Genomic DNA, 57,671 nt, shown 5'->3' on the forward strand with positions numbered 1-57,671 from the left:
CCGTGAGAAATTCACCGAGTTTCGTCGGAAGTCCCTGGGCCGCTCCCGCTCCCCGCACCAGCTCAATCTGGGTGTCGAGGTCCCAGCCCACGATGAGGATGGAATGGGTGGCTTGCAGCGCCGCGTCACGGAAGGCCTTGAAGTACGCTTCCCCATCGATGAGGAAGGCCGCCTGCTCCGCTGGTTCGATACGCCAACAGGTGCGTCCGCAGGTCAGGATGCGGGAGGACGAGGCGGTGGATTCAGAAGCCATCAATTCCATTGGTCGCCACCTTACACGAGCGCTGGGTCCGGCCTGAGCTAGTCATCCCCCTAGTCGAGGCCTGTAACGACGAGCGGTTTTCCTAGTAGGCGCTCAAGGCAAGGGCGGGTAGAGTGATCTCATTCATGTTCACAGACTCAGCGAAGGAGGCGATCATGGCGTCCGTCACCCATTCACTTGAGCAACACACCATCGACTGCATCCATGCCTGTACGGAGTGCGCACGCCTATGTAATACATGCGCGGACGACATGGTCGGCATGCCGCATGAAGGCACGGACGACCTGATGGTTCGCTGTATCAGGCTCTGTCGCGACTGTGCGGACATCTGCCTCTTGTCCGCCCAATGGATGGGACGGAAGTCCGCATTCGCCCTCCGAATCTGCGCGCTCTGCGCGGAGATCTGCGAACTCTGCGCCGGGCTGTGCGAACAACATGCTCCGCACCATGCTCTGTGCGGGGACTGTGCGAAGGAATGTCGTCGCTGCGCCGCGCTCTGCCACCAGATGGTGGCGGAGACAGTGCCGCCGGCGTCGACAGGCAATGCGTGAGTGACGGATGGAGGAGCCCACACCATGCCACACCCCTACATCGGGACATTCATGATGGTCTGGTTGCTGCTCAGCGGAATGCCGGCCGCCGGTGCTGACGTACCGACACCGGTGCCTCAGCCTGGACCAGGTCCCACGGTCCCGCCAAGGCCTTCGGATCCCATCCCCATTCCCCCCACGACACCACCTGCACCACAGGTGAGTTTCTCCTCGTAGGTCCTGGGCTAGGGGTTTCACTAGTGGGGGTTGGATCGGCTATGATGGTACAACTCTCGCCGTCCTCACGATCCGCCGACCTGGGAGCCGAGCTCTGCGTCACCAGCCCGCATTGGCCATCAGACACCCGTGGGCCACCCGATGAATTCACACGACCTGCTGCGCTGGTTGGCCGGAAGCGAGATGGGCGGACGCATTCGAACCCTTGACTGGGCGAAGACCCCCCTCGGCCCCATCGAACAGTGGCCTGCGGCCCTGGTGTCTACACTGGGCGTCTGTGTCACAGCGCGCTTCCCCATGGCCATTTATTGGGGGCGCGATCGCTGGCTGCTTTATAACGATGCCTGGCGGCCTATTCTTGGAGACAAGCATCCCTGGGCATTGGGCCGTCCCGCCCACCAAGTATGGCCGGAGCTTTGGGAAACTATTCATCCCCTCTTTGAAGCCGTGCAGACGCAGGCACAAGGCACCTGGCGCAGCGATGAATTGTTACCGATGCAACGGTTCGGATATACCGAAGAATGTTATTTCGATTACAGCTTCAATCCGATACGAGGTCAGGACGGCACCGTCGAAGGCATCTTGAACATCGTGCAAGAAACTACCTATCGCGTCTTGAACGAGCGCCGGACGCACCTGCTCCGTGAACTGGCCTCTCAGTCGGGATCCGCTCAAGACGACGATCATGCCTGCGCCCTGACCCTCCGAGTCCTTGCCACAGATCCGGCCGACATTCCTTTTGCCTTGCTGTACCGCCTCGATCGGAATCGCAAGCAGGCCGTATTAGCAGGCAGCGTCGGCCTGGAAGAAAGCAGCCCGGCCAGACAACAAGCCCTGTCCCTCTCCCAGGAGGGGCTTGCCGGCGGGTGGCCGCTCGACGCCGCGGTCCGCCAGGGACGCGCACTGATCGTGGACGATCTGGCCGACCGGTTCGGCCGACTTCCCGGCGGCACATGGCCTGAACCGACGCGGCAGGCGCTCATCCTTCCCATCACACAATCAGGCGATGAAACAGGTGATGTATGGTTGGTCGCGGGCGTCAGCCCACGCCGACCGTTGGATGCGGACTATCAGCATTTCATCGGTATGGTGGCCTCTCAGATCGGCCTCACCCTCGCCCACGCCTGCGCTTATGGCGAGGAGCGGCGGCGAGCCGAGGCGTTGGCTGAACTCGACCGCGCCAAGACCGCCTTCTTCAGCAATGTCAGCCACGAGTTTCGCACCCCGCTCACCCTCATGCTCGGTCCCCTCGAAGAGGAACTTCGTGAACGGCCACAGACCACCCGCCTGGAGGTCGCCCATCGAAACAGCCTGCGCCTCCTGAAGCTCGTCAATACGCTCCTGGACTTCTCGCGCATCGAGGCCGGGCGTACGGAGGCGCAGTACCAACCGACCGACCTTGCCGCATTCAGCGCAGACCTGGCCAGCGGATTTCGTTCCGCCATCGAACGAGCCGGCCTGCGCTTCATCATCGACTGTCCTCCCCTGCCCCAACCGGTCTCTGTCGATCGCAGCATGTGGGAAAAGATCGTGCTCAACCTCTTGAGTAACGCCTTCAAACATACATTCCACGGCGAGATCGAGCTGTCCATGCGGCACGGCGCGGAAGGCGCGACACTCGTAGTCCGTGATACTGGAGTGGGCATTCCGGCAGACGCGCTGCCACGCCTATTCGAGCGGTTCTATCGCGTGCACAACCGGCAGAGCCGAACCCATGAGGGCAGCGGGATCGGGTTGGCGCTGGTCCGGGAGGTCGTGCAACTGCACGGCGGGACGGTGCGGGTTGAGAGCCGCCTCGACGAAGGCAGCACCTTCTGTGTCACGCTGCCTTGGGGTAAGGACCATCTCCAGCCCGAACAAATCGGACCGGGCCTCCCTGCCGTCTCCCCGACAACGGCGGCGGCTCCCTACCTCGAAGAGGCGCTGCGCTGGCTACCCGACTCTCAGGAAGATCAAGACCTTCCGCAGGCGCAGGACGCACCCGCCGATCCCACAGCCGCCCGTGCCCGTGTGCTGGTCGCCGACGATAACGCGGACATGCGCCATTACATCCTGCGATTGTTGCGTGAGCGGTATGACGTCGTGGCGGTCGCGGATGGCCTCGCGGCCCTGGCCGAAATTCGCCGCCGCCCCCCGGATCTGGTCCTGAGCGACATCATGATGCCACAGCTTGACGGCGCAGGTTTGGTCAGAACCCTGCGTGCAGATCCTGCGCTCCAAACCATTCCGATCATTTTGCTCTCCGCTCGCGCGGGCGAAGAATCTCGCGTGGAGGGACTGGAGCAGGGCGCGGATGACTACCTCGTCAAACCGTTCGGTGCGCGCGACTTGCTTGCGCGCGTCGCCACCCACCTCAACCTGGCCCGCATCCGGCGGGATGCAGAAGCGGCGATGCTCCGCACCAAGACGTTCTTGGAACGGATCACCGCCTCCACGCCGGACGTGCTGTTCGTCTTCGACCTGCAGGAGGGGAGCCCCGTTTACGTCAACCGCAGCCTGGACACCGTCCTCGGCTACAGCCTGGCCCAACTCCATGCCATGCCCGGTGATCCCTTGTCCTGCTTGGTCCATCCGGAAGACCTGCCCGCGGTCAGAGAGTGGTTGGACGGATTTCAGTCCGCGCCGGACGATGAGGTACGGGAGCATGTTCACCAAGTCCGGCACTCCGACGGCACCTATCGCCGCTTCTTGGTGCGAGCCACGGTGTTCGAACGAACCGGCGACGGGCGTGCCAAGCAGATCATCGGCAGCGCCAGGGATGTGACGGATCAACAGCGGGCCGAGGAGGCTCTCCGCCGAAGCGAAGCGCGCTTTCGGGCGATCGTGAGCCAAGCGACCGCCGCCGTGGCCCAGACCGATCTGACGGGGCGATTCCTGTTCGTCAACCGGCGCTTCTGCAACCTGCTGGGCTACAGCGAATCCGAGCTGCTCGGCATGAGGATGCAGGAGGTCACCGATCCAGAAGATCTCCCTCACAACCTCGAACTGTTCCATCGGCTCGTGAACGGCGGACCGGATTTCATCCTCGAAAAGCGCTACCGCCGCAAGGACGGCACCGCGGTGTGGGCGAGCGTGAGCGTCGGCGGGGTTCGGGAGGGCAACGCACTCCGTTATATTTTGGCCGTCGGATTCGACATCAGCGTCCGCAAGCGGCAAGAGACACAACTCCTCGCCATCAATCGACGGCAACAGTGGCTCTATGAGTTGGCCGACGCTCTCAACCGCGCAGAGCCGCCGGCGCGACTCTACGAGCGGGCGTTGCAGGCGATGGTCGACGCGGTCCAAGCCGACCGGGCCGCGATCCTGCTCTTCGATGACGACGGCACCATGCGTTTCAAAGCCTCCCAAGGGTTATCCGATGAGTACCGGCGGGCCGTTGAAGGCCATTCTCCTTGGACGAGGGACCATCGGGATCCGCCGCCCCTGTTCATCGATGATCTCGAGACCTCCGACCTCGAACCCGAATTGCGAGCGACCATCCGGCGTGAGGGCGTCCGGGCTTTAGCCTTCATCCCCCTGACCTACAGCGAACAATTACTCGGAAAATTCATGCTCTACTTCGACCGTCCGCATCGGATGACCGACGAGGACATCGCCTGGAGCCAGGCCCTAGCCACCACGCTGGCGCTGGGCATCGCGCGGGCCAAGGCCGATGAGATCCTGCGCGCCCGGGAGGAACGACTCCGATTGGCCATGGAGGCGGGAAGGATGGGTGCGTGGGATCTCAACCTCCACACCGGCGAGACCACCTGGGACGCCAAACAATATGAACTCTTCGGGAGGCCGGTGGACCGCCCGCTACGCCGCGCGGAGGAGTTCTACGATGCCCTCCACCCGGACGACCGGGCCCAGGTACAAGAGGCGGCACAGCGCGCGCATCGGTCCGGCCTGTTCTCCGCGGAATTTCGTATCGTGACTCCGGACGGCGGCATACGTTGGTTGTCCGGGCAGGGTGCGACGGTCACCGATGAGCAGGGCCGCCCGGTGCGTATGGTCGGCATCAACTACGACATCACCGAGCGCAAGCGGGTGGAGGAAGATCTTCAGCGCTCAGCCGCCGAACTTGAGTGCCGCGTGGCGGAGCGGACGATCGAACTGACCGAGTCGCGCGAACAGCTGCGCGCCTTGGCCAGAGAACTCAACCTTGCAGGGCAACGGGAGCGCCAACACCTCGCGGCGGAATTACACGACTACCTGGCACAACTCCTGGCGTTGAGCCGCATCCGGCTGGCTCAAGCCATGCAGCATTCGGTGTCTCCCGTCCTGGGCCGAACCTTGAGCGAGTTGCAGGAGGTCATCGATCAGGCCTTGACCTATACCAGAACCTTGGTGGCGCAGCTCAGCCCGCCGATCCTGAAGGAATTCGGACTGCCGATGGCCTTGCGCTGGCTGGCCGAACAGATGGTTCAACGTGATCTCCGAGTGTCGCTGGACCTGGGGCCGGAGCATCTCCCCCTGCCGGAAGATCAGGCCATGCTGCTGTTCCAGTCGGTCCGTGAACTCCTCATGAACGTGGTCAAACATGCCGCCGCGAAGGAGGCCGCCATCACCGTGCGGGTGAACCAGGGATGGCTCTCCATTACGGTGACGGATCGTGGCGTCGGCTTCGCCCATGTGGACAAGGCTGCGCTGCGCGAAGAGGGACACGTGCCGGGGTTCGGCCTGTTCAGCATCCGGGAACGAATGCTCGCCCTGGGAGGGCGGTTCGAATTGCGTTCGGTCCTAGGCCACGGCACCGAAGCGACGTTGATCGCTCCGCTGGCGTCCTCAACCGACCAGGGGAGCAGCCGACCGGCCGCTGCCGGCCTGCGCACGATCCCGGCGTCCACCGATGCGTCCGCAAATCAGCCACTCGAGGGCAGCCATCCGCTCGAAAAAACGCCGAAGACCCGCGTGCTGATCGCGGATGACCATGCGATGGTCCGGCAAGGGCTCTGCGGGCTCCTCGCAGGCTACGCGGACATCGAGGTGGTGGCTGAAGCAGCGACCGGCAAGGAAGCGGTGACGCTGGCGCAGCAGTGGCTGCCCGACGTCGTCTTGATGGACGTGAACATGCCGAGCATGGACGGCATCGAAGCCACCAGGCAGATCAAGAAATCCCAGCCCGCTACGATCGTGATCGGCCTCTCCGTCCAAGACGCCGCCCATGTGGGCGCGGTCATGCGCGAAGCCGGCGCCGTCGCCTTCCTCAACAAGGAAGCTGCCGTCGAAGACCTCTATCAAACCATTCAAACCGCCCGAAACGGATTATTGAGCGCCCGATGACACGATTCCATCAAAAGCCGAACCCGATCCTTTCCATCGCCCTCGTCCTATCCATCGCGGCGGTGTTTGTATCCGAGTTCTACACGAAGCTCGGCATCACCGTCTGGGTGGTGTATCTCATTCCCTTGGTCCTGTCGTATCTCACCTGGAACCCGCTCGTCCCCGTCGCCGTGGGTAGCATCGCCTCGCTTCTCATCCTAATCGGCCTGGTGATCAGCCCGGTCGGCATCGATCCCTCCCTGTCCTTGATCAACCGAGGCATGGGGGCCGGCACGGCCCTGGCGTTGGCGGCCTTCGGCCACCAATTCATCCGTGGTCGACTGGCCGTGCGCAAGGAGGAATGGGTACGGATGGGGCAGACCAAACTCAGCGAACGCATGATGGGAGATCAGAGCCTCCGGACCCTCGGCGAAAACATCCTGCAGGGCCTGGCCGAGTATGTAGGGGCACAGGGCGGGGCGATCTTCATCGACGACGGGTTCGGATTCCACCGCACGGCCACCTTCGGCGTGCCGGAAGGCGCCGCTCTGCCGGAACGATTCCAAGTCGGAGACGGGTTGTTGGGCCACGCCCTTCAACAGAAGCAGACGATCGTCGTACAGGACCTGCCGGACGGATATTTCACGATCGGCTCCGCCCTCGGACGCAGCGCTCCGCGGCACTTGCTCATCACGCCGCTCGGGGCGGACGGCGTGATCAACACGGTGTTGGAACTGGGGTTTTTCCATCGCGTACACGACTCGGATAAGGAATTGCTCGGCCGCTTGGCAGAGTCGATCGCCACGGCGGTCCGGGGGGCTCGCTACCGCAACCGCCTGCAGGAGCTCCTCGAAGAGACGCAACGTCAAGCGGAAGAGCTGCAGGTTCAGAGCGAAGAACTGCGGGTGGCGAACGAGGAACTCGAGGAACAAAGCCGAGCCCTGAAGGAATCCCATGGCCGACTCGAACAACAGCAGGCCGAATTGGAACAGACGAATTCCCAATTGGAGGAGCAGGCTCAGCTGCTGGAGGGGCAAAAAGACGAATTAAGCAACGCCGCGGCGATTTCGGAAGCGCAAAAGCGGCAGTTGGAACGGGTGAGTCGGTACAAGTCCGAATTCCTCGCCAACATGTCCCACGAGATGCGGACGCCGCTGAACTCGACCCTCATCTTGGCCAAGCTCCTCGCCGACAACCCGCAGGGCAATCTGACGCCGGAACAAGTCAAATCGGCCGCCACGATCGAATCGGCCGGCCATGATCTGCTGACGTTGATCGACGATGTGCTGGACTTGGCCAAGGTGGAGGCAGGCCGCATCGACCTGACTCCCGGCCAGGTGTCGCTGCAACGCTTGATCGACAGCCTGCACGCCCTCTTTCAGCCCTTGGCGACCCAAAAGGGATTGCAGCTCCAGATGCGGCGCGCGCCCGGAACTCCGGAGTCCATCGAAACCGACTGGCAGCGGCTCGAACAGGTGTTGAAAAATTTGCTATCCAACGCCATCAAGTTCACCGAAGCCGGCCGGGTCTCGCTCGACATTGCCCACCTGCCGGACGGACGTCTGGCCTTCGCCGTGGAGGACACGGGCATCGGTATCTCGCCCGATCAGCACGACCTCATCTTCGAGCCGTTCTGTCAAGGCGACGGCACCACCAACCGCAAATACGGTGGCACCGGTCTGGGCCTGTCGATTTCACGCGAGTTCGTTCGCCTCTTGGGCGGCGACATTCATCTTGCCAGCACGCCGGGACAGGGCAGTACGTTCACGATCCACCTCCCGCAAAGGATTCCCTCGTCCCCTCCGTTGCGGTCGGCCCCCATGGCTTCGTCCCCGCTCCCTTGCGAGCCCCCCGCCCCCATGCTCGCGTCTCCTTCGGGCGCTCCGCGCGTGAACGGCAACGCCCTGCGGACCGACGACGATCGGGAACGGCTCGACGACCATCGCCGCGTGATCCTGATCGTAGAGGACGACGAGGCCTTCTCTCGCATCCTTGCGGACCTGGCCCACGAGATGAACTTCAATGTGCTCATCGGTAACACAGCCGGCGAGGCCCTGGCGTTGGCCAGACAGTACCTTCCGAGCGCGGTGGTCCTCGACATCGGACTGCCTGACCACTCCGGCCTCTCCGTCATCGACCGCCTGAAGACCGACGTGCGCACCAGACATATCCCCGTTCACGTGATCTCCGGCCACGACCATGCCAAAACCGCCCTCTCGCTGGGTGCCGTCGGCTATATGCTCAAGCCGGTGAAACGCGAGCAGCTCGTGGAAGCCTTCCGCCAGTTCGAAACGCGCCTCACGGATAAACCCCGGCGGGTGCTCATCGTAGAGGACGATCCTGCGCAGCGCGACAGTCTCCATCTGTTGATCGGGTCGGACGACGTCGAGACCGTCGGAGCGGCAAGCGCCGCCGAGTGTCTGTCGCAACTTGCCGAACGCACCTTCGACTGCATGGTGCTCGACCTCACGCTGCCGGATGCCTCCGGCTTTTCTTTGCTGGAAACCATCAGCCGCGAGGAACACCTCGCCTTCCCGCCGGTCATTGTCTACACGGGCCGCGACCTCTCGGCCGATGAGGAACAACGGCTTCGCAAATATTCGCATTCCGTGATCATCAAGGGCGCCAAATCTCCCGAGCGCCTGCTCGACGAAGTCACCCTGTTTCTCCACCAGGTCGTCACCGCCCTGCCGCCTGAACAGCAGCGCATGTTGGAAAAGGCCCGCAACCGCAATGCCGTCCTGGAGGGCCGCCGCATCCTGATCGTGGAGGACGACGTGCGGAATATCTTCGCCTTGAGTGCGGTCTTGGAACCCCATGGAGCCAAGATCGACATCGCGCGGAATGGCCGCGAATGTTTGGCACTGTTGGAGTCTTCCATGCAGAGCGAGGATCGACGCATCGATGTGGTGCTGATGGACATCATGATGCCCGAGATGGACGGGCTGGCGGCCATGCGCGCCATCCGCGAGAGGCCAGAATGGCGGAAGTTACCCATCATCGCCCTCACCGCCAAGGCGATGAAGGACGATCAGGAACAGGCCCTCTCGGCCGGGGCCAACGACTATATGGCCAAGCCGCTCGATGTCGATCAATTGCTTTCGCTGGTGCGCGTATGGATGCCGCGATGACGCCCGACGCGCCGACGAAAACCGAAGACATCGAACTGCGGTTATTCCTGGATGCGATGTATTCGCAATATCACTACGACTTTCGCGGATACTCCAAGGCGTCGCTCAAGCGCCGGCTGCTGCTCGCCTGCCAACGGATGGGCTGCTCGACCCTCTCCGCGCTCCAAGAGCGGCTGCTCCACGACCGGGCGGTGCTTCCGCAACTTCTCAATTACCTGACCGTGCAGGTGAGCGACATGTTCCGCGACCCGGCCTATTTCCGCACCATCCGCGAACAGGTCATTCCCCACCTCAGGACCTATCCCTCTCTCAAGGTCTGGGTGGCCGGCTGCAGCACCGGCGAAGAATTGTATTCCTTCGCCATCCTGTTCCGGGAGGAAGGACTGGAAGGCAAGACCATGTTCTACGCCACCGACATCAACGGCGCGGCCCTCGCCAAGGCGGAAGCCGGCGTGTACGACCTGCAGCGCCTCGCCCTCTTTACCAAGAACCATCGTCTGTCCGGCGGGAACGGCTCCCTATCCGCCCATTACAGCGCGGCGTACGGAGCCGCTCGGTTCGACAAGAGCCTGCGCCGGCGGACGGTCTTTTCCGACCATAGTTTGGCGTCGGATTCCGTCTTCGCCGAAGTACACTTGATCTCCTGCCGCAACGTGCTGATCTATTTCGATCGTCCGCTGCAGGACCGCGCGGTGGGGCTGTTCAAGGATGCGCTGGTGCGCAAGGGGTTCCTCGGGGTGGGCGCCAGGGAAAGCCTGCGCTTCAATGCGCACGCGAAACATTTCAGCGAATTTCTCCCCGCCGAGCGGGTCTACCAAAAACAGGGCGACACATGAACGCGCTCAGCGTCGATCTGTCCCTGCACCATATCGAAGCCGTGGTGATCGGCGCGTCGGCGGGCGCCATTGCGTCGCTCTCGCAACTGCTTCCACCTTTGGGGCCCGATTATCCCCTGGCGATTTTAGTGACGGTGCATGTGCCCCCTGATCAGCCCAACACGATTCCGGCCCTGTTGCAGACCAAATGCCGCCTCACCGTCAAGGAAGCGGAAGACAAGGAACCCATCCTGCCCGGCACCGTGTACTTCGCTCCACCGGACTACCATCTGCTGGTCGAGACGGATCGGCGCCTCTCGCTGTCGAACGAAGAACCGGTGAACTTTTCGCGCCCCTCGATCGATGTGTTGTTCGAATCGGCAGCGGACGTCTACGGGAGGACTCTTTTGGCCCTCATCTTGACCGGGGCCAACCACGACGGAGCGCAAGGGGCCTGCGCGGTCAGCGAAGCGGGCGGCACCGTCCTCGTGCAGACGCCGGATTCGGCCACGGCACGCATGATGCCGGCATCCACCCTGGCCGCCTGCCGAAATGCCAGGGCCTTGAGCCTCGAGGACCTCACCGAAGTATTGGCCTCGCGCGGCCGAAGGGAGTCGTGATGCCGTCCGGTCACGCGAAATTCCTCCTCGTCGACGACCACGAGGCCAACCTCGTGGCGCTCAGCGCAGTATTGTCCCACGACGGCGTAGAGATGTTGCGGGCCCGGTCCGGCCGCGAAGCCTTGGAGCTACTGCTCCGCCACGACATCGCGCTCGCCGTCATCGACGTGCAGATGCCGATCATGGACGGATTCGAGCTGGCGGAGCTGATGCGGGGCTCGCGACGGACGCAGCATGTCCCCATCATTTTCCTGACGGCGGGACCACAGGACAATCTACACCGGTTCCGGGGCTACCAAGCCGGAGGCGTCGATTTTCTTTACAAACCGATCGAGCCGAATGTGCTGCGCAGCAAGGCTGCCATTTTCCTCGACCTCTATCAGCAGCGGGAGGAACTGGCCCGGCAACGGGACAAATTCCTGACCCTCGCCGAGGAAAAGGCGCGGCTGTTGCGGGAACGCGACGAGGCCGACCGTCGTCTGCGCGAAAGCGAATCGCGCTTCCGAACCTTGGCCGACAGCGCGCCGGTCATCATTTGGATGAACGGACCGGAGGGCTGTGAATTCGTCAATCAATCCTGTTTGGACTTCCTAGGCATCAACCGCCTGGAGGACGTCAATCGGTGCGACTGGACCGAGTACGTCCACCCCGACGACCAGGCCCACGCCGCCGCACGCTACCGCCAGGCCGTCGCCGATCACACGCGCTTCGAAGCCTCCTTCCGCTGCCGACGACGGGACGGCACCTATCGATGGTTGCGCAGCGTCGGGATGCCTATGCTGTCCGAGGCCGGCGACCTGCATGGCTATCTGGGCGCGAGCTTCGACGTGACCGAGAACAAGGAAGCGGAGGAACGTCTTCAGCGATGGAGCGTGGACTTGGAGCGGGCCGTCAACCAGAAGACCGGCGAGCTGCGCCGATCGCAAGAGCAGTTGCGTGCGCTCGCGAACGAACTGAACCTGACCGAGCAACGCGAACGCAAACGCCTCGCCACGGAGTTGCACGATTACCTCGCCCAACTCCTGGTCGTCGTGCGCATGAAGTTGCGCCAGACCGTGCCGCTGATCACCGGAGCGCGTGTCTCGGACCTCTTGAAAGAAGCCGACCAGGCCCTCACCCAATCCCTCGAATACACCCGCTCCTTGGTGGCCGAACTCACGCCGCCGACCTTGAAGGAATTCGGCCTGCTGGATGCCATGACCTGGCTGGCCGCCCAGATGCAGCGCCATGGCCTCACCGTCACGGTCCAGCAAGATACCGACGAGCCGGCGATTCCCGAAGATCAAGCCGTGCTGCTGTTCCAGTCCGTGCGCGAGCTGTTGTTCAACGTGCTCAAACACGCCAGGGCGAAGGAGGCGACCATTACCGTCGCCCTGACGGACGACGACAAGCTGCAGGTGGTGGTATCGGACAACGGCTGCGGGTTTGTCCCACATCCTCAAGACCGAGGAGCCGCCCCCGCTCAGTTCGGCCTCTTCAGCATTCAGGAACGGATGGCGGCGATGGGTGGACGGCTGGACATCGAGTCCGCCTTAGGAGGCGGCACCCGCGCCATCTTGACCACCCCCTATTGGCCGATCCCGGCCAAGACGGATGAGGAAGCTGCGATAACCAGGCCGGCGGTTGTCGATCCCGTGGCGCCGCAGGCTGCGGCGACGGACCAGGCTTCTGCTCCGCGCGGGCGCTCGACCATCGGCATTCTGCTGGTGGATGATCACGCCATGGTCCGGCAGGGACTCCGCAGCATGTTGGAAAACTACAGCGACGTGGCGGTCGTGGGCGAGGCCTCGGACGGCAACGAGGCCATCCTATCGGTCGAACGGCTCCGGCCGACCGTCGTGGTGATGGACATCAACATGCCGAACACCAACGGGATTGATGCCACGGCGGAAATCAAGTCACGCCACCCTCACATCACGGTGATCGGCCTCTCCGTGCAGAATACGGGAGAGGCGCGCGAGGCCATGCTCCATGCGGGAGCCACGGCGCTGCTGTCGAAGGAAGCCGCGGTGGACGAGCTGTACGAGGCGATCCGACAGGCCCTGACGGACGAGCAGCCCCGTTGCGGCGCCACGCCGTGATCGGGGGTCGGCGTTCAGCCCCCTATCGTTATCCCTAGTTGGCGAATACGACCCAAACCGATTAGGATCTCCTCCGCACATGCAGACCAACGACGATCCATCGGGCGTCCTACCATCCGCTCTTCCGCCGGCGACCGACTTCATGTTGGCGCGCCTGGCCGCGATCGTGGAGTCGTCCGAGGACGCGATCATTTCCAAAGATCTGAACGGCGTCATCACGAGTTGGAACCAAGGCGCGCAACGACTATTCGGCTACACCGACCAGGAAATGATCGGGCAGCCGGTGCAGCGCCTGATCCCGGAGGATCGGTTCGACGAAGAACCCCGGATTCTCCAGCGGATCCGCATGGGCCAACGTATCGATCACTATGAAACGCTCCGGCGACGGAAAGACGGATCGCTCGTCCATATCTCGCTGACGGTCTCCCCGATCAAGGATCGCACCGGGCGCATCGTGGGAGCCTCGAAGATCGCCCGAGACATCACCCGCCTGAAACAGGCGGAGCAACAGCTGCAGGAGTCGGCCGTCGAGCTGGAACGGCGCATCGCCGAACGGACACAGGAACTGCTCGCGTCCCGAGAGCGATTGCGGGCCCTGGCTTCCGAACTGACCCTGACCGAGCAACGTGAGCGACGACGGCTGGCTACCGAACTGCATGACTATCTGGCCCAGCTGGTGGTCGCGAGCCGATTGCGGCTGTCGCAGATCATTCCTCGCATCGCAGATCCGGAGGTGTCGGCCAGCGTCTCCCAAGTGGACAGCATGCTGGACCAGGCCCTCACCTATACCCGATCCCTCGTTGCCGAGCTCAGCCCGCACACGCTCTATCAATTCGGTTTGGCCAAATCCCTCCAATGGCTTGGAGAACAGATGCAGCAGCATGGCCTGCTGGTCTCGGTCAAAATCGGCCCGACCCCCTTCACCTTGGCCGACGACCAAGCCGTGTTGCTGTTCCAGTCGGTGCGCGAGCTCCTCTTCAATATCATCAAGCATGCCAAGACCGATCGGGCCACCCTCACGGTCAACGTGGACGAGGACCAGGAGTTGCGGATCTGCGTGGAGGACGAGGGCGTCGGCTTCGACATGGCAGCGATCACCCGCTCGACCGACACTCGCGGAAAATTCGGGCTGCTCAGCATTCGCGAACGAATGGGACTCTTGGGAGGCGAATGCGAAGTCTCGTCGACGATCGGCGGGGGAACCCTGGCGATCCTACGTCTTCCGCTTTCCCACAGACCGCAGGACGAACCCCTGGGTCCACAACCGGCCGTCGCTGTCCCCTCCGGGATGCCGGCCAAGGACCCGGCGAAGACCGTCAAGGTCCTGCTCGTCGACGACCATGCCATGGTCCGCCAGGGGCTCCGCAGCATCTTGGACAGTTATGCCGACCTGACGGTGGTGGGGGAAGCCGCCGATGGGCAGGATGCCGTCGTCATGGCGCGTTCCCTCAACCCTGACGTGGTGGTCATGGATGTGAACCTTCCCCTCATCGACGGCATCGAGGCCACCCGGCTGTTGCACCGAGACCACCGTTCCATCGCCGTCATCGGCATTTCGGTCCGCAACGACCCTCAGGTCAAGCTGGCGATGACCGAAGCCGGAGCCGTGGACTTTCTCCCGAAGGAATCCGCCGCCGTTCAACTCTACGACATCATTCTGCGACATTGCCCTATTAAGTTGTGATCTCAGTCAACTCTGAGAAACTAGGGGAATCCCCAGTGTGCATTCAGCGCGCGCGTCGTTATCATATTCTGTGCACGTATCGCCTATAGCCGGTCGACGCCTCCCCCCGAAACTACGTTCCAGCCCTGAGCGCCTGGCAGTCCCGAGCGGCGCGGGCTGTCTTCGGCGGGGCTTGTCTCTCCGCAAGAATTCGCATCGTCCCTGCGAGAGGGTGATCGGTCGTTCATGATCCCGGCACATCTCACATTGCAGCGGGTCGCGGGTTTTGCCGCACTGGCGGCCATTGCCGTTCCCTTGCTCATTCTCCTGTCGTGGGCCTACGAGGCCTCCTGGCTCACGGCGGTACATCCCTCCTTCGGCACCATCAAACCGATCACCCTGCTGTCAATCCTCTTGTGCGGCTTCTCCCTGTGGCTCTTGTCGGACGAGGGAGCCGTGACCGTCACCGGTCGTCGAGCGGCCCAGGCCGGCGCCGGCCTGGCTTGCCTGCTGGCCGGCCTCACCTTGGCCGAGTATCTGTTTGCGGTGGATGTGGGCATCGATCTCTGGTTCCTGGAAGGCCGGGACATCGACTCCTCCGCGCATCCCGGGCGCATGGCCCCTTCGACCGCGATTGTCTCCCTCTTGCTCGGCCTCGCGCTCCTGAGCCTGGATCATCCCTTGAGCAACGGTCACTATCCCTCCCAATATGCCGCCCTGCTCGGAGGGACCATCGGCGGGATCGCGCTTGTTGGATACCTCTACGGGGTCCGGTCGCTCTACAAGGTGGGAAGCTTCGCCACGATCTCGATGTATAGTGCGACGCTGATGTTCCTGATTGGCCTCGGCATTCTGGCATCACGGCCGATGCGGGGGTTCATGGCCACTTTGATGAGCGAGGATTTGGGCGGTGTGATGTTGCGGCAGGTCTTGCCGTTCGCTGTCTTCCTGCCGATCCTCGCCGGATGGATTCGTATCACCGCTCAACGATCCGGGTATTACGAGTTCAACTTCGGTGTCGCCTTGGCCGTCGCGGCCGTGATGCTCATTATGCTCACGCTGCTCTGGTTCCTCGCCGCTCACCTGAACCGCACGGACGGTCAGAAAAAACACATCCTGCAGATCCTCCAACAACGGGAAGCACGCCATCGATTGGCCTTGAAGGCCGGCCGCATGGGCACCTTTCATCAGGATCTCGATCAGCAGACCCTGATGTTCTCTCCCGAGCTGGAAGCAATGTTCGGCCTGTTACCCATGAGTTTCGGCAGCACCTTCGCCGCCTTTCTCGCGCTGGTTCACTCCGAGGACAAACAGCGCGTGGAACGTACCGTCGAGGAGGCTATCCGCAACCGGAGTGCCTATGAGTTCGAATGCCGTGTCCATCGCGCGTTGCCGCCGAGCGAGGCCTGGATCGCAGTCGCTGCGCAAGTGCTTCCCGATACGAGCGGCTCCCCTCGACAGATCACCGGCGTCATGTTCGACGTCACGGAGCGCAAGCGATCCGAAACTGCACTGCGGGAAAGCGAAGAACGGTTCCGCCACCTCTTCGAGCAGGCGTCCGACGGGATCGTGATGGCCGACATGACCGGACAGTATCTGGACGTGAACAGCCGCGCCTGCCACATGCTCGGCTATTCCCGAGACGAGCTTCTCTCAATGAAGATCGCCGACCTCTTCGCCCCGCACGAGCAGTCTCGATTGAGCGAGATCCTGATGGAACTGCTGGAGGGACAGCGGCACTCCGGTGAATGGCGTTTGCAACGGAAGGACGGTACGGCCATATCCGTCGAAATGAGCGCCAAGCTCCAACCGGATGGACGGTGGCACGCCATCCTTCGGGACATTACGGAGCGGAAGCGTGCGGAAGCCGGATTACGGGAAAGTGAAGCCCACTTTCGCATGCTGGCCGACGCCACGCCCGTGCTGGTCTGGATGGCGGGCGCCGACCGCCTGCGCACCTGGCTGAATCGATCGTGGATCGAATATACGGGGCGCGATCTGGAGGACGAACTGGGCGACGGCTGGGCCGAGGGCATTCACCCCGACGATCGAGCGACGGCCCTGGCCCGTTATCGAAGTCACTTCGGCCGACTGGAGCCGTTCGAACTCGAGTATCGCCTGCGTCGCCATGACGGTCGTTACGGTTGGATTCTGGATCGAGCCGTGCCCTTGACCACCGCAGACGGATCGATCACCGGCTACCTGGGGGCAGCCCTCGATATCACGGACCGGAAACATGCCGAGGAGCAGCTCCAACAGTGGACGGGGGAACTGGAGCAGCGCGTGCATGAGCGTACCGAAGCCCTCGTGAGGTCGCAGGCCCGGCTGCGCGCGCTCGCCTTGGACTTGAGCGCCACGGAGCAACAGGAACGACGCCGGCTGGCCACGGAGTTGCACGACTACCTGGCCCAACTGCTCGTCGTCGCCCGCATGAAGTTGGGCCAAGCCAAACCGCAGGCCCGTGAACCGAAACTGCAGCAGCTCTTGAACGATGCGGACGACGTGCTCACGCAATCCCTGAACTACACGCGCTCTCTCGTGGCGGAGTTGAGCCCGCAAGTGCTGTACCAATTCGGGTTGCCCGCGGCGCTCAAGTGGCTCGCCGGGCAGATGAAAACCCATGGTCTCGCGGTGACCGTGACCACCGCGCTCGACCGATTACCTCTCGAAGAAGACCATGCGGTCATCATGTATCAAAGCGTGCGCGAGTTGCTGTTCAACGTCGTCAAACATGCCGGCACGGATGAAGCGTCCATCGTGCTGTCGCGTAGCGTGGACGATCTGATCGTCGTCACCGTATCGGATCGAGGCCGCGGATTCGATCCGGCCTCCATGACGGAAGCCGACCGCACCAGCCCGGGCCGCTTCGGTCTCTTCAACGTTCAGGAACGAATCGAGGCCGTAGGGGGACGGCTCGCCCTGGATTCTCACGAGGGCCGGGGAACGAGCATTACCTTGATGGTTCCCTTGAGCCACGCCCAGGACTCCGCCCGGGAGATGGGTTCGTCCCGTCCCACACAGCCGGATTCCCTGCCGAACCCGCCTTCGCAACGCCTGCGCGTACTACTCGTCGACGACCATGCGATGGTGCGGCAGGGGCTTCGGAGCGTGTTAGAAAATTATCAGGACTTGGAAGTCGTCGGAGAAGCCGGTGATGGCGAAACCGCCGTCAGCCTGGCCGCCTCGCTGAAACCGGACGTCGTGGTGATGGACATCAACATGCCTCGCGTGGACGGCATCGAAGCCACGAGGCGCATCCTGTCTTCCGATCACACCGTCGTCGTGATCGGCCTCTCGGTCCAAAACGAGCACCATGTGGAAGAAGCCATGCTCGCCGCGGGGGCGGCGGTCTTTGTCACCAAAGAACGCGCCGCCGTGCAGTTATACGAAGCCATCGTAAGTACGGTTCGCGCCAGGACCTGACGGATTCCACCTAAGCGACAGGCGGTCGCCGCCCCATGACCATGCCGACCACGGCCAGAATCAGGAAAATCACAAAGAGCACGTAGGCGATATGGGTGGCGGTTCCAGCCACTCCGGAGACGCCCAACACACCGGCAATCAGTCCGATAACGAGGAAGGTCACTGCCCAGCTCAACATGATGGCACCTCATTCAAAAGGGTGAAGGATCCCGCTGCACTCGCGCTTCATGTCCTGACAATCCCGAACAGCCACAGGAGAAACACGATTCCCGCAGGCACGCCCAGCAACCACAACCCGATCAATCTCCACATGGTGACCTCCTGCGTGTCGCTCCAGACTTAGAACCACAGATGGACGCCCATCCCGATCCACTCCACTCGCTTCGTGAACAGCTGCCCGTCCGGGGTGGGGCCTGCGTAGTACTCCGCCAGCACCTGCAGTTTTCGATCACCAATCCTGGCATTCTCGAACTGTAGCCCCCCCATCAGGGATTGGCCGACCTCCCAGTTGGTTCGCGCGTTAGTTTGGAAGTCGGCATAGGCGACAGGTCGCACCTTGCCTCCCCAGAACAACCAGGGGCTTTTTATCTCCACTCCGCCCTGGGTCGTTGCTCGGCCCAACGTGCTCGGTTCCTTTCGTACGATCACACCGGCACCGCCGTAGAGGCGGAGCCACGCCGTCAGGTCGTAAGAGAGCTTCAGATCCAACTCTTCGTAACTCAGATTGATGCGCTCGACCTGCGGGTTGTTCAACAAAAACTCATCCCCCAGATGAGAACTTTGATGCCGAATGCGGACGAACCCCGAGAATCGATCCGCGCGATAGCTCGTCACCAGACCGACGGTGTAATCGGCATTGATCAGGTCGATGGAGCGGCGCTCCATATCAAAGACTCCAAACACACCGGCTTGAATGCCCAGTTCCCACTGCCCCCCAAAGGGAGCGGCATTCCGATACACAGCGAACGATTCCCCGAACGCGCTGGCAAATTTGTTGCCGGATGACAGCCAGTGGTATGCGGCGCCGAAGTGGGGCCATCGCTGGTCCGCATGCAGCGGCTCCACCAGGAGGCCGCGGGGCAAGAACTTCGAGTGTGAATCCGGTGTCGCAGCCCGTACCACCCCGGGCGCGACGCCTGCCGCCGGTTCAGGGACGGTGACAATATCGGCTTGGATCACGCCGGGAATGGCCTTGAGCGAGGTCACGATTTTCTCAGGGTCTTCTGCCCCCAAGCGAGTGGCGTAGACCACCACCCTTCCCTCTTCGACATGCACGACCGCGCCGGATAGATGAAATTCATGCTCGAGCATGGCGGCGGCGTAGCCCGCGATGTACTCATCCGAGCCTACAGCCGCCCCCGCGGGGCTCGCGGCAGACAGCCCCCACATCAGCAGGGCTGCGGCCCACCACGTCCATAGTCGACACCCCGAGCCTCCCATGCAGGATCTGCCAATTTCTCGCTCCACATCCCTCCACCTCACCGATCGGTCCGATCGAGTTAAAAGTGGAAGTTGAGACCGACCGTGACCATGTGGCCATTGTCCTGGAACTTCTTGTCGACGATGTTCCGGTCTCGTGACTCGATTTTCTCAAGCCAAATATACCGATAGGTGCTGTCGATGGAGACATGCTTGCTGAGGAAGAACTGCAAGCCGCCGCCGGCGTGGGCGCCGAAGCGGTTCTGGGTATCGTCAAAGCCGCCCGGTCCCTTGACGGTGGTGTAATACCACCCGCCGCCTCCCAGCAGAAACGGCGCCAATCTGGTCGTGCCAAGCGGGTAAATCAAGGCCGACACCTGCACGGGATACGTGTGGACGCGGGTGTCACCGATGTCGTTGCGGCGATAATCGACGGAACCCTCGAAGGCAAAATACCGCGAAGGATGCAGGCGGACTTGCCCGCCACCGAACCACCGGCTCGACCCGTCCTTGGGATCGACATAGGTCGCGCGACCACCGATCGACAGCAAGCCGATCTCCACCTGTTCGAACAAACCCTTATCTTCAGCCGCCGCCACGGTCGAAGGCGCCGACAGGCCCCATACCGTCAAGGCGGTTCCCACTACTGCCGTCAATACCGGAACGGGCCATCGTTTCATCGCAGAACTCCTCTTCTGATCGTCGGTGGACTCACCCCATTGCTTCTTCAATTTACCCTTACACTACTTTCACTTGCCCGTTGCCTGGCGTGCCGACCCATCACGAGTCGGCACGCCCAGTTTCTTTAGCGGTCGATCTTGGTCTGTCCGCTCTGCGCGTCGACATAGACCTTCTGCGTCTTGTTGTTGACGTCGACGATCTCGACCTCGTAGACGGTCCGGCCGTCTTCCTTGCCGATTTCCGCCTCCACAGCCTTGCCCGGCACGGCAGTCAAGGCATGACGGACCGCCTCCTCCAAGGTCACGGTCGCCGTGGCCGCCAGCTGTTTGTTCGTTTCGAACAGAGCCCAGGCGGGGCTTGCAATCACACCCGACAACAATGCAATGGCGAGTAACTTCTTCATCGGTGAAACCTCCTTCTCTTCACAAGATGTGACGCGTACGGGTGTTCTGGTCAGCGTGCGCGCTGGGCTTGAGCCTGCTCCGTTCCCGGACGCCCTTGCCGGGCATACCAGTCGTCGGCCCACCGCACGACTTCGTCCTTTTTATCGCCGTACCGCTCCTGCACGCGGCCCACGAACTTGTCGTAGTTGCCTTCGATTTGCATAAGATCGTCGTCTGTGAGCTTGCCCCACTGCTTTTTGACTTCGCCCTTGAACTGCACCCACTTGCCTTTGAATTGATCGGAATTCATTGCGGTCCTCCTTGATGGTGTAATGATGCGGCGGCGGAGGCCGGCGAGCTTGCCGCCGATCCCCCGGCCCGCCGCTGTTGGGCGGTTTGGTTCAGCACCCGATGGGCCGGAGTGCGAAAGGCGAGCCCGTTCTTGCCGCCGCGATAGAGGATGACCGTCTGCTCGCCTCGCTCATCAGCGACGGTGACGATCACGCGGCCTTTGACCCCAGGTGCCCGCTTCATCTCTCCTACCTCCCATCCGTGTTACAGGTTTCTTATACCCCCTTCCCCGCCGCTCCAGGACTGGATATACCCCTAGTCCTGTTCGGAGAGCCCCAGGTGGTACTTACCTTGGCATACGTACGTACGAATCGGTTTCGCCGATCGGATGCAAGAGCCTCACAGAGAGGTGAGACCTTGAGCGAAAGAAGGGGATGGGCGGATCTGAATGATACTACTTATGCCGAGCCGGTCGGCTCATGGCACAGGATGGCCAATGTTCTGGCCTCGATCGTATAGGGTTCGCCGCCTTTGTAGGAGGCCTGTTTGCGGCGCGGCTGCGCGGTGTCCAACACAAGGTCCCAATGGGCTCCCTCTGCATAGGCAGGCAGGAGAAATGGAACCGACTCATGGTGCGCATTGAGCAAGAGGAGAAAGGTGCCGTCGACGATCGGATTGCCTCGAGTATCCTTTTCTTCGATGGCGTCGCCGGCCAAGACGATGCCGATGGAGCGGAGATGGCCTTGGTCCCAATCCGCTTCATCCATCTCCTGACCGTCCGTGCGCAGCCAGGCGATGTCTTTGATGCCGGAACCGTGGATTTCCCGTCCTTGAAAGAACCGGCGGCGACGAAACACCGGATGCTCCTGCCGCAACGCGATGAGCCGTTTGACGAATGCCAGCAAGGCCTTGTCGCCCTTACCGAGTTCCCAATCGTGCCAGCTCAATTCATTGTCTTGGCAGTAGGCATTGTTGTTCCCCGACTGGGTGCGGCCGATTTCATCACCGCCGCACAACATGGGCACCCCTTGCGAGAGCAGGAGGGTCGCCAGCATGTTCCGCTTCTGCCGCTGCCGCAGCTCGTTGACGGCGCGATCGTCGGTAGGTCCCTCCGCGCCGCAGTTCCAGCTCAGGTTGTCGTTGTGTCCGTCCTGGTTGTTTTCGCCGTTGGCTTCGTTGTGTTTCTCGTTGTAGGACACCAAATCGTGGAGACTAAAGCCGTCATGGGCGGTAATGAAATTGATGCTGGCGAACGGCCGCCGCCCGCTCATGGCATACAAATCGCTGCTGCCGGACAGGCGATAGGCCAATTCGGCGACCTGCCCGCCGTCGCCCTTCCAATAACGGCGGATCGTGTCGCGATACTTGCCGTTCCATTCGGCCCAGCCGACCGGAAAGTTGCCGACTTGATAACCCCCTGCGCCGAGGTCCCAAGGCTCCGCGATGAGCTTGACCTGCGAGAGGACCGGATCTTGATGGATGATGTCGAAGAAGGCGCTCAGTCGGTCCACCTCATGCAGTTCCCTCGCGAGCGTGGAGGCGAGATCGAAGCGGAACCCGTCCACATGCATATCCAACACCCAGTAACGCAGGCTGTCCATGATGAGCTGCAAGGCTCGCGGATGGCGGACGTTCAGGCTGTTGCCGCAACCGGTGTAGTCCATATAGTAACGCGGATCGTCTCCGACCAGCCGGTAATAGGCGGCGTTGTCGATGCCTCGGAACGACAGCGTCGGACCGAGGTGGTTGCCCTCCGCCGTATGGTTGTAGACCACGTCGAGAATGACCTCGATGCCGGCGCTGTGCAGGGTCTTAACCATGGTCTTGAATTCCCGCACGTGCCGTCCCCGTACCGGCGACGAGGCATACCGCATATCGGGCGCAAAGAAGCCGATCGTGTTGTACCCCCAGTAGTTCGTCAGGCCTTGATCCGTGAGGTGTTTGTCCTGCACGGCATGGTGCACCGGCAACAGTTCGACCGCCGTCACGCCCAGGCCTTGCAGGTATTCGATGACCGCCGGCGTGGAGAGTCCCGCATAGGTTCCCCGTAGGTGCGCCGGCACGTCCGGATGGCGCGCCGTGAAGCCCTTCACATGCACTTCATAGATGATTGTTTTCGACCAGGGCGTCCGGAGCAGATGGTCCCCGCCCCAACTGAACGCCTGATCCACCACCACGCACTTCGGCATCTCGTCGGCGTTGTCACGATCATCCCGCACTAAATCACCGCCCGGGTCACCGAGGCAGTACCCGAACATGCGATCGGAGAGCCGAATGGTATCGGCGATGGACTTCGCGTAGGGATCGAGTAGGAGTTTGGCCTTGTTGAACCGATGGCCGGCCTGTGGTTCATAGGGTCCATCGACCCGGAACCCATAATGGAGGCCGGGGCGCCCCTCCGGCAGGTAGACGTGCCATGTCTGATTGGTCTGCTCCTCCAGTCGAATCCGATGGGATTCCTTCGAGGCATCAGGCCCATCGAACAGGCAAAGATCCACCGACGTGGCATTTTCGGAGAAGAGGGCGAAATTCACCCCTTCGCCGTCCCACGTGGCTCCCAGCGGATAGGGTCGGCCCGGCCATACCTTCATCGTACTTCCTTTCGGTTACGTCTTGCTGCAGTCCATCGCCGACCGATCGTCTGTGCCTATTTCAGCAGGCTGACCAAGTCCTCGGCATGTTCCTCCTCCTTGGCAAGGATCTCCTCCATCAACCGCCGCGTCGTGGGGTCGTCGTTGCCGACGAAGGCGATCATGTCGCGGTAACTTTCAATGGCAATCCGCTCGGCCACCAAATCTTCCTTGATCATGTCCTCGAGTCCGTTCCCCTCCACATATTCGGAATGGCTGCGATCCGCCAGACCCGTGGGCGAGAGGTCCGGCTCTCCTCCCAATTGGACGATCCGCTCCGCCAACTGATCGGCATGCGCCTGTTCTTCTCCGGCGTGGGTAAGGAATTCCGCCTTCACGCTTTCCGCATTCATCCCTTCCGCCATGAAGTAATGACGCCGATATCGCAAGACGCAGACGATCTCCGTCGCCAAGGCCTCGTTCAATAACTTGATCACGGTCTCCCGGTCTGCCTTGTAGTCGGCCGTGTAGGCCCCATCCTCGATATGTTGACGAGCACGCTCTCTGATGGCTTGCACATCTTTGACGAATGACGACTGGCCCTGTGCGGTTTTCATCATGATTCCTTTCCAGACAGGTGAGTGGTTCGCCGTCCTGGGAGGCGACAGTTTACGCCCGGCAATCCGATCGGAGATGGGGCCAAGCAGATATCCAATTCCACCCCTTTCGCTTTTGGTCACCGGTTGTGTTGGCTTCACCTTAGGCGAGGGGGTGCTGAGAACGCGCTAGGTAGGCCCCTAGGCCGGCTGCACAAGCTCCCTAGTAGAATGGATTATGGCGAGGCTGCATAAATGGAAAGCACGCCCACGAGGCGGTGGCGCCGATCCTGGACCGGCAGCCAATCCAGATGCGAGGCGCGCATCAGCGCGATGGCCTCCGCGAGCAGATCGTCTTGGTAGCAGGACGGGATAGGGCTCCTCATGAACCGTTCGATCGCCGTTTCCGGCGGGGCTTCCCTGATGCGATGGCTCAGCCCCATGTCCCGCTCCGTGAGCATCCCGGACAATCGCGCTCCGTCGTAGACGACCAGCACCGGCACGTCGAGCTTGTTCATCAAGCCGGCGGCGTCTTTCAGGCTGGTGCCGGGCGAGGCGATCGTCACCCTCGTGCTCATCGCCTCCCTGACTTGCTTCGCCTCGCCCGGCAACAACCCCAATTCTTCCTCTTTGGTCGATTCGAGATAGAGGCCTGCCACGCGCCGTGGTGTCGCGGTCCGAGGAGGGATGTCCGCACCCTGTTGCTTCCGGTGATCGCTCATGCTGTTTCCTCCGCAAATGTCACACCACCTGCGGCCGGTTTTCATGCACGACGAGACGGAGACGGCCGTACTGCAGGGGACGCTCCGGATTCCGCGTGTAGTGGCCCTTATCTTCTCCGATGGAGATCATGCTCAAGGGCAACGTCAGCTGCTGCTTATAGTGGGGAAACGCCGTCTCCAGCAGAACGGTGACCGTCTGGCCGTCACATTCGATGACCTCTGCGTTGAGCCCCCGCTCGTCTCGAAAATCAACCGTCACACGTTCTTCCGGATCGATCCACGGGCGAATGCGCGCAGCCTTATTGGGAACGTCCATAGAAGCCTCCTCACCGTCGACGAATCATGGATGTCTTCATAGACACCCGCGTCTTTGTCTTCATCATGCCACCGGATCGTCCCGTCGCCCACCGGCGATCCCCCTCATGGCCCGATCGACGCCTCCTCCCGGCGTCAGCGATACGCCAACAGGGAGGACGACCCGACCTGCAGCCGCTCCTCCACGGAATTCCATGCCACATTGCCGAAGAAGGCCTCGATGTAGTCCTTTCGTTCGTTGGGTTTGTAATCCAACAGATAGGCATGTTCCCACACGTCCATGACCAGCACCGGCAGGAACCCGGCTACGTTGCCATGTTCATGCAGACTCACCCAGTGGTTGGACACCATCCCGCTTGATGGATCGACATTGCAGATCGCCCAGCCCACGCCTCGCATCATTCCGACGCTGCTGAAATCGGCCTTCCAACGTTCAAAGTTTCCGAACGTCCGCTCGATGGCTTGGCCGAATGACGATCCCGCAGCCGGCCGCTCCCCGCCATTGCGCGAAAGATTGCCGAAATAATATTCATGCAGCACCATGCCGTTGTACTCGAACCCCAGCCGCCTGGTGAGTTCGGAATAGGCCGGCATCTCTTCTTGATCCACCTTGCCGTCCCGCCTCAGCTCCGTCAATTGCGCGCGCAGCGAATTGGCCGCCTTCACATACCCTTCATACAGGCCAAAATGCAGGCGGAGACTCTCATCGGAAATGCCGGATAATCCGAACAGGTCGTATGACTTCACGCGAAATACGTCGGGCGATTTCATGGCTCCTCCTTCCTCGATCTTGGTCGCATCCTCGACCTGGTCAAACGCTATCACGCCCTTTCCTCAGACCCAACTAGGTGATGCCCTGGCGAGGCTCTCAGGGAGTTTCCTAGGCACGCAGAGGCGGCGACCATGTTATGCAGAAGGAAGAAGACGGTTTCTGCCGGGGGATACGGATGTATTGGATGGGCGGAACTGGTATGCTGATATGACTGCTGCTCACAGAGGAGGAATGCGTACGTGGCTAAGGCGCGCCTGGTCCTTGCCGACGATCACAGTATCGTCCTGGAAGCCTATAAACAGTTGTTGGAACCGGAATATGACGTGGTGGGCACAGCCTCCAACGGCCAAGAATTGTTGGAGATCGCGCCGGCCCTGTCGCCTGACGTGATCCTGCTCGACATTTCCATGCCGACCATGAACGGATTGGACGTGACGCGGCAACTCCGAACCGCGGTCCCCCATGCCAAGCTCATCTTCGTCACGATGATGAGCGAGCCGTTCTACATCTCCCAGGCGTTCGACATGGGGGCGTCGGGGTATGTGCTCAAGCAGTCCGCCTCGACCGAGCTGCTGTCGGCGCTCGCCGCTGCCTTGAAGAATCAACGCTACATCTCGCCGCAGCTGTCGTTGGAAGTGCAGGATGCGATTGAGACACCGTGGGTAAAACCGGAAGGATTCTCCTCTAAGCTCACGCCGCGCCAGCAGGAGGTGTTACAGCTCCTGACGAAGGGGTGCTCGACGAAGGAGATCGCCTCGACGCTCAACGTCTCGACGAAGGCCGTGGAATTTCACAAGGGCAACATCACCCGCCGCTTAGGCATTCGCACGACGGCCGAACTGACCCGGTTCGCCCTCTCCCAAGGCCTCACGACTCTCGACGAACAACACCCGTGAGGGTCACACCTGCGGCCCCGGCACGGTCGGTTGCTGCGGCATGGCAATCAGGCCGAGCGCGATGGCGTGTTTGGTGAGTTCAGCGGTGCTGTGCACGCCCAGTTGTTTCATGATGCGGGTTTTGTGAAATTCGACCGTTTTGATCGACACGTTCAGGGTCGACGCAATCTCCTTAGTCGACTGGCCTTCGGCGATCAGCTGCAGCACTTCCCGCTGGCGCGCGCTCAAACGATCGTCTCCTCTCATGGATCGAGACGCTCCCGCCTCGGACGGATTGAGCGCCTGCTCGACCAGATTTTCCGCCACGCTGGGAGAGACGTACAACCGCCCCTTCAACACTTCTTTGATGGCGAAGACCAGCTCTTCCGCCACCGATTGCTTCAGAATGTACCCGGAGACTCCCGCCCGGAACGCCTCCGTGACGAAATGCTGTTCGCCGTGCATGGTCAGGATGAGCAGTTTGACCTGCGGCATGGATTTCTTGATCTGACGGCAGGCGTCGAGACCGTTGAGCAGCGGCAGCGCGATATCCACCAACGCGATATCGGGTTGTTCCTTTTCGACAGCTCGAACGAGGGCGCGCCCGTCCGCCACCCGACCGCACAGCTGAAACTCCGGCTCGAGCAGCTTTTGGACACCCTCGGCGACAAGCGTATGGTCATCGGCGATGAGAACTCGTGGTTTCATGGCTGTGCTCCGGGCTAAGGGGAGAGGCTCAGTAGGAAATCGATACGAAATCCTACCACTGTCCTTGTACGATAGCGAGGGGACGTCTCCCGTTACAGTTCTTTGGACCAAAAAAAGATAAGGCCATGTCCGCCTTTGGTCGGCGGCGCCCCGCCTGGGTCTCGGTAGATACCGAAGTTATACGTGTAGTTCAACTCGATCTGGGATTTCCACGGCGCCCCGGTGATGAGGCCGCCGCCCAGGGCCGGCAGCGAATCCGTCACATATTTGATGGCTCCCTCGGTGGTGAAGCGCGGACGTTCCACCAATCCCCACGTCGCTTCCAGGTAGGGGTAGAGAAAAAACAGGGCCTCGTAGCGATATTGCAGATTGGCCACGGCGTACCGGCGAGGAAACAGCTCGTTGAAGGCGACGCCATGGATCATGGGCATCGACACGGCCTCCCATTCATACCCGGTCGGGCGTCCGGGCAATCGGAAGGCGGAGAAGCGGTCCAGATCCTTGCCGATCCCTCCATGCAGGCTGCTGATGAGGCGATGTTTGTCGCTCTCGATAAACGGCAGACCGCTCGCCACCAGCGCATAGGCCGTCGCTTGCAGGTAGGTTCGCTCCTTGGTCGCATCCTGTCGATCGAACGGGGCGCCTCCCCACTGGTCCCATTTGGCGCGGTGCCCGTGGAGGAAATCGCCTCCCAGCGTGAACCCTTCATGCGGCAGTTCCATCAAGTTGCGTTTCAAGGCATCCGCCCGCACGCGAAGATGGATCCGGCCTTCATAGGTATCTTTGGGAACGATATAACCCGGCGCGGTCGAACCGGTGCCCTTGAACCAGCGGTACCCCGGTTCGTAGGTGAGAAACACGTTGACCGCGCTGTCTTGCTTGAACGGATGCACCGGCAGCCGGTACCCGACGCCGGCCCCGGCGAAGGCGTAACTCCACTCCAGTTCCGATTCTTTGATCCGTTGCCCCTGAACGTATTCCGAGCGCCCCATGGGGAGGATGAAATTGTCCCACGTGAAGATCAGCGACCAATTGGGGTAGTCGCGCAGGCCAATGGTGTAGTCGACGTCGTTCACCACGCCCGAAAAGGTCCCGCGCAAGCGGCGGTTATCGTCGTCCCAATTCCGCCACACATAGAGCGCCCCGAAGGGCAACACTTCCATTTGACTGGGCCCATTAGGAATCGCCTGGATGCCGAAACTCATGGCCGTGACATTGCGCCGATCGCGCGGCGGCACGTTGACTTCTTCGCCCAAAATCGTCGTGTGGTGAGGCTCTCCCGCCAGAGGCGTCGGCTCTTCCGCCCGCGCCAGGGGCGTCGGGCCGGAGCACCATCCCACAAACACACCCACCAGCACCCATGACCAGAGCCCCCATCTGCCGTGACGCCACCCGTTCCCTCCGTCGCAGTCGATCATGACGGCTTCACAATCCCTTCTCCCTCGTTGATTGCTGTATCTGTGCCTTAGGGTGTCCTCTTATAAGACAGGCCTGGCCGGTCAACCTCCTAGGCAAACCCCTAGACGAGGGTCCAGAGTTCACGAGTGGTCACGAGTGGTGGCGTGGGCGAAAGGACGTACGGCTATCTCAGAGATGATGCAGGAGACGGGTCAGGGGATAGGAGACGGGAGTCGATCCAATGAGGGCTCCAGCGGAACCAATCGAGCCGCGTCATACCCCATCGCGACCGCTTCGAGGGCCCGACCATACCTGTTCTCCGTCCCATTCCCGCGGACGGCGAGGCGTTGCCCCTCTCGGAAGGAATTGCGCAGGGTGGGGCTTGCATCGGGAGGCAGACGAACCTGCGTGCCATCGGACAACAGCAGGCCCTGAACGATCCCTTTGAGAGGATGGAACAGCAGAACCCGGACCGAACCGTTCGCCGTGAGTTCTCGAACGGACAGTTCCTGCTCCTGCGGGCGCATCGGCAGGTCGAGCCGCAGAGGTACGGCAAACGTCGTGCCGCGGGACAGGTTTTCGATCAGGTCCGGTTGCACCACCGGCGGCGCCTGGTGGCGCCGTCCCCGGACTCGCACGCGGTCCCCCGGTCGGAGCGCATGCAGAAGTTGCGCGGCCGCCCGCGACGTCACGGGCAACTGAGTGCCGTCGACTAAGAGAAGTCCTTCCACTTCCCCGCGCGGGTCGAGCAGATACCGCTCAATCACTCCTTCGACCAGCGGATCCTGCGCGAGAATCTCGAAGGATGCTCCGGCCTCCGGTCGGACGAGTGGCTCAAGGGCCTCCGCAACCGCCGGTTCCCAGGGTCCGGCCCACAGGCTACCGAAGCAGACAGCGAGGCCAATCCATCGCGTGATCTCCATCCTATCCACCTCCGTCGCAGGCTCTCCTCAGACGCTTCGATTTACTGTACTCGGCGGATCGACACAACACAACCGCATCCGCCTCGCCGGATCGCACCTTGTCTCATCCACGCAAGCCTTGTATGCTCACCCCATACGCAGATTCACTTGTCGCATGAAGGGAGATCCCATGAAGAAGACGCCCCGCGCGACCGCTTCCACAGGCAAACCGGCCCGCAAGCCCTCCAAGAGCGGCGCCAAGGTGGGCTCGACGGTCCACGTCATCAAGCGCAAACAACGGGCTGCCGCCGCACCTTCGGAAAAGCAGACGAAGGCAGGAAAGACCAAGGGGCGCCGGACGGGAAAGAACAGCCAGGCAAAGAGAGTCGGCGAAGCCGTGGGCACCATTCTCGGGAAGGTGATCGGAACAGTCGAACAAGCGGTCGCGACCGTGGTGCCGTCGAAGAATTTAAAAGGCCACCGCTAGGGAGAGGCCTAGTCCACACAGCGGAATGCGAGGGGTATGGTGAATCATGAGCGATTGAACCTTCAACAGGGGGAATCATGTCATGGTGACCAGGTCCTGCATCACCCTCGTGGCGACGGTGTTATGGTGCGTGTCACCCGCTACGCTCACGACCGCCGAAACCGGGACGCCTGCGCCGCCGAACGAATCAACGCCGCCCCAGCAGCAGCCAGGCCTGTTGCCCCCTGCGCCCCCGCCGAAGCTCGACCCCGGCATTCTCAAACAGCCGGACCACTTGCCGCCTCCCAACCCTGAGGCGGTGGTGCCGCCCCCCGTGGTGGATCCTGAAATGGCCGTCGATCCGGAGAAGTCTCTGCGTGGCGGCTCCCCCCCTCCTACGCCACCCCCACCCCCTCCACTTTCACCTCGGTAGGAATAGCGCAGACTCGTAAAAACCGCATGACAAGACTCGTAGGACTTTCTAGAATGGCATTCGGTAAGCACCGATCGCCATGGGGAACAATGAGCGTTCGTAGCCGACTCATTTCCGGGCTCGCCCGGCCCTTCAAGTTCACCGCGCGCAAAGTCCTGGGCGACACCCTTTACCAGCAAGTCCGAGTGTCACTCCTCGGAGAACTCAACGGCCTGGGGTTGGATTGGCGCTGGGGTCATTCGTTACGGCGCGTCCACCCCGTTCGACGTGACTTCGGTTGGCAAGCCGGCCAACCGATCGACCGATACTATACGGAAGAACACTTCTTCCCCGCCCACCGCGCCGACATCCGCGGGAGCGTGTTAGAGATCGGCGACAATCGCTACACGATGCAATTCGGCGACGACCGCGTCACCCGCTCCGAAGTCCTCCATCTCCACGCCGGCTCGCCCGGCTCGACGATCCACGGCGACCTGACGCAGGCGCCGCACATTCCATCCGATAGCTTCGACTGCCTCATTCTCACCTTCACGCTGCAGTTCATTTACGACGTGCGGGCGGCGCTCCGCACGGTGGCGCGTATCCTGAAACCCGACGGAGTGGCGCTGGTAGTGGTCCCGGGCATCAGCCAAATTGCACGTTATGACATGGACACCTGGGGCGAGTATTGGCGCTTCACGTCGCTGTCCGCCCGCCTCCTGTTCGAAGAAGTGTTTCGCCCTGAAGACGTCACCGTGTCCACATATGGCAATGTGTTATCCGCCACCGCGAGTCTGCAAGGGTTGATCAGCACGGAACTCCGCCGCGAAGAACTCGACTCTTACGATCGAGACTATCAGGTCCTGATCGGTATCCGAGCCGTCAAGCGATAGTCGCTTCCTCGATACCCCGCTCCCACCTTCAGGGATCGCAAAAGGGCCTGCTAGGGAGTCGCCTAGTACGGCAACCGCCCCTCGGCCATTTAAGATCGCACTGCCCGACACTGCATCATCTACAGCAGAAGGGCCATACATACTCTCAATATCCATCATTTCATCCATCGTACGGTCGTAACAAAGGAGTCATCATGAGGATTGCGCAAATCGCACCACTCTGGGAGGCGGTTCCTCCGACCCTCTATGGGGGAACCGAGCGGGTCGTTTCGTTCATCACCGAAGAACTCGTTCGGCAGGGTCATGACGTCACGCTGTTCGCGAGCGGCGATTCGGCCACCTCCGCCCGCTTGATCTCGACCTGTCCCGAAGCCCTGCGGCTCACTCGCGGTATTGCCAACTACGACGCGCCGCTGGTCACGATGCTGGAACGAGCATTCGCTGCGACGGAGGAATTCGATCTCATCCATTCCCATCTGGAATTCCTGCCCTTCCCGCTCGCGCGCCGCTGTCGTCTGCCCGTGCTCACCACCCTCCATGCGAGGCTGGATCAGCCGGAATTGCTGCCCGTGTTCCGCAAATTCGCGGACCTGCCGTTGGTCTCCGTTTCCGACGCCCAGCGAGAACCGATGCTCTGGGCCAATTGGCACAAGACCATTCACCCCGGATTGCCAGCCACGCTGTATCGGCCCCACTTCGAACCCGGAAAGTACTTGGTCTTTCTCGGTCGTATTGCCCCTGAAAAGGGGTTGGAGCAGGCCATTGCCGTCGCGCAACGAGTGGGCATGCCGCTCCGAATCGGCGCCCGTATCGATCCGGCCCCTATGGACTATTATCGAGCGGTGATCGAACCGCTGCTCGATAACCCCTTGATCGAATTCGTGGGCGAAGTGACGGATGCGGAAAAAGACGACTTTCTCGGCGACGCCTATGCACTCATCGCGCCGTATGAACGGCCTGAGCCGTTCGGGCTGGTGTTCATCGAATCGCTTGCTTGCGGCACGCCGATTATCGCCTATCGACGCGGATCAGTACCGGAGGTGGTCGAACAGGGAACAACCGGGTTCTTGTGCCACAGTCTGGACCAGATGGCCCAAGCGATCGATTTGATTCCGCTGCTTGATCGCACGGATTGCCGCCGATCCTTTGAGCGGCGCTTCACGGTCGAACGGATGGTGCAAGAATATGTAGGACCTTGAGGTCTAACTCCAAGTGCAACACTGCCAGCCCGAATGGGCTACGGTGTTGCCATGCACACGAGAGCGTACACACACCTGAGTGCTGAAGAGCGTGAGACGTTGAGTCTGGGGCTGACCCATGGCCATTCGCTCCGAACAATGGCGCGGATCTTGGGACGAGCCCCGAGCACCGTGAGCCGCGAGGTAGCCCGGAACACCACACGCGGCTGTCCCTATCGGGCCTGTACAGCGCAGCGCCACGCAGGCATCCGAGCGCATCACCCACGGCGGCTTCGAAAACTCCTCGACCCGTGGTTGTGGCAGTACGTCCAGCGGCATCTGGCGGCAGGGTGCTCGCCCGAGCAGATTGCTGGACGCCTCCGCCGCATGTATCCTGACGACATGAGGAAGCGGCTGTCTGCCGAAACCATCTATGCGGGCCTGTACGTGCTGCCACGTGGCGCCTTGCGGACCGAATTGTTGGCGGCCCTGCGTCAGGCACGCAAGACGCGTCGGCCGCGCGCACGGGGGGCCGACCGCCGCGGCCAGATTCCCAACATGACCCCGATTGCCGCACGCCCTGCTGAAGTGGCGACCCGGACGGTGCCCGGACACTGGGAAGGCGACTTGCTCAAAGGTGCTCGCAATAGATCGGCCGTTGGCACCCTGGTTGAGCGGACTACTCGCCTGGTCTTGTTGGCGAAAATGGAGGGCACCGATGCCGAGAGGGCCTATCGCGGGTTCTCCAAGAAGCTTCGGCACGTGCCAGCCGCGCTGCGCTCCACCCTGACCTATGATCGGGGCAAAGAGATGGCCGCTCACGAACGGTTGGCGAAGCGTCTGACGATCCGTATCTTTTTTGCCGATCCCCATTGCCCCTGGCAACGGGGAACCAACGAGAATACGAACGGACTCCTGCGTCAGTATTTGCCGAAGGGCACCGATCTGTCGCGCTATACCCAACGGGAATTGAACGCCATCGCCTATCGGCTGAACACCCGCCCACGGAAATGTCTCCACTTTGCCACGCCCCTGGAGGTCTATGCGCAGCTGCGCCATCATTCACCCGTTGCACTTGGAACTTGAAACCGCCGACTCTATCGGCAACTCACGGGGCAGACGGACGAGCCCCCTCTCCTCCGACCGCAGCCTTCTGTAGATGCGTCAGCCCTCAGTTCTGCCAGCGTCCCCATGGGCTAAAAGGAACAGGGCAGGCGCCCCATCGGACGCCTGCCCTCTCGTTACCGAACCGCTCCTCGCTTAGCGCTTACTGCTTGGCTGTCCCCCTTCGAAGCCAGGCGCTTGTCCGGACGGCAGACCGCTCGTGCCACTAGGGCCTCCCCCTCCGACACTCTCCTCACCCATCGAGCCGGTCGCTCCTCCGCTGTGCTGTCCCGGCACGCCAGGGTTACCGGGAGCCGTGGGGGCGGAACGCACCTGGTTGATCCGGTCCATATACTCCTGCAGATCAGGTGATTGATCCTTGCTGCTATTCATGCGCACTGCGTTTTGATACTCCTCCTTCTTCAAAGTTAGCTGCAGCTTGTCGTTCTTGGTCTGGAATTGGCTCCAGCGAAGCGGAATCGGCCGTTTAGATTCATCCGGCACGAAGACGGCATATTCGATCTCACCGGTCTTCGTATCCTTCAGCAGTTCCTTGATCTTGCCGATCGCTTCACCTTGACTGCTGTGCACCGTGGCATTTTTATACTTATGGTCTCTGGCCTCTACCAACTTTCCCTGTCGAACTGGGGTGTCGGCATAATTCTCAGGCACCCCTTCCTGGCCGCCGGTCAGGTCTGTCCGGTTATCGGCCTTGGTGCTCTCTTTCGGAGTGCTGGTGCCGGCCCCCTTACCCATCGTCGAATCCGGCGTACCTCCTTCCATGGATCCCTGGCTGAAGGCCGGAGAGCCGGCCGCGAGCAAGAAAGCGATGGTTCCTGCGTAGATGGCGATATTCCGTTTCATATCGACGCTCCTTTTCTTTGGTCGGATGAGATGACGTGCCTTGCGCAGCCGTGCTCACCAATAGGGTTTGTAGCCGTAATAGGTATGCAGCCGTTCTCCCCAGGACGTGTCGGCCATGTCCGGCCAATGGTCCTTGTCGAACCCTTCGGCCTGTTCGAGACGCTCGCGAGGCACATTGAGAATGAAAAAATCTCCGCCGGCCGAAATCGTAAGGGCTTCCCAGGGCAAGGCAAACAACTTGTCGCCCAACCCAAGAAATCCCCCGAAAGACAAGACCGCATAAGCAATCCGTCCCCGCTCAAGATCGATCATGAGAGAATGGATTTCTCCGAGATCCTCACCGGCCTGATTCTGTACCGGTGTCCCTTCGATGGTGGAAGCGGAGAGTAGTCGTCGACCTGTATGCAGCGCCATTGCAAACCTCCTCTGGTGTGAATGGGACAAAGCCCTGTCGGTTTGGCTCTCTCTTCGAGGCGTTGTTCACGACCTCGTAGATTATTCTTATCGCCGCTTCCTCATGAGCGACAGCTAGGAATGCCCCTAGAAACGTTGGGGGGGGAGAATTCAGCGAAGGCGGGATGCCGAGCGCATCACGATTCGCGCATCAGCAGAGCTGCCGGACAAGGGCTCAGCAACGGCCCGACAGGCAAGGCCTGTCGCTCACCCTGCGTCACCGTTTCAAATTGTTCGCCGGTAAAGAGATGGCGATAACGTGACCGCTCGCGCCAGGAGGGCACGGTGACCCAGGTGTCGGTCCAGAGGTGTCGGTCGGCCAATTCCTGCTCGCGCTCCGCAGTGAGCGTGGCCATGAGCCGCGGAACGATCGCCACCACGGCCTCATCGTGGTGCAGTCGGGCGAAGGCACAGAGATGCGCGTGGGCTCGCCCTTCCCCGGTCAGCGGCACATAGTCTCCATCCAAGTAGAGGGCGGCATGGGCGCGGCGGTGGCGCAAGGCCTCCTGCAGCACATAAAACTTGATCCGGCCATCCGGCCAGGCGGCCATGAGTCGATGCACCAGGTCGAGGCGGCCTCCATCGGCCCGACGGACCTCCCGATCGAGGTCTGCAGCGAGTCGGCTCCTGAGATCATAGTCCACCGGTCGCCGATTATCGGGATCCACCAGATTGAGATCCCATAACTCGGTGCCCTGGTAACAGTCTGCCACGCCGGGAGCCGCAACCCGCAACAACACCTGGGCCAACCCGTTCACCATGCCATACCGCGCGACGACGGCCTGCAGAGGAAGGAAGTCATCGAGAAACTGGTTGGGCCCCTTGCGTGCCAAGATGCCTCGGATAAAGCCACGCAGGGCCTGTTCGTAACCTTCCTGGGGATTGATCCAACTGCTGTGGACCTTGGCTTCCCGAACGGCCTTGACCATGTACGCTTCGATTCGCTCTTGAAAGGACCGGTGCTGCGCCTCCTCCATCGGACCGAGCGGCCACGCCCCCACCAGCGTCTGATAGAGGAGATACTCATCGTTGCGATCCGGCGCTGGTACTCCCTCGATGGCGGTGCGATGCCGTTTATTCAATTTGGCCCAGCGTAGCGTCGCCGATCGCCAACGGTCCGGCAGCTCCGAGAGCACGTTGATTCTGGCCCGCACATCCTCCCCGCGCTTCGTATCGTGGGTAGAGGTGGTCAGCATGGAATGGGGCCAGCCCGCTTGCCGTTCCCGCACCGTTTTGTGAAACCCCTCCACCGAGGTGCCGAACCGGGTCGATTCCCCTCCCACCTCGTTTAAGGAGACCAGCCGGTTATAGAGGTAGCACGCGGTGTCTTCCATCCCCTTCGCCATGACCGGGCCGGTGGTCTGTTGAAATTTTGTGACAAACCGGATTTGCTCCTCCCTCGCCATGCCGGCCGAATGGTCCAGCGTTCCCCATAAGAGATCGCGGACGAAATCAAACACATGACTGCTCAACGCCGGGTTGCGCCGTTTCGCGCGCGCCACCGCCATTCCGATGTACGCATGATCACGATCCGACAGCGTGTCTCGGTCCGCCGTCACATAGGTCCGATACACCGGGAAACAGGCGATGATTTCCCGGATGGCGTGGGTCAAACTATTGAGCGTGAAGTCCCGGTAGTGCCGATCGCGCTCGGAGAGCCCGTTCAGTTGATGGCCGAGCACATTGAGTTCGCTCGACATCGACACTCGCATAATGAGCTTCTTGCATTGATATACCAGCTCCTCGAAGGGCAGATGCGGCCCCGCAAACCTGGTGTAGAGCGCCTCCATCGCCCGCTCCTGGTCGCTGCGCACAAAGAGCCCGTTGACCATGTTCAAGAAGTCATACCCGGTCGTTCCTGCCACCGACCAGGTGTGGGGTAACTGCTCGCCCTTGCCGAGAATCTTCTCCACGACGATGAACAAGGACGCCGCATCCTGGCCGTCGCGCGATAGATTCCGAGCCGCCCACACCTGTAATTGGCGCAGGTAATGTTCGGGATCGTAGAGCCCGTCCACATGGTCGATCCGCAGGCCTGTTACCACCCCTGCCTTGAGCAACCGAAACACGAGTCGATGGGATTCGTCGAAGACGGCTGGTAGCTCCGTCCGTATCGCAGCCAGCTCGTTGACATCGAAGAAGCGCCGGTAATTGATCTCTTCGGATGCCACGCGCCACGAGGCCAGGCGATAGCTCTGCTGGTTCAACAGCCCGTCGAGGCGATCGAAACTCGCCGACTCGCCCTTCATGCCGTTGTAGGCTTCCACATTGGCCATGACCTGCTCGCGCACATCGCTGCTGTCTTTCATCAACGACGCCAAGCGCCGCCGAATGATGGCTTGTTCACGGTACCGTTCAGCGACCACTTCCGGTACACGTTCATGGCGAGGAGGCACATTGCGCAATGCGGTGAGGATGCTCCGGAGTTCCTGTATGGCGCCATGCTCTTCGCCCAAGCGCGCTGCCAGTTCCGAAAGTCCAAGGGACAGAATACCGACCCACGACGTGGCCGCCACCGGCAGGCGGTGGTGATAGTAGGTCAGCACGAACCCCTGGTTCTCATAGACCAGGCGGATGTCCTGATTCTCCAACACCGTCCCATATTGCTCGCCGAGGATCGGGAGCAGCACCTTATCTTCCAGCTCCCGCTTCAGCGGATGCCAATCGATGTCGAAGAACGGGGCGTATCGCGCGCCAGGACCCTGTTCCAAGACATCCCACCACCAGCGATTGTCGGCGGCGGCGATGCCCATATGGTTGGGAACCACGTCGAGCACGAGTCCCATCCCATGTTCCCGCAGAGCCGCCGTGAAGGCTTCGAAATCCTCTTCGGACCCGAGTTCCGGATTGAGGACCGTCGGATCGATCACGTCGTACCCGTGCAGGCTCCCGGGGACCGCCTTGAGGAACGAGGAAGCATAACAGTCCGTGATCCCCACCCCATGCAGATACGGCACGATGCGCGCCGCATCCCGAAAGGTGAACACATGATTGAACTGGAGTCGATAGGTGGAGAGCGGAATCCGCGGCATGGTCATCAACCTCGACGCTCCTCAGTGGGAGATCCGAGGGGCCGACGGCTCGTTGCGCGAGGAGCGTTTGGGGAACACCGTGATCCCTGAGGCGGTCCAAGGCACTGTGCTGTCCATACCGCTGTCTTGGTGGCCCCAGTCTGCGCCGGCGGGAATTTCGTTCTCTCGGTCGATGATGACGCGGCGCAGTCGTGTCTTCGCGCCAATGTAAGCGTGGTCGAAGATGACGGAGTCCTCGATCTGAGCCCCGGCGTCGATGCGGACATGGCGGCCGATGATACTGCGCCGGACGTCCGCCTCGATGATCCGGCTGCCCTCGCCGATGACGGCATGGTCCAGGTATGAGTTGACGACGCCGGCCGGCGGACCGCTCGAATGGGCCGTGCGGATCGGCCAATGGGGATTGCGCAGGTCGTTCACCGGCATGTCACCGAGCAAATCCATATTCGCCTGCCAGTAAGCCGGAATGGTCCCCACATCGCGCCAGTAGCCCGGCTCTTCGTAATAGGCGAGGCCCGGGATCTCGTTGTCTTGAAAATTGTAAGCCATTACGCGCTCACGATGAAGCAGGCGAGGAAGGATATCCTTCCCAAAATCATGCGCTCGTTCTTCGCTCGCATTTTCCTCCAACGCTCTGAGCAGGACGTCGGTGTTGAACAGATAGTTGCCCATGGACGACAGGGCTCGGTCCGGTCGGCCCGGCATGGGCTTCGGGAAGGCAGGCTTCTCGTCGAACCCCACGATGCGGCTGTTGCGGTCGACGTCGACGATGCCGAAGCCCCGCGCCTCCGGGAGCGGGACGGGCAGCGTCGCGACGGAGAGATCCGCCTCGCGTTCCAGATGGAAGCGGATCATTTGACGGATATCCATGCGATAAATGTGGTCCGCGCCGAACACCGCCACGAGGTCCGGCGCGAAATCCCGGATCAAATTCATGTTCTGATACACCGCATCGGCCGTGCCCTGGTACCAGCCGTCGCGCAGGTTCATCTGGGGCGGAACCACGGTGACGAACTGTCGGTCGCCGTCGCCGATCCGCCAGGCTCGGCGCAGGTGCTCGATCAACGACTGCGAGCGGTATTGCACCATCACATGCATGGCGGTAATGCCCGAGTTGTAGAAATTGCTGAGCACGAAGTCGACGATTCGATAGGTCCCTCCGAACGGGACCGCCGGTTTACTGCGGACCTCGGTCAAGGGCATCAATCGTTCCCCCTTTCCTCCCGCCAGAATCAACGCCAACACCTTCGGCTCGCTGGCTCGCCCCTCTCGACTCATGCCACGCTCCGCTTCTCCTTGCCGGACTGCGCTACAAGGCTCGCATGAAGGCCGCCAAGGCCGCCTTCTCCTCCGCATTCAACTTGAGGCCTCCGACGACGTTGAAAAACTCCACGGTATCTTCTAAGGTGGGCAATCTCCCGTCATGGAGGTAAGGCGGCGAATCCTTGATGCCCCGCAGGACAAACGTCTTGATGGGCCCGTCCGCCTTTGCGCCGAAGCGCTCCAGAAACAGGTCGTGCATCATGTGGTCCGTATAAGCCGGCGGCTGATGACAGACGGCGCAACGCGCCTTGCCGAAGAAAAGATCCTCTCCGGCGATTTCCTGTTTGTCGGCGCGGGACCGATCCAGTCGTCCCGTCATCGGGTCCAATTTGGGTGCCGGCGGGAAGTCGATCATGTTTTGTATCTGCGCCATGTGCGTCACTTGAAGACGATCGATGATGTTCATGCCCTTCTTGGCCGCGCGGATATGGTCGCCGTTAAAGTAGGCCGTGCGTTGCTCGAACTCCGTGAAATCTTCCACGGACCGCAGGCTCCGCTTCGACCCATGAATCTGCTGGTTGAACAGGCCCCTCAGACTCACCGTGTCGAGGCGCAACCGATCACGTTGCGGCCGCGTGTCCGGATTCAGATGAAACTGCCCGGTCGTATGGAAATTGACATGACAATCCAGGCAAGCCACGCCCAGGCTCGGTTTCGCCGACTTACGGTCCGGCGTCAAGTTGAACTCTTCCTGCGGGAACTGCGTCACCAGCATCCGCAACCCATCCAACTGCACCGGCGTAACCAATCCACGGAACAGCCGGTCGAAATTTTCCGCGCTCAGGACTTCGCCTTGTGAGACATCGCCCAATTCGGGATGCGTGGTGAGGAAAATGGGAGGCGGGAATTCCGGCAGGAAACACTCCGGCAGATCGAAGTCCACGTCAAATCGTTCGAGACGAGGAAACTGCTCGATCTGTTGCTTGGGAAACACCATGCCCCCCACCTCATGCTTCACATGGGGCAATCGCGTGAATCCTTGAGGAAAGGCCTGCTGTGTGCGAATTTCTTCTGCGTTCATCTGCGCCAACTTTTCCCACGTCAAACCATCCTTCAACAGTACGGTTGGCCCGATGGGTTGTGGTTTGCCTTTGGTCATCGTCACGGATGAATTGCCTTTGCAATCCAACTTGTATCGCTCTTTGAGCAGCGCAGCCTGCTTGGCCATCACTCCCGGCTTGTCCTTTACGTCTTTGGCCTTCGCTTCCTCTGCCAACTGGGTGGCCGATTGCCCCGGAGGACCGCCGAACAAGTCATACGAGAAGTCCACACCGTCAAATCCTTTTTTTTGGGTTTCTTCGATGGCAGCGCTACCCGTGCGCTCTTTGTCATGTCCCGGCTTGGCCTGCACCACTTGGTGCCCACCGCCGAATAAGAGGGCGGCTACGTACGCCCCGCCGATTCCACTGAGCAGGATCCATACCTGTCTGGGTCTGTTCACGGAGCACCTCGCTGTGAATCATTACATGGGGAAGCGTCTCGACCTCTTCCCTGTAGGGGTACGCTACAGAGTTGACAAAAGGCTGCCCACTAGGCATATCCCTGGCAAATTCATTCACGGGAGGCAGTCACATGACCGAGTTCAGCGATCGGGATCTAACAGAGCGCACGGTGCAGTATCCCAGCGAGGGGGTGACGGTGAAGGCCTATGTCGTGATGCCTCGCTCGGAGACGCCGCGAGCCGCGACCGGCAATCATCGTCATACAGGAATGGTGGGGGTTGAGCGAGCAGATCAAGGCTGTGGCTCGGCGCTATGCGCGTGAAGGGTATGTCGCCGTCGCCCCCGACCTCTATTCCCGCCTGGGGCACAAGCTGACAGCGGATCCCAACGAAGCCAGCAAGCTGATGAACCTGTTGAAGCAAGAGGACGGTTTAAAAGATTTGAACGCCACCGTCGCGTACCTGAAGACCATGCCGGAAGTGGAGGCGACCCGCATCGGCGTCACCGGCTTCTGCATGGGCGGGTCCTATGCGCTGATGCTGCCCTGTGTGAATCCCTCGATCAAAGCGGCGGTCCCCTTTTACGGATGGATCCCCGACCCGGATACCCCGTTGCAAAGGCTGGCCTGTCCCGTCCTCTATTTTTACGGCGAGAACGATGCCTTCATTCCCAAATCGGAGCCCCACCGGTTGACCCAAGCCCTGAAGAAATACAACAAGCCTGGCGAGGTGAAAACCTATCCTGGTGCCGGACATGCGTTTTTCAGGGATGGCGACCCCAGCACCTACAGACCGGCGGAGGCGCAGGATGCGTGGAACCGGACGCTGGTGTTCCTCCGGCAGCATCTCTCATAGGTGGAGCGAGGCTCCCACGGAGAAAAACGGAACCCCGGCTATCGAGTGCGACAGCCGTTAGAACGAGAGGGCGGCCCGCTCGTCTTGATCCTTCATCGCCGCCGCAAAACGTTTCATGCGTTCGACCAACGCCTTTTCTTCCGGGTCCAGCTTGTCTTCGCTCTTGAGGGGGAGCAGGACCGCATAGGGGACCGATTTGACCACAGCGGCAAAAATCTTGTGCGCCGCGTCGGCGCTGATCCCGCCTTCCTTCGTTTCCAACATTTCCAGGAAACGGTTCATTCCCTTTCGTTTCCCGTTGTACTCTCCCTTCACGGCCGCCTCACTGACCGTCTCCAATTGCTTGAAGTAGGGCTCAAAGTTCCCGCTCTTAGACAGGTTTTTTTGTTCCATCACAACCAACGCGATTTTGTCGATCCAAGGCGGCGCGACCCAGGCGCTCACGTCGAGGGGGGCAAGACAAAGAGCCGTCAATGCCGGGATGAGCATCATCAACGCCACATGTTTGAGGGGTTGTGTCATGATGAACTCCTTTCAGTTTGAAGGTTTGCCGCGCCGGTTGACTGCTGTCTGGTGGCACTCATGCAGGAGCAACAGGGGTGCCAGCGGAAGACTGCGCCGGAATCCATAAAAAAGTCCTCCGTGTCGGAGAAGAAAGCCGAATGTTGCATTGAATCGCACCGAGTGCTGTGTGCGGGACCGCTCGGTTCTACCTAGGTAGACTGCACGGAATCGCTGGTCTGATGCTCAACCGGCAGGTGACCGGACGGCCGTGATGATTTCTCACGGTCAGCGGCATTCGGCGCTTGGGGAATCGGGGCAGGCGTGGACGGCACCGACGATCTCGCAGCACTATCAGGATGAACCCAGGCTAATGGGGCCCTCCAACGGCATCGTTTGCGCGGCATGGTCCCAGAATCGTCATCAGCACCACGGCGCGGCGCGCCTCGCGAAGGGTCAGCGGTCGAAAGCTGCGTGACGGCGCCGTCGGCACAGAGAGTACCGGCGCATGCCGTAGGCCTTGCGGAACTGGCGTCGCCTTCTCGACAGGGATGATCCGCCGCCGAACCTCCACGGTCGGACTCCTCGTCTCAGGCCGCTCGCGCTCTTGTTCCTGCAGCATGCGTCTCAGCACGGGCACCACGAAGTTGATCAGCAGCACCAGCAGGACCAGCAATGCGATTAGAGCCTGTTCGATGGTCATGGCCGTTCCTCCCTCTTCGGACCAGCTGACGGCGGCTCCTCAGTCCCGGCGATCGCCTCCCGCATCGTCGTATCCGCCTGCACGTTCTTCATCCGGTAGTAGTCCATGATGCCCAGGTTCCCTTGCCGGAACGCCTCGGCCATGGCCTTCGGTACCTCCGCTTCGGCCTCCACCACCCTGGCACGCATCTCCTGCTCCAGCGCCACGGCCATGGCGCGGCGCTGCTCCGCTCTGGCTTGCGCAATCTGCTTGTCGGCGTTGGCCTGATCGATCTGGAGTTTCGCCCCGATGTTCTCGCCGACGTCCACGTCTGCGATATCGATCGACAAGATTTCGAACGCGGTACCCGCGTCGAGGCCTTTGCTGAGCACGTGCTTGGAAATGTGATCAGGGTTTTCCAGCACATCTTTGTGCGTCACGGCCGAGCCGATTGTGCTCACGATGCCTTCCCCCACCCGCGCGAGCACGGTTTCTTCGCCCGCCCCACCGACGAGCCGATCGAGATTCGTGCGCACGGTCACCCGGCAGATCGCATGGAGCTGAATGCCGTCCTTGGCCACCGCCGCAATGCGCGGCGTTTCAATCACCTTGGGGAGCACCGACATCTTCACCGCCCCGAGCACGTCGCGCCCCGCCAAATCGATCGCGGCCGCACGCTTGAAGGGCATCGGAATGTTCGCCTTGTCGGCGGAGATCATCGCATTGACGACGTTCACGACGTTGCCGCCGGCCAGGTAGTGGGCTTCCAAGTCGTTTAATGGAATGTTCAGCCCGGCCTTCACGGCGCTGATCTGCGCGGTGACGACGGTGCCGGGCGGGACGCGCCGCAGTCGCATGCCGATCAGGGTCAGGAGCCCGACGTAGGCGCCGGAGGCCCACGCAGCCACCCACAGGCGGAGCGGAATCAGATACAGCAACAGGGCGCTCCCGGCAAACACGAGGATCAGGGTTGCCAGGATTCCCACGAGACCGGTTTCCACTCCGTTCATGACTCGCTCCTTTCGCGGTCCTGCTCAATGCGCCGGACGACGATGCGGTTGCCCTCCACCCGCAGCACCTCGATCGGGTCTCCGGGTTCGATGTATTCGCCGTCGGCGACCACATCCACGCGTTCGTGGTCGAAATGGGCGATTCCGGCTGGTCGCAACGTCGAGGCGGCCACTCCCCGTTTCCCGAGCCAACGCCGGTCCGCTTCGGGCGCAGAGGCATATCCCGCTTCAGCCTGCAGCCCGGTCTCCAGCACCAGCCTTCGGCCGAACGGCAGGCGCGGCACGGCTCGCAGCAGAGCGAGCGCCGCCACAATGGCCAGGAGCAGGGCCCCCAACACCTGCCCGAGCGCAGCCAGCACGACCTCCCACGTCGCACCGGTTCCTACCAAGCTCAATCCCAGCCCTCCGAGCAGGGCAGCAATCCCGAGGGCCCCGAGGATCCCGAACCCGGGTGTGACAAACATCTCGATTGCCAGGAGCAGGAGCCCCCCGGCGATCAGCAACAGTTCTTCCCAGCCCGCAAGCTGAACCAGCCAGTGCCCCCACAGAAACAGCGCCAGACAGACCACGCCGAAACCGCCGGGCACGCCAAAGCCGGGCGTTTGGATCTCCACGATCAGTCCCAGCACGCCCAGCGCCATGAGGAGCGAACTCACGATCGGATGCGTCAGGACGCGCACGAGTGATTCGGCCCAGGTCTCCGACATCCGACGGACTTCGACGTCCGGAAGATTCAAGGCCGTCAGCAGCGCATCCAGCGTCTCGGCGCGCACATCCGCCAGCTTGTGCTGCAACGCTTCGTCGGTCGTCAGCGTCAGGAGTTTCCCTTTCTCGATCACGCCAGGGATCTCCACATCCGCATCCACCATCGCTTCCGCCAGCAACGGCGGGCGCTTGCGGCTCTCGGCCGTCGCGCGGAACTCTTTCCGCATGTACGAGACCGTCTTTTCCTCGACCGGTTGCGCCGGCCCGCCCGGCAGGCCGATCTGGACCGGCGTGGCCGCGCCGATCGTCCCGCCACCGGCCATGACAATCGTCTCGGCCGCCAGACAGATCAGCGCGCCGGCCGAAATCGCCCGCCGATTGACAAACGCGACGGTCTTGACCTTGGCCCGTAGCAGGGCGTCGCGGATCAGCACCGCCGCATCCACACGCCCGCCGAACGTATCGATGTCAAGAACGACCGCTGCCGCATGAGCCTGCGTCGCTTCCGTCAGCACTCGTTCGATAAAGGGGGCAAGCCCCAGATCGATGACGCCTTCGACCGGGATCACATAGACCACGGGCCGCGCGGTCTCGGCAGAAGATACCCCCGCGAGAAATAGAACGAGGAATACCAGGATGCCACCCGTGATTCCCAGGAGAGCTCTGTCTTCTCTCGCGATCATAAATAAGGCGTGGACGGCGAGTGAGCCGGATTATTCGGCACACACCTCGCTGAAGGAACGCCGATGGAGTTTATCGATCATGCGCTTGGTCGCGACTCGCAAGCGGTCAAAGGTGTTGCCACCGCTTGTCTTGCTCGAGTTTCCCGAACAAGTCGTTGAGGGCCGCGCGGACCGCTCGGTTGATTGGCTCCCGATCATCTTCCTGACCGCCCCGGCTCACCGCGCCGACCGCTTGCCCTGTGCCGACATAGTCGAGCAGGACCCTGCCGGAGTGAGGGTCCCGCAGCGCACCATCGACCTTCGCCACATAGATATGATTGAACGTAAAGGACGTGCTGGGGTCAACGTAGATGAATACCCGCAGCGTCATTGACAGATCGGCGGGCCCCTCCTTTACGACCTGCCGAAACGTGCGGCGCCCGAGAACGTACTCCCGGATGGCCTCTTCCCATTGAGGCTGTGCTCGCTCGGCAGAGGGAACCTTTGCGATGACATGGTTCTGCAGGCTGGGGTCCGCGATCATGGTCGCGCCAGATTGAACCAGATACGCTCCCACCTCGGCGAGCTGGACTCGCGCTGAATAGGGAACCGGCTGGTTCGTCGGCACGACGAGAATCGGCTCCAGCACGAGATGATTGCACCCACTCAGTGCCCACCCAACGACGAGGGTGAGAAGTCGGCATCCGAGGGGGCGACGCGTAGGCCCATGCGTTCGACACATGCGTTCCATCTTGCACCTCCGCGACAACAGATGTCTCTTCACGCCCGTTTCCGATCAGCGCGATAGCGATTCCTATCTCGGGTGATCGGGACCAGGACTGACAAGCAGTGGAACATTGAGCGTTTCGGGCACAATGATCATTTTCGCATTGGGGCTTTCATATAACTTGAACCGCAGATAGTCCGGAGTCAGCGTCTTGGTGATGATTTCCTGCGCTTGAGACTGTCCCGTGGCCCGAATCCTGAGGCTGTCGGCTTCGCCGTCCGCGCGGATCTTCAACGAATCGCCCTCACCTTTCGCTTGAATCCGCGCAATCTCGGCATTCCGCTGTGCGATGACCACCTCGAACTCCTTCTGTTCCTTCTCCTGCTCCTTCGCCTGCTTCTGTTCGATGGCCTTCAACACCATTTGGGAAAATTCCATTTCCGAGAGCGCCACGCTATAGACGTCCAGATGGCGCCCCTTCAGCGCTTCGACCACGACGGCCTCGATCTTGTTCCCGATTTCGCTGCTGCGTTCCGGGAGGGTGACCATCGTGTAGTTGGCCACGACGCCGCGCACGGCCGACAAAAATTGCGGGCGCACCAACTGCTTGTACCAGTCCGGCCCTACTTCCTGGGCCAGAAAATAGATTTCGTCCGCGATCGGGCGCATCGTGATCGCGGCGTACACCGTGACCGGCAGGTCGTCCGCAGTCAGTGCGTCTACCTTTTCCGTAAAACTCTGCCATCTCGCCTCGTACACGAGGACATCGTTCCACGGCGCCCGCCAGTAGAACCCATCCTTGAGCGATTCCTTCATCAGCCCGGCGGTGAGGGGACGCCAGCGCAGTCCCCGCTTCCCCGGATCAACTGCCCGGCCACAGCTCTGAAGAACCATCAGTAACGGGATCAGTAAGAGAAGTGCGCGAACTGGCAGAGAGTGTGTCATAACATCCTCCTGTCTGTATCGCGTGCGCAACGCTGAGGCTCTGAAGCTCAATGAGCTACTGGGCGCGTGGGCCGTTACCTGGTTCCGGCCACGGCCGCATGATCCTCGGCCACGCGATCGAGTTCCAGCGCGGTCTGTTCATAGTAACGTGCCAACAGCCGTGCCCCTGAAACCAAGTCCGAGTCAGGCCCGAAGAGCTCCTCGTAGCGAACGGCTGCGGTGGCTTGTGCAGCAGCTTTCTCGCGCATCGCGAAGGCCCGATGCCGGTAGTAGTCGGCAATAGCCCGCTGATCGTGCGACGGATCATACGACCCCATATCGATCGGTGCGTGTGAAGCGCAACCGACGATCTCCAGCAGGCACACCAGGAGCAGGCTCCGGGCCACCTGCCCCCGGACGCGTTTCCGGCGACAGTCTCGCGATGCCTTCAACGACGCGTCGCGGAATGTCACGATTTCGCCTCCCTCCCTAGCCCACTCGCCGGTTCCCACGCCTGGTCCTCCTCCACTGCTATGACGAGCCGTCTGAAGATATCGGGAGACGCATGCGCCACCCGGCTCCAATTCGAAATCATGGGGACGCCGAGCGGATCGACAAGGAACGTGTCAGTGGCCAGTTTGATGCCCGTCAGGAACGCTTCAACCGCCTTCCGCTCCTGGTGCCGGTCGAAATGCAGGCTGTTGATGGCGGCATCATCCTCATAGCGGCGAATGGCTTCTTGGGCAGACTGCAGATAGGTGGCACGCAACGTCTTTAAGACCGCCTCCGACAACACCACCCCTTGGCTGGCCAGGTTCCGGAAGAGGGATTTCGCGATATCCACGGTCATTTTCAACAGACCGGCCTCGGGGTTGTCGGCGGACAGCGCCTGATGCTTGTGCTCGTAAGCATCGGCGAGATCGACCTGGCAAATTCGCCGCAGTGCACAGTTGCGAAAGACTTCGGCCAACACCCCGATTTCCAACCCCCAGTCTCCCGGGATCCGATTGATCCACGCCAACTCGCATACCATGGCAAACTCTCCAGCCAGGGGATACCGGAAGCTGTCCAAGAACGTCAGGAGCGGCTGAGGGCCCACCAGTTCCCCCAGGCTGCGGATCAGCGGCGTCATGAACAGCCTGGTCACACGCCCGTGAAGACGATCCGTCACGCGGCTATAGTAGCCCTTGCTGAACTCATAGCCGAGATTGGGGTTGGCGACGGGATAACAGAGCCGTGCGAGATACTCGCGCTGGTAGCTCACGATATCGGCATCGTGTAGCGCGATGACGTTGCTGCGCCCGCGCGCCAGAACGTACCCGAAGGCCAGCCAACAGGACTGGCCTTTCCCGGGAAGCCCCACATCGATACCCAGGCTCGTGAGGTCTCGCAAAGTCTCCTGCATGCGCGGGCCATCCACCCACACGAGCCGCACATGTTGAGGCAGGCATTTGAAATAGTCCTTCGCCCGGCGAAACTCGAGCGCCGAGGCCCGGCCAAGCGCCACCACGATCTCGTTGAGGTAGCCGATCCGCCCAAGCTGCTGGACGATTCCGCCAAGGGCTGGCCCCTCTAACTCGGAATAGAGCGCCGGCAGCACCAACGCGATGGGGTTGATCTGAGCATGACGCGTCAACTCAGCTTCAAGTTGGTCGACGTTCGGCCGGCCGAGCCGATGGAGCACCGTCACGACGCCGTTTTGCAGAAAATCCGACAACGCGAACCTCCTTCCTCTTTGCCAACTGGTGGACCGGGTCGCCGCCGCGCCTCCCTCTTCCTCCATCCGACCTGTCGCCAACACGACGATCCCGTCGGCCCGCTCGATCACGTGTTCCGCAACTTCGAAACGGCTTTGCGTGCCACAATCCCCCTCCACAACTTTCGAATGACCTAGAGACAACCACCGGTCTCAGCTAGGAGTCGAGAAGACCCTCACCGGCACACCAGAACCGAGTGTGTTGTGCCGATTCCTCGGTTGCCTCAAACGGCATTGGCGGCACCACACCTACAGCCGTAACACGGACCTCGCGCGGCAGGGGCAAACGCAGCAGACACTCAACGGCCGCCCGCGCCATAGGCGACCCGTCGATCCCGACCATCACGCGAGCCGACACATCGATCGAGTTCTTCACGGCAAGGACCGAACAGGGCGCGTGCATCGCCACCCGGCGCGACACGCTGCCTGTCAGGAAATGCACAACGTCCGGCACCCCATGCGCGCCGCGCGAAGGATGATGTCTCCCACCGGACGGCCACGGAGGACGTCGTAGCGGACCTGCTTCCAGCCGGATGAGACAACCTTCCGTTTCAGGCGGTCGAAGAGCGCCTCGCTCCGCTCTTCTCCGAGTTCCAGCGCCTCGATCCCCTTGGTCGGAAACGGGATGCCGTACGCGACAACCTTCAGAAGGATGAGACGGGACTCGCGAAGCGAACAAAAACCTTGGAGAGCTGTCACCGCCCATTGCGCATGCGGCGAGTCGTCAACGGCACAGAGAACGTCCATGCAAGCGCTCACAAATGATGAAGATCATGCGATACTCCACACAGTTGCATTGCAAGTGCCAGCAGGCGATTACGCTCACAACCCTGGTAAGGATGCAGAAGAACAGCCAGTTCGAGTCGAGGAATTCGGGAGCGGAATGATGGGCCATTTCAAGCGGTGGGGAATTATGGACTTCGAACAGGCTTCTGCTGTGGCCTAATGCCCCTGAGGACGTTTCTGCAGTGGCATTGTCAAAGAGACGCGCGAGTATCTCTCGCGGGTGCTTGACGGGAGTTTTCGACACTCGCTCATAGTGCAGCCCGTGAGGCCGCCTCTTCTTGCCGACGGTTCGAGACATCTACTGTCCGGCCCCCCTGATGCCCCGCGTGGAACATCGAGCGCAGCCGCATGGCGGAGGGATGGTCGGCAAACACCAAGAGCGAATCCCCCGCCTCCAGCACGGTGCCGCCGTCCGGAACGAAGGAGCGGCCCTGTCTGGCGATCAGCAACACATACCCCGATTTGGGCAAGCCGAGATCCACGAGGCGCTTGCCGATCGCTGTCGACGAGGCCGGCACACTGACTTCCATAAGGCCGCTCTTCAGGCTCGTCGGCGCATCCCACACCGGTGACGCCTCCAGACGAGGCTGCCAGGGCTCATCCACCCCCAGCCACCGCGCCACCAACGGAATCGAGGTGCCCTGCAGCAGGACTGAGGTCAGGACGATGAAGAACACCAGATTGAAGATGAAGCCGGCCTGCGGCACCCCGGCGAGCAACGGGAACGTGGCAAGAATGATCGGCACGGCGCCCCGCAGGCCGACCCAGGCCACCATCGTCTTTTCCTGGAAGGTCAGCTTCGTGAACACCAGCGTCACGAAGACGGCAACGGGCCGGGCGACGACCATGAGGAACAGCGCCAGCAACAGGCCCGACCCCGCGATCGGCACGAGCTGCGTCGGGAACACTTGCAAGCCGAGCGTGAGGAACATGGCAATTTGCATCAGCCAGGCCAAGCCGTCGTGGAACCGCACGAGGCTCCGCTTATGGATGAATTCGCTGTTGCCCATCATGAGACCGGCCACATACACGGCGAGAAATCCGTTGCCGCCCAGCCATGCGCTTCCGCTGTAGGTGAGGAGCACCAGCGACAGGGTCAGTACCGAATAGAGTCCGTCGTATTCGAGGCGCAGGCGGTTGACCGACAACACCATCAGCTTCCCCGCGCCGTACCCGATGACTGCCCCGAGAGTCATCTGCCGCACGAACATCGGGATCAGCTCCAGAGGCGAATGGGAGGCGCCCGTGATCAGCGTGATCAGTCCCAGCGTCAGGAACACTGCCATCGGATCGTTGCTACCGGACTCCAGCTCGAGCAGCGGCTTCAGGGGGCTGCGCAGGCTGACGTAGCGCGACCGCATCACGGCAAAGACTGCCGCGGCATCCGTGGAGGAAACGATGGCGCCGATCAGCGGCCCTTCCACCCAGGACATGTCTAGCACCGCAATGGCGAACCAGCCGACGAGCGCGGCGGTCAAGGCGACGCCGAGCGTGGACAGCGCGATGCCGGGCCCCAGCACGGGCTTCACCTGCGACCAGATCGTGTCCATCCCGCCCGCGAACAAAATAAACGTCAGCGCCACGACGCCCAGCGATTGCGCCAGCCAGGGGTTGTCGAAATGGATGCCCCCGGGCCCGTCGGATCCTGCGAGCATCCCAATGACCAGAAACAGCAGCAGCGCGGGCACCCCAATACGACCGGACGCTTTGCTGGCGATGACGCTGAGCAGCAAAAGGCCGGAGGCACCGAGCAATAGATATTCGATCGTTACGGCCATGCGTGCTTGTCCTGGCGACTCCTGGGTGAGAGTGTGAGGACCGACCAGCCAGCCCGGCTCAGCAGGTCCTCCGCCACGCTGCCGAGCGCGCTTCTCCGCCCCCGTGTACTGTCAACCGGTCCGCAGCCTCAGCGGACATTTTTTTTCCTGCCTTTCATCAGCACGATCACACCCACGATGCCGATGATCACGGCAAGCACGCCCAGTATGGCCAGAGAATCCATCATCGTTCTCCTTCGGCGAGGGCGTCACCGCCCGTTCATCCACGGAAGCTCCGCCTCTGCTCCGAATGCAGCCCGTCCCTCTCGCATCAGGCCGTGATCCGCACTGCACTCATGAGTCGCCCTCACTGCGCGCCCAGGCCCAGGGCGACCGTGGTCGGGATCAGTCGGTCCTGCCGAGGTAGCAAGAGGCTCCGAACGGTCCACACAGGACAGGACGCGCGACGCAAGACCGCCTCCGCGACGCTGCCCGTCATCAGGTGAGGCAGGCCTCGTCTGCCGTGCGTCCCCATCACAATCACATCACAGGGACCTGCTTGCGCATCCGCGAGGATCGAATCGGCGAGGAGCCCTCCGCTGACTGTGGTCCGCACCGCCAGCCCTTGCTGAGCGAGCGCGTTATGCACATCGGCCAGCCGGGACTCCGCATCCGCCCGTGCCCGCTCGTACTCCGGCGCTGCACCGAGTCCCAATTCCAAATCAAAGAAGACCGCTGCGTTGATCTGCTGGCTGGGGATGCCAAACCTCTGGCGCAACGTCGCCACCGCGCCAGCCGAGGCGAGGCGCCGGACCAACCGCTCCATTGGCTCTTCCGCCTCTTTCCGGCGCTGCTCGAAGAATCGACCGGCCGCGGCTTCCTCCGAATCCATGTCCGGCGGGATCTCCACGGCGTGCAGGATGTCAAGCGGCGCGGAGCAGGCTTCGGCAAGGAAGGCGGCGTACTCCAGCGCCCGGTCCGCGCAGACGGAAAAGTCCGTCGCGGCAAGGATGTGGGTGATTGGCTTCGGCTTCATCGGTTCTCCTGTGGCGCCGGCTTGCCCGGCATGCGTTCGATGTTGCCCACTCCCTCCGGCCGGCCGCCGGCCTCGGTGGTCGTAGGCGGTACCGTCAGCCGGTCTACCTCGACCTTGACTGCATCAGCAATGAAGATACCGTGAGAGCCTACAAGTCAACCCCCAATGTTGCAGCGCCTTGCGTGAAGATTAAGGCCCCGAGCAGCTTAGTGAGAGGGGAATTGGGACACAGAGGGGGCCTTAGCGGTGTCCGTTCTCTCCTCTGCTCTGCTCGCCTCGCTCCTCGAACAGGTGATGGCCTTGATCTTCGGCCTGCCGGCGGTTTACTCGGAATCGCTGGCTGCGAGACGACGAGGAACGATGGCTGCTGGCGACCTGTCCGACTTGGCTCCGCGACTTCGTTGGGTGAAACCCTGCCCCCCAGTGGCCGCACGTCGATCTGAATCAGGCATGATCTGCGGCACACGTTCGCAACGCGGCCGTGCCAGGAGGGCGTTGCTCCCTACACGGTCCAACGCTGCATGCACCATTGCACGGAGTCGCTGCGGTGGGGCATCGCGGCGCTCAATCGGCACGGGACCTGGCGGCTGTCACGGTTTTGTCACGGTGAGCCACATTCGGCGCTTGAGAGATCTGAAGCTGTCGTGTAAGGTACCGAAAAACCTTTCAATGCCCCCGTAGCTCAGTTGGATAGAGCAGCGGTTTCCTAAACCTTCCTACTTATTCTTACAACTTCTTGTCAAATCAACAGAACCCCGCTTCAGTAGCGGAGTTGCGTCGCTTTGACGAGCTAGTGGAGCTTGGGCCTATTAGGGGCTAATTAGACTGTTTTTGTCGTAGAACTAACACGCCCCTAACATTTAGGCTATTTCTCTGGCAGGGCTTGATGAGGAACTCTCAGAAGTCGTGCGAGAGGTATCGAAAAAAGGGCGGCGCTTATAGCTGAGGCGCACCCAACAGTCAACAAAATGTGTTGACAAGAAAAGCGCACTCCCATAAAAAGAGGAGACCCCCTGAAGCTGTAACTTCAGAGGGCCTCCCGGTCCTAGGCTCTACTTTCTCTTGCGTCGGTTCTTCAGGCGAAATGCCTTCAGACCGTAATGAGAAGCGTAGATCCGCCTACCGTTCCTGGTTGTGATATACGCGACGTACACGTATTCACCAGGCTCCTCAGGCTTCTGCTTTTCCATAGGCCAGTCCTCCTTTCCGGGGAGCAATCAAACACCCCCCTCGCATGGGGTGAATTGATTCTCTGGTGGAGGCTTGCCTACCGGAAACGCCGCCTAGGACATTATTCCACTAATGTTTTCGCCTCATAAAGTCAACTGGAAAACAGTGAGGTCTACATGATCCTAGTGCAGACCCTTAAGGAGTTGACTGAGCCCTATCAAGATATGAACCACCTTCTTGAGAGCAGAAAGGATGGCATTAGTAGTACTTAACGCCTTCTCAGTTCTGCTGATTGGGACTGACTTCCTTCCCGCTCCGGCTTCCTTGTTTAGAATACATTGTGCTCCCCCTCTTATGGCCTGGGTAATCTTGATGAACATGGGAGCACCCCTTTAGTTAGTGTGAGCGTTCGCTCTTCTCAGAGCAGTGAATCATCTCCACCAGGCCGACGAGGTATAAGTAGCACAACGCGGCTATATGTGTACCAACTTGGGGCGAAGCGGTCAAGGTAAGTGGTCGGGGCCTGAGAATGGGGTAGCTGCTCTAGGTGAGAATGTGCAGTCAGCGCATGAGGATCAAAGCACAAGCATACTTACTAACGAACAGGTTGAGACCCTTGAACAGATCTCCAGTGGGAACGCCTTACGGTCTTTGATGATCTCACACGTTCCGCCAGTTACCAACCAGCGCTCGTCTTGGATATCCTTCCATGACTTGTCCATCTCGCTCTGCGTAGGGGTAAGGACAAAGGGGGTGCTTGCTAGGCGGCTTTGGGATTGAGGGGCGGCCTCTCTGAACAACTTGTGATCGATCATGCACAGGAGAAGCACCGTAGGTTTCATAGTTTTGAGGGAATACCACAGCCCAGAAATGCTAGTAACGTAGGGCGCAATAAAAAGCGGGAATAATCAGAAGAAAAAATATCTGAGGGTATTGCTATGGGAGCATCTCACCGTTTCCCCCCATGGCCTCCCCTGCTGGGAAACTTAAGAAGGTAGGGGGTAGGGCGAGCGCAACAGAAACCTCCTAACATTCTCTCTCCCTCCTAGCGTGCTCTACCTCCTCCTCTGATTGAAACACCAAGGCCCCCACCACGCACAGAAAGGCGGTTGGTAAGGGCCTTGTGCCTCTGTCGATTTCCTAGGGGCCTTAGGCAGGCCAGTACGACCCCACACTTCCCAGCTGGAACCGCAAGAAAGAAGTCTCAAGAAGAAGGAAACGCCCTTCTGACGCTCCCCATTGAAAGAGCCGACCGCCTACGTAGAGCGCCCCACGCTCTTGCTGATACCACACAAACGGCTTCCCCTTCAGCTTCCCTTCCTGCCATGTTTGAAAGTGGAAGAGGAACGGGACATTGAGGCGAATTGACATACAGACCCCCTTTAGTTGATTGGTGAATTCCCAATGAACGTGCCACATCAATCATACAGTACCAACAACTCTATGTCTACGTGTTATCAACTAGTGCATGTGATCCACTCTTAGCGCTTTCGTTGACTCTTGGCTGTATCCGTCCTCTCTGCCAAAACCGCCTAGGCTATCCGAGTAAGCCTCATTCTCCCTCTTGTTCTGTTCATCAAACGGTGATATGATGTATGTACACCGACTGAACAACAGGAGGATTGAACATGCACACCGATCACCCCACCACTTCACCAGCTAGGAAACCGGCCTTGGCCTATCTGCGAGTCTCGACAGCAGACCAGGGCAGAAGCGGGAACGGCCTGGAGGCTCAGGAAGAAGCCATTCGGCGCTTTGTTGAACTGGAAGGTTTTGAGATTGTGCGATGGGTGCGGGAGGTCGAAACGGGGAAGGGTGCCGATGCCCTCAGCCGTCGCCCACAATTGGCTGGTGCGCTGAAGGAGGCCAAGAAGCGCAAGGCCCCTGTCCTGGTGTCAAAGCTGGATAGGCTTTCAAGGGATGTGGCCTTTATTTCCGGCCTAATGTCTGAAGGCGTTCCATTCATTGTTACTGAACTAGGCGCGGATGTTGACCCGTTTGTACTGCATCTCTTTGCAGCGTTGAGCGAGAAGGAAAGGAAACTCATTTCCAGCAGGACCAGGGAAGCTCTTCAGGCACTCAAGCGGAGGGGCGTGAAACTTGGAAACCCTAGCCACAAAGGGCTTGTTGCAGCCTCACGAAAGGCCGCTGAAACACGGCAGGCTATGTCAGACCACTTTGCCGCTTCAGTCATTCCCATCATTCGCGGGTATCAACAAGCAGGGCTGACACTTCGCAAGATTGCTGAGGAACTCAACAAGAGGAACGAACGGACCATGAGGGATGGTGAATGGCATGCTTCGACAGTGGCGAATGCCCTTAAGAGGGCCTCTTAAGTTCGCGTTAAGGGCTGCTTCTAACAGGAACCATCTATTGATATGGTCCACCTTAGTACAAATGGGTCTGACCTAAGCTGACCCCGAATGATTTCAAGCGCTTAGTAATACCAGTGACCTCAGTACCGCTGCCGTCAGCCACGATTCCCCACCAACAGCGACTTGATACCATGCATCTATTGAAGGAATTGATATCCCCCACCTATTGATAGATCAATTCTTTGCAATCGCGTTCACGCCCTCTGTTGACCACAAAAACCAGGAGACCCGCCTATGAATACCGCTGATATGTGCCCGCTTGCGCGGCGACTTCCTCGCCAAACCGCCTTGAAGTCTCATAACATCCGCTTAGACCGCACAGCTGAATGTCTTCTTACGGAGATCAAAGACCGCCTGAGGGGAAAAAAGGAGCACGATATTCCGTCTTCCTCAGTAATCTTTCGACATGCGTTGACTCGGTACGGGCGGTATTGCCTCAACCTCACCGAATCGGCACTAACCCAGGAGCGAAAGGAGGTAACCAGAGGAACCTACTTACCCCACAAAAGACAGCATCATGAAACGGCCTAGGAAGCCCTAGGAGCGACGATCTCCCGTAGCCTTACCCGTTTCACCCCCCTCAATTTTCACAAAATCACACCCCAGCAAAATCAATGCGTTAGCGTTTGAGAACATCGAATGCGACGCAAAGTCAGGAGCATCTCACCATGTCGGTGATCCGTATTTCCACAAGATGGGCGCAATGCCCTATGCAGACTCCTATCAAAGCAACGCCGAGAATGAATTGGAATGACAACATCGCCGAGTTTATCTCTACTACTCGCCTCGCAACCACACGACCAAAAGAGCCTAAGGTTTCAGATGTCGTAGTAGCTGGGCCATGTACGGAAGTCCCCTGGTGGTGGGGACATGGAAGGGGTGAATGATGAAGGGCCACATCTTGTTAAAAGACATTGCACACGCGATCAAAGCGCGACGATTCAAGACGCCAAAAGCAGTGGCCCAAAGACTAGGGACTACGGAGAGATTCGTACGCTGCAAGCTCAGGATGGTACTTGCCTACTTGCAGCTGATTGAGTGGAATCTGTGGTCTCAGTGCTTCCCTGGCCCCCCTTCTAGAAAGAGCGCTGCACAGTCAACGAAGCGTCAGGCAAACGGTGAACAGCATATTCAACACCTCAAGGAGACACATGACAAAGGTTACAACCCCATTCAATCCCAATGACGACAATAAGTACATAAGCGATAAGGACAGCTTTGATTCCCAAGAAGATATGCTTTTACATATGAGCGATCCGCGCTACCAACACGAACAAGGGTATCGGGATGCAGTGGCGAAAATGATAGCGAATAGCGATGCAGGCCTTCTGGGTCTTACTCCACCACGCATCGGAGACGAAGGCTCAGATGATGTGGAGATAGTAAATGACTGGGTCAAGCAGACCTTTGGAAACCCTCTCTATAAAACCTCAGCAATCTATCGCCGTCAGGTCGCTGAAGCTGTCGCAAGTCAGGACTACGACCATTTGATAGAGGGCCGGATTAACCATAGAGGTGGCTGTACGCGTGTGAGTATTCCGTCTACGGACGAAACGGGACCAAACGCACCTCAACGAACACCCCAAAGCAATCCCCAAGAGTAAACAACGCATCCGGCCAGGCCCCCTCTCCCGCCTCTTTCTCTAGCCCAATCAATCAGTAGCTGCGGCGAACATTGCGCGGATAACTATGCGGCAGAGGTGGGGGGTGTGACTTGGAGGGCTCTTGTCTCGGGGTTCTGTGGTGGTGGGATGATCCCCATTACTTAAGGAACCCCAGACAAGGGCCTTTTTATTTATAGAGATGAAACAACTTCAGCAGGGTCTCTCTATACCGCCTACAGCCGTCATGAGCTACGAGCAAGGACGAAATTAAGAATGAACACTACTCGGTGGTACGCAGCTTTCCAAGAGTTTCAGGG

53 protein-coding genes and 1 pseudogene (2 of these 54 cut by a window edge) are annotated in these 57,671 nt (G+C 60.8%); 20 read left to right on the forward strand and 34 right to left on the reverse strand.

The genetic code is table 11. The features are described from left to right. Positions 1 to 262, reverse strand: the start of a protein-coding gene (locus HRU82_05100) for a VTT domain-containing protein (GenBank protein QOJ34364.1). The gene continues 1,892 nt to the left of window position 1, outside the view; the window shows 262 of its 2,154 coding nt (coding positions 1-262); its start codon is at positions 260 to 262; its stop codon lies off the left edge, out of view. Positions 263 to 417: 155 nt separating this feature from the next. Here HRU82_05100 and HRU82_05105 point away from each other — a divergent pair, with 155 nt between their 5' ends. From HRU82_05105 to HRU82_05140, 8 genes are all read left to right on the forward strand, one after another. Further along, positions 418 to 813 carry a four-helix bundle copper-binding protein gene (locus tag HRU82_05105; protein QOJ34365.1) on the forward strand — a complete coding sequence of 132 codons (396 nt, stop codon included), beginning with the start codon at positions 418 to 420 and terminating at the stop codon, positions 811 to 813. 357 nt (positions 814 to 1,170) lie between these two features. Beyond that, positions 1,171 to 6,294 (forward strand): PAS domain S-box protein, encoded by a 5,124-nt coding sequence (locus HRU82_05110; protein ID QOJ34366.1) that lies wholly within the window; start codon positions 1,171 to 1,173, stop codon positions 6,292 to 6,294. Continuing rightward, on the forward strand, positions 6,291 to 9,404 hold the full coding sequence (locus tag HRU82_05115; protein QOJ34367.1) for a response regulator: 3,114 nt from the start codon (positions 6,291 to 6,293) through the stop codon (positions 9,402 to 9,404). Before HRU82_05110 ends, HRU82_05115 begins: the two co-directional genes overlap by 4 nt. Then, positions 9,389 to 10,240, forward strand: coding sequence for a protein-glutamate O-methyltransferase CheR (locus HRU82_05120; GenBank protein ID QOJ34368.1), 852 nt, complete (start codon positions 9,389 to 9,391; stop codon positions 10,238 to 10,240). Before HRU82_05115 ends, HRU82_05120 begins: the two co-directional genes overlap by 16 nt. Further along, a complete protein-coding gene (locus HRU82_05125) occupies positions 10,237 to 10,839 on the forward strand; it encodes a chemotaxis protein CheB (protein QOJ34369.1) in 603 nt (200 codons plus the stop codon). The genes HRU82_05120 and HRU82_05125 overlap by 4 nt, the downstream gene beginning before the upstream one ends. Next, a complete protein-coding gene (locus HRU82_05130) occupies positions 10,839 to 12,920 on the forward strand; it encodes a response regulator (GenBank protein ID QOJ34370.1) in 2,082 nt (693 codons plus the stop codon). The genes HRU82_05125 and HRU82_05130 overlap by 1 nt, the downstream gene beginning before the upstream one ends. Before the next feature lie 79 nt (positions 12,921 to 12,999). Then, positions 13,000 to 14,604, forward strand: coding sequence for a PAS domain S-box protein (locus HRU82_05135; protein QOJ34371.1), 1,605 nt, complete (start codon positions 13,000 to 13,002; stop codon positions 14,602 to 14,604). A gap of 225 nt (positions 14,605 to 14,829) precedes the next feature. Then, positions 14,830 to 18,006 (forward strand): PAS domain S-box protein, encoded by a 3,177-nt coding sequence (locus tag HRU82_05140; protein QOJ34372.1) that lies wholly within the window; start codon positions 14,830 to 14,832, stop codon positions 18,004 to 18,006. A gap of 10 nt (positions 18,007 to 18,016) precedes the next feature. Here HRU82_05140 and HRU82_05145 read toward each other — a convergent pair whose 3' ends face one another. The 11 genes from HRU82_05145 to HRU82_05195 form a co-directional block, all read right to left on the reverse strand. Beyond that, positions 18,017 to 18,184 (reverse strand): DUF1328 domain-containing protein, encoded by a 168-nt coding sequence (locus HRU82_05145; GenBank protein QOJ34373.1) that lies wholly within the window; start codon positions 18,182 to 18,184, stop codon positions 18,017 to 18,019. A gap of 161 nt (positions 18,185 to 18,345) precedes the next feature. Then, the gene (locus HRU82_05150; GenBank protein QOJ34374.1) at positions 18,346 to 19,473 is read right to left on the reverse strand and encodes a DUF1207 domain-containing protein; all 1,128 of its coding nucleotides are present in this window, start codon (positions 19,471 to 19,473) and stop codon (positions 18,346 to 18,348) included. Between the two features lie 32 nt (positions 19,474 to 19,505). Beyond that, on the reverse strand, positions 19,506 to 20,105 hold the full coding sequence (locus HRU82_05155; GenBank protein QOJ34375.1) for a porin family protein: 600 nt from the start codon (positions 20,103 to 20,105) through the stop codon (positions 19,506 to 19,508). Between the two features lie 125 nt (positions 20,106 to 20,230). Continuing rightward, positions 20,231 to 20,509, reverse strand: a complete 279-nt coding sequence (locus HRU82_05160) for a PepSY domain-containing protein (GenBank protein QOJ34376.1) — start codon at positions 20,507 to 20,509, stop codon at positions 20,231 to 20,233. Positions 20,510 to 20,559: 50 nt separating this feature from the next. After that, positions 20,560 to 20,799: a CsbD family protein gene (locus HRU82_05165; protein ID QOJ34377.1), complete on the reverse strand. Its 240-nt coding sequence runs from the start codon at positions 20,797 to 20,799 to the stop codon at positions 20,560 to 20,562. Beyond that, positions 20,796 to 21,023 (reverse strand): hypothetical protein, encoded by a 228-nt coding sequence (locus HRU82_05170; protein QOJ34378.1) that lies wholly within the window; start codon positions 21,021 to 21,023, stop codon positions 20,796 to 20,798. Before HRU82_05170 ends, HRU82_05165 begins: the two co-directional genes overlap by 4 nt. Before the next feature lie 215 nt (positions 21,024 to 21,238). Beyond that, positions 21,239 to 23,371, reverse strand: coding sequence for a glycogen debranching protein GlgX (gene glgX / locus HRU82_05175; protein QOJ34379.1), 2,133 nt, complete (start codon positions 23,369 to 23,371; stop codon positions 21,239 to 21,241). A gap of 56 nt (positions 23,372 to 23,427) precedes the next feature. Continuing rightward, entirely contained in the window at positions 23,428 to 23,970 is a 543-nt protein-coding gene (locus HRU82_05180; GenBank protein ID QOJ34380.1) for a bacterioferritin, read from the reverse strand. Between the two features lie 212 nt (positions 23,971 to 24,182). Beyond that, positions 24,183 to 24,668: a CBS domain-containing protein gene (locus tag HRU82_05185; protein ID QOJ34381.1), complete on the reverse strand. Its 486-nt coding sequence runs from the start codon at positions 24,666 to 24,668 to the stop codon at positions 24,183 to 24,185. A gap of 19 nt (positions 24,669 to 24,687) precedes the next feature. Next, the gene (locus HRU82_05190; GenBank protein QOJ34382.1) at positions 24,688 to 24,984 is read right to left on the reverse strand and encodes a hypothetical protein; all 297 of its coding nucleotides are present in this window, start codon (positions 24,982 to 24,984) and stop codon (positions 24,688 to 24,690) included. A 134-nt stretch (positions 24,985 to 25,118) separates the two neighbouring features. Then, positions 25,119 to 25,754, reverse strand: coding sequence for a superoxide dismutase (locus tag HRU82_05195; protein ID QOJ37114.1), 636 nt, complete (start codon positions 25,752 to 25,754; stop codon positions 25,119 to 25,121). A gap of 240 nt (positions 25,755 to 25,994) precedes the next feature. Here HRU82_05195 and HRU82_05200 point away from each other — a divergent pair, with 240 nt between their 5' ends. Then, entirely contained in the window at positions 25,995 to 26,651 is a 657-nt protein-coding gene (locus HRU82_05200; GenBank protein ID QOJ34383.1) for a response regulator transcription factor, read from the forward strand. A 3-nt stretch (positions 26,652 to 26,654) separates the two neighbouring features. On the opposite strand, the gene HRU82_05205 is transcribed toward HRU82_05200, so the two are convergent. The 3 genes from HRU82_05205 to HRU82_05215 all read right to left on the reverse strand — a co-directional run bounded on the left by HRU82_05205 (position 26,655) and on the right by HRU82_05215 (position 29,659). After that, positions 26,655 to 27,338, reverse strand: a complete 684-nt coding sequence (locus HRU82_05205; GenBank protein ID QOJ34384.1) for a response regulator transcription factor — start codon at positions 27,336 to 27,338, stop codon at positions 26,655 to 26,657. 92 nt (positions 27,339 to 27,430) lie between these two features. After that, positions 27,431 to 28,756, reverse strand: a complete 1,326-nt coding sequence (locus tag HRU82_05210) for a hypothetical protein (GenBank protein ID QOJ34385.1) — start codon at positions 28,754 to 28,756, stop codon at positions 27,431 to 27,433. Positions 28,757 to 28,948: 192 nt separating this feature from the next. Beyond that, entirely contained in the window at positions 28,949 to 29,659 is a 711-nt protein-coding gene (locus HRU82_05215) for a hypothetical protein (protein QOJ34386.1), read from the reverse strand. A gap of 169 nt (positions 29,660 to 29,828) precedes the next feature. On the opposite strand from HRU82_05215, the gene HRU82_05220 reads away from it, so the two are divergent. The 5 genes from HRU82_05220 to HRU82_05240 all read left to right on the forward strand — a co-directional run bounded on the left by HRU82_05220 (position 29,829) and on the right by HRU82_05240 (position 33,673). Beyond that, positions 29,829 to 30,125: a hypothetical protein gene (locus tag HRU82_05220; GenBank protein QOJ34387.1), complete on the forward strand. Its 297-nt coding sequence runs from the start codon at positions 29,829 to 29,831 to the stop codon at positions 30,123 to 30,125. An 82-nt stretch (positions 30,126 to 30,207) separates the two neighbouring features. Next, positions 30,208 to 30,537 (forward strand): hypothetical protein, encoded by a 330-nt coding sequence (locus HRU82_05225; GenBank protein ID QOJ34388.1) that lies wholly within the window; start codon positions 30,208 to 30,210, stop codon positions 30,535 to 30,537. Between the two features lie 89 nt (positions 30,538 to 30,626). Then, positions 30,627 to 31,409 carry a methyltransferase domain-containing protein gene (locus tag HRU82_05230; GenBank protein ID QOJ34389.1) on the forward strand — a complete coding sequence of 261 codons (783 nt, stop codon included), beginning with the start codon at positions 30,627 to 30,629 and terminating at the stop codon, positions 31,407 to 31,409. A 194-nt stretch (positions 31,410 to 31,603) separates the two neighbouring features. After that, positions 31,604 to 32,608: a glycosyltransferase family 4 protein gene (locus tag HRU82_05235; protein ID QOJ34390.1), complete on the forward strand. Its 1,005-nt coding sequence runs from the start codon at positions 31,604 to 31,606 to the stop codon at positions 32,606 to 32,608. A gap of 51 nt (positions 32,609 to 32,659) precedes the next feature. After that, positions 32,660 to 33,673, forward strand: coding sequence for an IS30 family transposase (locus tag HRU82_05240; GenBank protein ID QOJ34391.1), 1,014 nt, complete (start codon positions 32,660 to 32,662; stop codon positions 33,671 to 33,673). Between the two features lie 174 nt (positions 33,674 to 33,847). On the opposite strand, the gene HRU82_05245 is transcribed toward HRU82_05240, so the two are convergent. From HRU82_05245 to HRU82_05265, 5 genes are all read right to left on the reverse strand, one after another. Then, the gene (locus HRU82_05245) at positions 33,848 to 34,555 is read right to left on the reverse strand and encodes a PRC-barrel domain-containing protein (GenBank protein ID QOJ34392.1); all 708 of its coding nucleotides are present in this window, start codon (positions 34,553 to 34,555) and stop codon (positions 33,848 to 33,850) included. Between the two features lie 54 nt (positions 34,556 to 34,609). Further along, positions 34,610 to 34,969 carry a PRC-barrel domain-containing protein gene (locus tag HRU82_05250; GenBank protein ID QOJ34393.1) on the reverse strand — a complete coding sequence of 120 codons (360 nt, stop codon included), beginning with the start codon at positions 34,967 to 34,969 and terminating at the stop codon, positions 34,610 to 34,612. Between the two features lie 176 nt (positions 34,970 to 35,145). Then, positions 35,146 to 38,046 (reverse strand): malto-oligosyltrehalose synthase, encoded by a 2,901-nt coding sequence (gene treY / locus HRU82_05255; GenBank protein QOJ34394.1) that lies wholly within the window; start codon positions 38,044 to 38,046, stop codon positions 35,146 to 35,148. Positions 38,047 to 38,061: 15 nt separating this feature from the next. Further along, a complete protein-coding gene (gene glgC / locus HRU82_05260) occupies positions 38,062 to 39,318 on the reverse strand; it encodes a glucose-1-phosphate adenylyltransferase (protein QOJ34395.1) in 1,257 nt (418 codons plus the stop codon). Between the two features lie 31 nt (positions 39,319 to 39,349). Continuing rightward, positions 39,350 to 40,804: a cytochrome B6 gene (locus tag HRU82_05265; GenBank protein QOJ34396.1), complete on the reverse strand. Its 1,455-nt coding sequence runs from the start codon at positions 40,802 to 40,804 to the stop codon at positions 39,350 to 39,352. Positions 40,805 to 40,935: 131 nt separating this feature from the next. Between HRU82_05265 and HRU82_05270 the strand changes: the two genes are divergently transcribed. After that, entirely contained in the window at positions 40,936 to 41,127 is a 192-nt protein-coding gene (locus tag HRU82_05270; protein ID QOJ34397.1) for a hypothetical protein, read from the forward strand. Beyond that, positions 41,057 to 41,659 carry a dienelactone hydrolase family protein gene (locus HRU82_05275; protein QOJ37115.1) on the forward strand — a complete coding sequence of 201 codons (603 nt, stop codon included), beginning with the start codon at positions 41,057 to 41,059 and terminating at the stop codon, positions 41,657 to 41,659. The genes HRU82_05270 and HRU82_05275 overlap by 71 nt, the downstream gene beginning before the upstream one ends. A gap of 57 nt (positions 41,660 to 41,716) precedes the next feature. Here the strand turns inward: HRU82_05275 and HRU82_05280 are convergent, their stop codons facing one another. The 10 genes from HRU82_05280 to HRU82_05325 all read right to left on the reverse strand — a co-directional run bounded on the left by HRU82_05280 (position 41,717) and on the right by HRU82_05325 (position 49,373). Continuing rightward, on the reverse strand, positions 41,717 to 42,181 hold the full coding sequence (locus HRU82_05280) for a hypothetical protein (protein QOJ34398.1): 465 nt from the start codon (positions 42,179 to 42,181) through the stop codon (positions 41,717 to 41,719). 349 nt (positions 42,182 to 42,530) lie between these two features. Next, positions 42,531 to 42,863 carry a hypothetical protein gene (locus tag HRU82_05285; protein ID QOJ34399.1) on the reverse strand — a complete coding sequence of 111 codons (333 nt, stop codon included), beginning with the start codon at positions 42,861 to 42,863 and terminating at the stop codon, positions 42,531 to 42,533. Beyond that, positions 42,860 to 43,852: a flotillin-like protein FloA gene (gene floA, locus HRU82_05290; protein ID QOJ34400.1), complete on the reverse strand. Its 993-nt coding sequence runs from the start codon at positions 43,850 to 43,852 to the stop codon at positions 42,860 to 42,862. Before floA ends, HRU82_05285 begins: the two co-directional genes overlap by 4 nt. After that, positions 43,849 to 45,240, reverse strand: coding sequence for a nodulation protein NfeD (locus HRU82_05295; GenBank protein ID QOJ34401.1), 1,392 nt, complete (start codon positions 45,238 to 45,240; stop codon positions 43,849 to 43,851). The genes floA and HRU82_05295 overlap by 4 nt, the downstream gene beginning before the upstream one ends. 106 nt (positions 45,241 to 45,346) lie before the next feature. Next, positions 45,347 to 45,868, reverse strand: a complete 522-nt coding sequence (locus HRU82_05300) for a hypothetical protein (GenBank protein QOJ34402.1) — start codon at positions 45,866 to 45,868, stop codon at positions 45,347 to 45,349. A gap of 165 nt (positions 45,869 to 46,033) precedes the next feature. Then, positions 46,034 to 46,891: a prohibitin family protein gene (locus HRU82_05305; protein ID QOJ34403.1), complete on the reverse strand. Its 858-nt coding sequence runs from the start codon at positions 46,889 to 46,891 to the stop codon at positions 46,034 to 46,036. A gap of 74 nt (positions 46,892 to 46,965) precedes the next feature. Continuing rightward, positions 46,966 to 47,343 (reverse strand): hypothetical protein, encoded by a 378-nt coding sequence (locus tag HRU82_05310; protein QOJ34404.1) that lies wholly within the window; start codon positions 47,341 to 47,343, stop codon positions 46,966 to 46,968. Further along, positions 47,340 to 48,587, reverse strand: a complete 1,248-nt coding sequence (locus tag HRU82_05315) for a glycosyl transferase (GenBank protein ID QOJ34405.1) — start codon at positions 48,585 to 48,587, stop codon at positions 47,340 to 47,342. The genes HRU82_05310 and HRU82_05315 overlap by 4 nt, the downstream gene beginning before the upstream one ends. 196 nt (positions 48,588 to 48,783) lie before the next feature. Beyond that, positions 48,784 to 49,047 carry a universal stress protein gene (locus HRU82_05320; protein ID QOJ34406.1) on the reverse strand — a complete coding sequence of 88 codons (264 nt, stop codon included), beginning with the start codon at positions 49,045 to 49,047 and terminating at the stop codon, positions 48,784 to 48,786. Positions 49,048 to 49,055: 8 nt separating this feature from the next. Beyond that, positions 49,056 to 49,373 (reverse strand): universal stress protein, encoded by a 318-nt coding sequence (locus HRU82_05325; protein ID QOJ34407.1) that lies wholly within the window; start codon positions 49,371 to 49,373, stop codon positions 49,056 to 49,058. Between HRU82_05325 and HRU82_05330 the strand changes: the two genes are divergently transcribed. Next, the gene (locus HRU82_05330) at positions 49,372 to 49,572 is read left to right on the forward strand and encodes a hypothetical protein (protein QOJ34408.1); all 201 of its coding nucleotides are present in this window, start codon (positions 49,372 to 49,374) and stop codon (positions 49,570 to 49,572) included. The genes HRU82_05325 and HRU82_05330 overlap by 2 nt on opposite strands. Before the next feature lie 88 nt (positions 49,573 to 49,660). On the opposite strand, the gene HRU82_05335 is transcribed toward HRU82_05330, so the two are convergent. The 4 genes and pseudogenes from HRU82_05335 to HRU82_05350 all read right to left on the reverse strand — a co-directional run bounded on the left by HRU82_05335 (position 49,661) and on the right by HRU82_05350 (position 54,746). Then, positions 49,661 to 51,190 (reverse strand): potassium/proton antiporter, encoded by a 1,530-nt coding sequence (locus tag HRU82_05335; GenBank protein QOJ34409.1) that lies wholly within the window; start codon positions 51,188 to 51,190, stop codon positions 49,661 to 49,663. Positions 51,191 to 51,536: 346 nt separating this feature from the next. Further along, entirely contained in the window at positions 51,537 to 51,995 is a 459-nt protein-coding gene (locus HRU82_05340; GenBank protein QOJ37116.1) for a universal stress protein, read from the reverse strand. Further along, positions 51,906 to 52,205 (reverse strand): annotated as a pseudogene (locus HRU82_05345) (universal stress protein). Before HRU82_05345 ends, HRU82_05340 begins: the two are co-directional and overlap by 90 nt. A 2,319-nt stretch (positions 52,206 to 54,524) precedes the next feature. Further along, complete coding sequence (locus HRU82_05350; protein QOJ34410.1) at positions 54,525 to 54,746, reverse strand: hypothetical protein; 222 nt, start codon at positions 54,744 to 54,746, stop codon at positions 54,525 to 54,527. A 257-nt stretch (positions 54,747 to 55,003) separates the two neighbouring features. On the opposite strand from HRU82_05350, the gene HRU82_05355 reads away from it, so the two are divergent. The 3 genes from HRU82_05355 to HRU82_05365 form a co-directional block, all read left to right on the forward strand. Further along, a complete protein-coding gene (locus tag HRU82_05355) occupies positions 55,004 to 55,711 on the forward strand; it encodes a recombinase family protein (protein ID QOJ34411.1) in 708 nt (235 codons plus the stop codon). Between the two features lie 1,190 nt (positions 55,712 to 56,901). Continuing rightward, positions 56,902 to 57,354, forward strand: a complete 453-nt coding sequence (locus HRU82_05360; protein QOJ34412.1) for a hypothetical protein — start codon at positions 56,902 to 56,904, stop codon at positions 57,352 to 57,354. 273 nt (positions 57,355 to 57,627) lie between these two features. Beyond that, positions 57,628 to 57,671, forward strand: partial view of a ParB N-terminal domain-containing protein gene (locus HRU82_05365; GenBank protein ID QOJ34413.1) — the 5' end (the start) only. It continues 778 nt past the right edge of the window; 44 of the gene's 822 nt are visible here — the first part of the coding sequence; the start codon lies at positions 57,628 to 57,630; its stop codon lies beyond the right edge, outside the window.

The sequence above is a fragment of the Nitrospira sp. genome (assembly GCA_015709715.1).
Taxonomy (GTDB): domain Bacteria; phylum Nitrospirota; class Nitrospiria; order Nitrospirales; family Nitrospiraceae; genus Nitrospira_A.

Bases quoted from the DNA above. Each gene is read 5' to 3' on its own strand.
- HRU82_05130 (QOJ34370.1), top strand. From the start codon at position 10,839: ATGCCGTCCGGTCACGCGAAATTCCTCCTCGTCGACGACCACGAGGCC.
- HRU82_05325 (QOJ34407.1), bottom strand. From the start codon at position 49,373: ATGGACGTTCTCTGTGCCGTTGACGACTCGCCGCATGCGCAATGGGCG.
- HRU82_05120 (QOJ34368.1), top strand. From the start codon at position 9,389: ATGGATGCCGCGATGACGCCCGACGCGCCGACGAAAACCGAAGACATC.
- glgC (QOJ34395.1), bottom strand. From the start codon at position 39,318: ATGAGTCGAGAGGGGCGAGCCAGCGAGCCGAAGGTGTTGGCGTTGATT.
- HRU82_05240 (QOJ34391.1), top strand. From the start codon at position 32,660: ATGCACACGAGAGCGTACACACACCTGAGTGCTGAAGAGCGTGAGACG.
- HRU82_05165 (QOJ34377.1), bottom strand. From the start codon at position 20,799: ATGAATTCCGATCAATTCAAAGGCAAGTGGGTGCAGTTCAAGGGCGAA.
- HRU82_05170 (QOJ34378.1), bottom strand. From the start codon at position 21,023: ATGAAGCGGGCACCTGGGGTCAAAGGCCGCGTGATCGTCACCGTCGCT.
- HRU82_05355 (QOJ34411.1), top strand. From the start codon at position 55,004: ATGCACACCGATCACCCCACCACTTCACCAGCTAGGAAACCGGCCTTG.
- HRU82_05350 (QOJ34410.1), bottom strand. From the start codon at position 54,746: ATGTCAATTCGCCTCAATGTCCCGTTCCTCTTCCACTTTCAAACATGG.
- HRU82_05160 (QOJ34376.1), bottom strand. From the start codon at position 20,509: ATGAAGAAGTTACTCGCCATTGCATTGTTGTCGGGTGTGATTGCAAGC.
- floA (QOJ34400.1), bottom strand. From the start codon at position 43,852: ATGAACGGAGTGGAAACCGGTCTCGTGGGAATCCTGGCAACCCTGATC.
- HRU82_05280 (QOJ34398.1), bottom strand. From the start codon at position 42,181: ATGACACAACCCCTCAAACATGTGGCGTTGATGATGCTCATCCCGGCA.
- HRU82_05235 (QOJ34390.1), top strand. From the start codon at position 31,604: ATGAGGATTGCGCAAATCGCACCACTCTGGGAGGCGGTTCCTCCGACC.
- HRU82_05230 (QOJ34389.1), top strand. From the start codon at position 30,627: ATGAGCGTTCGTAGCCGACTCATTTCCGGGCTCGCCCGGCCCTTCAAG.
- HRU82_05340 (QOJ37116.1), bottom strand. From the start codon at position 51,995: ATGGAGCGGTTGGTCCGGCGCCTCGCCTCGGCTGGCGCGGTGGCGACG.
- HRU82_05205 (QOJ34384.1), bottom strand. From the start codon at position 27,338: ATGAAACCACGAGTTCTCATCGCCGATGACCATACGCTTGTCGCCGAG.
- HRU82_05180 (QOJ34380.1), bottom strand. From the start codon at position 23,970: ATGATGAAAACCGCACAGGGCCAGTCGTCATTCGTCAAAGATGTGCAA.
- HRU82_05270 (QOJ34397.1), top strand. From the start codon at position 40,936: ATGACCGAGTTCAGCGATCGGGATCTAACAGAGCGCACGGTGCAGTAT.
- HRU82_05135 (QOJ34371.1), top strand. From the start codon at position 13,000: ATGCAGACCAACGACGATCCATCGGGCGTCCTACCATCCGCTCTTCCG.
- HRU82_05110 (QOJ34366.1), top strand. From the start codon at position 1,171: ATGAATTCACACGACCTGCTGCGCTGGTTGGCCGGAAGCGAGATGGGC.
- HRU82_05105 (QOJ34365.1), top strand. From the start codon at position 418: ATGGCGTCCGTCACCCATTCACTTGAGCAACACACCATCGACTGCATC.
- HRU82_05250 (QOJ34393.1), bottom strand. From the start codon at position 34,969: ATGGCGCTGCATACAGGTCGACGACTACTCTCCGCTTCCACCATCGAA.
- HRU82_05330 (QOJ34408.1), top strand. From the start codon at position 49,372: ATGCAAGCGCTCACAAATGATGAAGATCATGCGATACTCCACACAGTT.
- HRU82_05245 (QOJ34392.1), bottom strand. From the start codon at position 34,555: ATGAAACGGAATATCGCCATCTACGCAGGAACCATCGCTTTCTTGCTC.
- HRU82_05215 (QOJ34386.1), bottom strand. From the start codon at position 29,659: ATGGAGATCACGCGATGGATTGGCCTCGCTGTCTGCTTCGGTAGCCTG.
- HRU82_05145 (QOJ34373.1), bottom strand. From the start codon at position 18,184: ATGTTGAGCTGGGCAGTGACCTTCCTCGTTATCGGACTGATTGCCGGT.
- HRU82_05185 (QOJ34381.1), bottom strand. From the start codon at position 24,668: ATGAGCGATCACCGGAAGCAACAGGGTGCGGACATCCCTCCTCGGACC.
- HRU82_05285 (QOJ34399.1), bottom strand. From the start codon at position 42,863: ATGACCATCGAACAGGCTCTAATCGCATTGCTGGTCCTGCTGGTGCTG.
- HRU82_05360 (QOJ34412.1), top strand. From the start codon at position 56,902: ATGACAAAGGTTACAACCCCATTCAATCCCAATGACGACAATAAGTAC.
- HRU82_05125 (QOJ34369.1), top strand. From the start codon at position 10,237: ATGAACGCGCTCAGCGTCGATCTGTCCCTGCACCATATCGAAGCCGTG.
- HRU82_05220 (QOJ34387.1), top strand. From the start codon at position 29,829: ATGAAGAAGACGCCCCGCGCGACCGCTTCCACAGGCAAACCGGCCCGC.
- HRU82_05305 (QOJ34403.1), bottom strand. From the start codon at position 46,891: ATGACACACTCTCTGCCAGTTCGCGCACTTCTCTTACTGATCCCGTTA.
- glgX (QOJ34379.1), bottom strand. From the start codon at position 23,371: ATGAAGGTATGGCCGGGCCGACCCTATCCGCTGGGAGCCACGTGGGAC.
- HRU82_05210 (QOJ34385.1), bottom strand. From the start codon at position 28,756: ATGATCGACTGCGACGGAGGGAACGGGTGGCGTCACGGCAGATGGGGG.
- HRU82_05115 (QOJ34367.1), top strand. From the start codon at position 6,291: ATGACACGATTCCATCAAAAGCCGAACCCGATCCTTTCCATCGCCCTC.
- treY (QOJ34394.1), bottom strand. From the start codon at position 38,046: ATGACCATGCCGCGGATTCCGCTCTCCACCTATCGACTCCAGTTCAAT.
- HRU82_05190 (QOJ34382.1), bottom strand. From the start codon at position 24,984: ATGGACGTTCCCAATAAGGCTGCGCGCATTCGCCCGTGGATCGATCCG.
- HRU82_05140 (QOJ34372.1), top strand. From the start codon at position 14,830: ATGATCCCGGCACATCTCACATTGCAGCGGGTCGCGGGTTTTGCCGCA.
- HRU82_05335 (QOJ34409.1), bottom strand. From the start codon at position 51,190: ATGGCCGTAACGATCGAATATCTATTGCTCGGTGCCTCCGGCCTTTTG.
- HRU82_05155 (QOJ34375.1), bottom strand. From the start codon at position 20,105: ATGAAACGATGGCCCGTTCCGGTATTGACGGCAGTAGTGGGAACCGCC.
- HRU82_05195 (QOJ37114.1), bottom strand. From the start codon at position 25,754: ATGAAATCGCCCGACGTATTTCGCGTGAAGTCATACGACCTGTTCGGA.
- HRU82_05225 (QOJ34388.1), top strand. From the start codon at position 30,208: ATGGTGACCAGGTCCTGCATCACCCTCGTGGCGACGGTGTTATGGTGC.
- HRU82_05295 (QOJ34401.1), bottom strand. From the start codon at position 45,240: ATGATCGCGAGAGAAGACAGAGCTCTCCTGGGAATCACGGGTGGCATC.